The sequence below is a fragment of the Rouxiella badensis genome, from assembly GCF_002093665.1.
Classification (GTDB): domain Bacteria; phylum Pseudomonadota; class Gammaproteobacteria; order Enterobacterales; family Enterobacteriaceae; genus Rouxiella; species Rouxiella badensis.
The window spans coordinates 1-57,671 of sequence record NZ_MRWE01000013.1 but is presented as its reverse complement, the minus strand read 5'-3'; the positions used below and the strand labels follow the sequence as shown (position 1 = coordinate 57,671).

Sequence of the window (57,671 nt, the reverse complement as noted above, 5' to 3'; positions counted from 1 at the left end):
TAACCTTGAGACAGATAGAGTTTTACCGCTTCCGGCTGACGGAAACCGGTGGTCAGAAACACCCGCGTATAGCCCTGATTCAGCGCCAGACGCTCCAGCTCTTGCACCACCTTCTGCGCCAGCCCCTGACGGCGCAGCGCCGAGTCGGTCCAGATGCGCTTCAGCTCGGCGGTGTTCTCGTCATAACGTTTGTAGGCACCCATCGCAATCGGTCGCTCATCGCGCAGTAGCACAATAAAAACGCCGTCCGGCGCGGCATACAGGCTCGGTGGATCCACTTCCTGATTGTTGCTAAAAAAGTCACCGTAGCGTGCGCGGTATTCACCAAACAGACCCTCGATAATCGGCACGATCAGCGGGTTGTCGGCTTGAGTATGAATAAACTTGTCCTGGCTCATAGGTCATGTCCTCAATCAGTCGCCGAGGCCCGGCGGATTAATCTCTGAGTGATCGATTTTCTCAGAGGCTTCGGCCCAACGGTCCAGCACCTTGATGTAGGCGCCGCTGGCAATCGCGCTGTTCAGAGAAGCCTGCACCGCGTTGACCAGTCCGTTACCTTTTTTGATGGTGACCGCGATATTGGCCGTTTTCGGCCAACCGCCCGGCACGATGCCAACCAGCTTGGTGTTGCCCGTCAGCCTTGACTGGTAGGCGGCGGAGACGTTAGGTCCAAAGGTGGCGTCGGCACGGCCTGACTGAAGCGCCAGCGAAGACGCGGCGTTGTCGGTCACGTAAATCGGCGTAAACGGCTTGAGCCCTTTAGCCTGATTCTCTTTGTCCCAGGCCAGCAGCACCGCTTCCTGATTGGTGCCCGAGCCGACAATAATGCGTTTACCGGCGATATCAGGCGCAGATTTTATCGAGGTGATGCTGCTGGTGGATTTCACGTAGAAGCCCAGCGTGTCCTGACGATAAGTGGCGAAGTCGAACTTTTCCTTACGCTCTTTGGTGACGGTTATGTTGAAGATTGCGGCGTCGTATTTACCGGAGGTCACGCCCAACGGCCAGTCTTCCCATGCAGAAGGCACCAGCTTAAGCTTCAGGCCCAGGCCGTCGGCAACCAGGCGGGCGATATCCGCTTCGCTGCCGATAATCGTTTTGTTGTCTCTGGCGTAAGTACCAAACGGCGGGGAGCTGCCTAATACGGCGATCGCGACCGTTAACGTACCGGGCGTCACGAATTTAAAATTTGCCGGTATTTTGGCTGCCGCTTCGGCGCTTTTAGGCGTGTCTATTGGCTTCTCGTTGGCAACGAGATCAATACCGGTATTGGCAGCGTGGGCCAGCGATGAAATACCTAATAAGGCGGCGACGACGGTTAATTTGGCTCTGTGCATCATTGTTATTATTTATCCTGTGTTTTTAACTCGTTGAGCTGTTGATTTTCACTATTCCCGAGGCTTAACCCGAAGTAAAACAACAAAAATGACTATCCAAATTGATAAAGTGGAAATGCGGAGGGATTAAAGACAACCAGGGAAAATGGCCGATATTATCTATAGCTAAATAGTGGCAATTAATGGGACGTTTTTGTATTTAGCGGGATCCGGGTTTTATGGAAATATCAAATAAAACCTCTCTGTAATAAAGGATGCTTCCCATGAGCCAATCAAAGAAAAGTATTAAATTAGGCCTGATGTTGCACGGTGCCGGTGGGCATATGAATTCATGGCGTCATGAGAAGGCACCCGCCGACGCCAGCGTTAATTTCCCCTACTTTAGAGAGCTGGCGCTGCGCGCCGAGGCAGCGAATTTCGACTTCCTTTTTGTCGCCGACGGTTTGCATATCAATGAAAAATCGCTGCCGCACTTCCTCAACCGTTTCGAACCTATTGCGCTGCTGTCGGCGCTGGCGTCGGTGACCCAGAATATCGGTCTGGCGGGCACCATTTCTACCTCATACAGCGACCCCTTCACCGTGGCGCGCCAGCTGGCCTCTATCGACAACATCAGTCAGGGACGCGCGGGTTGGAACGTGGTCACCTCGCCGCTGGCAGGGTCTGCCAAGAACTTTGGCAAGGACCATCCCGAGCACTCGCTGCGTTACCAGATTGCCGAGGAATATATCAACGTGGTGCAGGGGCTGTGGGACTCGTGGGAAGACGATGCTTTCACTCGCGATCGCGAAAGCGGCGTGTTCTTCGATGCCTCCAAGCTGCACAAACTGAACCACGAAGGACGTTTCTTCTCGGTCGCTGGCCCGCTGAACATTCAGCGCTCTCCGCAGGGACAGCCGGTTATCTTCCAGGCGGGTGCTTCGGACACCGGGATTGCGCTGGCGGGTAAATCTGCCGATGCGGTGTTCACCAACGCGCGCACTTTGGAAGAGGCGCAGGAGTACAGCACTAAACTACAGCAGGAAGTGGCTAAAAATCATCGTCATCCGGTGGGCATTTTCCCAGGCATCAGCCCTATCGTTGGCCGTACCGAGGAAGAGGCCGAAGCCAAATACCAGTATCTGCTGTCACTGCTGTCGGTCGACGACGCGCTGGCCTATCTGGGACGTTTCTTTGACCACCACGACTTCTCGCAGTATCCGCTGGACGGTCCTTTCCCAGACGTCGGCGATTTAGGACAGAACACCTTCCGTTCGACAACCGATCAGATAAAGCGCCTGGCTAAAGAAGAGAACCTGACGCTGCGTGACATAGCGTTCCGCACCACGCTGCCGAAGGGCGAATTCTTCGGTACGCCGGAGCAGGTGGCTGACACCTTTATTCGCTGGGTCGAAGAGGGCGGCGCAACGGGCTTTATCATCAGCGGGCCGGTGCTGACCGAGGCGCTTGATGACGTCACGCGTCTGGTACTGCCGATTCTGGCTGAACGCGGCTACTGGCATCCGTCGACCGAGGCGAAGACGCTGCGTGAACGTTTGGATATCCCCTTCAAGACCAACCGTTATGCCAACAAAAGCAGGGCGTATCAGTCTGAAGACGTCGCGGCTAAATAATTAAAAAAGGATAGGGACGTGCAGGAACGCTTTGCTTTCAATACCGCTGTAACGGGGAACACTACCACCGGCGCGCGACTGCGCCGGCTTGTTTTTCCTCTGATGATCGCCACCGCGCTTTCTGCCTGTGACAAACCGCAGGCCGCGACCGCCGACCATAAAGCTGCCGCCGATACGCCTCACAGCGGCGGTACGCTGGTCGTGGCTATCGACACCGACCCCAACTGCCTCGATCCGCAGCAGGTCGGCAACAACAATTCGCTCAATATTGGCCGTCAGTTAACCGATTCACTGACCGATCAGGACCCCGCCACCGGCAAGATTGTGCCGTGGCTGGCAACCGACTGGAAGGTCAGCGACGACAACCGCCGCTTCAGTTTTACCCTGCGTGACGGGGTGACCTTCAGCGACGGTACCGCCTTTAACGCCCAGTCGGTCAAGGATAATCTTCAAGCGATCGTGGCCATGGGTGCCCGCGCCTCGCTGGCCTCGACCTATCTGAAGGGCCTCACCGAAATCGATACCCCGGACGCCAATCACGTCACTGTCGTGTTTGCGCAGCCGAACGCCCAATTCCTGCAGGCGACCTCGACCATGAGCCTCGGGTTCTTCGCTTCCCAGACGGTGAAAGCCACGGTGGACGCGCGCTGTCAGGGCGGTCTTATCGGCACTGGGCCGTTCGTGCTTTCGACCTTTGTGCACAATCAGAAGGTCGATATCACCCGTCGTAGCGGCTACAAATGGCCGTCGTCGCTGGCGAAGCATCAGGGTGACAGCTATCTCGACGGCATCGAGTATCGCGTTATCCCCGAATCCGGCGTGCGTTTTGGCAGCCTGGTTTCGGGACAGCTCGACCTCAATGCAGGCGTGACGCCGCAGGACGAACCGCTGATTCTGGCCAAGAAATTACCGATTATTGCCCGCACTAACCCGGGGCTGGTCTACAGCCTGTTCCCGAATCAGTCGAAACCCCTGATGGCGGACATTAACGTGCGTCAGGCGCTGAATCTGGCGATTGACCGCGCGGCGCTGCAACCGATTCTTTCGCGCTATCAGGCACCGGCCAGCTCTGTGCTGGCGAAAACGACGCCGCTGTATCAGAACCTCTCGAGCCAGCTCAAGTATGACCCGCAGGCGGCCAAGAGTCTGTTAGACAACGACGGCTGGAAAGTGGGGGCGGACGGTGTGCGCGTGAAGGACGGCAAGCGTCTGAGCTTTACGCTGACCTACTGGCAGTCTGCGCCGTTTATCGAGTTGGTTCAGCAGCAGCTAAAGCAGGTAGGAATCGATATGCAGCTTGACAAGGCGCCGATAGGGCAAGTGATCGCCCGTCAGTCCAGCGGCGCACAGGAGGCTGAGTTCTATAACCTGACCCGTTCTGACCCGGACGTTCTGCGTACGGTGTTCGATGCCGGTCCGGGGGGACGCAACGTGAACAAGCGCGGGGCGAACCAGATTGACACCGCGCTTCAGCAGTCGAGCCAGACCCTGGACACCGAAAAGCGTCAGCAACTGGTGACCGACGCGGCGAAGGGGCTGATTGCCGACGGCGACGCGATTCCACTGGTCGAGCTGGCGACGGTGATTGCTACCGGCAATAACGTGCACGGCTTCCGCTACGATGCGTCGTCGCGCTTCCAGCTTTATGACACCTGGCTTTCGCCAAAGTAATAACCGAGAGAAGAGGGGCGCATGACAGACAAAACCTGGGTTTCGGACAACCCAATTGACAAGATTAATCGCCCCTCTCTTCGCCTCCCTCGGCTGGTGAAGCGGGTGTTGATGAGTGTTGCCGTCCTGTGGGCGGCCTACACGCTCACCTTCCTGATCCTCTATATTCTGCCGTCGGACCCGGTGACCATCATGCTCAATCAGGGTGAACAGAGCACTGTGGACATCGCGCAGGTCAATGCGCTCAAGGCGCAATACCACCTCGACCAGCCGTTTTATGTGCAGTACGCCTGGGCGATTTGGGACCTGCTGCACCTCAATCTTGGGCATTCTATTGTCAGTGGCGATCCGGTGACGCGTCTGGTAATGCAGGCGCTACCGCCGACGTTGCTGCTGGCCGTCTGTGCGTTGGCGGTTGCCATCGTTATCGGCGGGGGGCTGGCCGCCGGGGTGAGCGTATTGCCTGCGGGGCGCATAAAGTCGGCGTTACTGACCTTACCCTCGCTCGGCGCGGCGCTGCCGACGTTCTGGCTTGGCCTGCTGTTGCTACAGGCGTTCTCGTTCACCCGACCGTGGTTTCCTGCGATGGGCAACCATGGCTGGCAGTCGTTGGTGCTGCCGACCTTGACGCTGGCGGTACCTACGGCGGCCACGCTGGCGCAGGTAATGAGCCGGTCGCTTGCCGAAGTGTGGCGTCGGCCGTTTATCGATGCGCTTCGTCTCAAGGGGGCCAGCACCGCACATCTGCTGTGGCGACACGTGCTGCCCAATGCGGCGGTCCCGCTGTTGACGCTGACCGGCATGATCTTTGGACACTTGCTGGCCGGGGCGGTGGTGACCGAAACCATTTTCTCGCGCGAGGGCCTCGGCAGGCTGGCGCAGGGCGCGGTCTCCACGCAGGATATTCCGGTGGTGCAGGGGGTGGTGTTAACCGCCGCGACGGTCTTCGTGCTGGTCAACTTCGTGGTGGACCTGCTGTATCCGTTGCTTGACCCGCGCATTGACAGCGGCTCGGCGGGAGGGGGCAAATGAGCTTAATTCTGCCCGGTGAGCGCCGTCTGGCCTCGCGTCCACGCTTTGCTTTTACGCTGTGGCTCAGCCTGGTGGTGCTGCTGCTGATTGCGCTGTGGGGCGTGGTTCCCGCTATTTTTGCGCATCAGGATCCGTTGGTCGGCAACCCGCTGGTAGCCTTGCAGCCGCCGTCGCTTGCGCACTGGTTCGGCACCGATCACCTCGGGCGTGATATCTACAGCCGCACGGTGTTTGGTACCGCGCTTACCCTCAAGGCGACGCTGTTTTCGGTGGCGATTGCGCTGGTTGTGGGGGCGAGCGTCGGGGTGATTGCCGGTTATATCGGGGGACAAACCGATCACCTGTTTATGCGTATCATCGACGTGCTGATGGCGATCCCCAACCTGCTGCTGGCGATGGCCATTGTGACGGTGTTGGGCTTTGGCACGCTGCATATCGCAATTGCCGTCGGGCTGTCGTCTATCGCCACCTTCGCCCGGCTGTCGCGCGGTGAAGTATTGCGCAGCAAGGTTAATCTGTTCGTTGAAGCGGCCCGCGCCGGGGGCGTGAGTCATCTGACGATTATTCGACGCCACATCCTGCCGCACGCGCTCGCTCCGGTGCTGTCGCTGGCGGCGCTCGAGTTTGGCTTTGCGCTGCTGTCGGTATCGGCGCTGAGCTTTCTCGGCTTTGGCGCTCCGCCGCCGCAGCCGGAGTGGGGGCTGCTGGTGTCTGAGGGGCGTAACTATATCGCCGCCGCCTGGTGGTACACCACGCTCCCGGGGCTGATGATTGTGTTCGCCGTACTGGCCACTAATCGCGTTGCCGGTTTCATTCAAGACAGGGCGGAGGAACAATGAGTCAGACTCCAGAAATTCAGGCTAAGCCGGTTTTACTGTCGGTCGAAAGACTGAGCATTGACTACCGGTTGAAAGATGGCCAGACGCTGCGCGCGGTAGACGAGTTGGATTTACAGCTCGCGCCCGGCGAGGTGCTGGCGATTGTCGGTGGTTCCGGCTCAGGTAAGTCAACCACCGCCTCCGCGCTGGTGGGGCTGCTGGGCAGACAGGCGCAGCGGCTCTCGGGGACCTTATCTCTTGACGGTGAGTCGCTGGAAAATGCGGGTCAGCGGCGCTGGCAGCAGCTGCGAGGGCTGGATATCGGCTTCGTACCGCAGGATCCCGGGCAGTCGCTCAACCCGATTCAGACCATAGGGAAGCAGATGCTCGAGGCATTGACGCTGCACGGCGTGAGCAAGAAGCAGGCGGCGGTAAGGGTCGAAGGTCTGCTGGCCGAAGTCGGGCTGCATGACCCACAGCGGGTGCTGCACAGTTATCCGCATCAGCTTTCAGGCGGCATGCGTCAACGCGTGCTGCTGGCGATGGCGATGAGTCATCATCCCAAACTGATTATTGCCGACGAGCCAACCAGCGCGCTGGACGTCAGCGTGCAGAAACAGGTGCTGGACGCCCTCGAGAGCATCGTGCGCAGCAAGGGCATCGCGCTGCTGCTGATAACCCATGACCTGCAGGTCGCGCTCGAACGCGCCGATCGGGTGCTGGTGATGCAGCAGGGCAAGGTGGTAGAAAGCGGCCCGGCCGCTGCGCTGTTTAATCAGCCCAAACACGCCTATACACGCCAGCTGTTGCATGCTTCACCGGCCTTTTTTGAGGTGCCGCGTCGGCTTGGCGTGCAGCACAGCGACGTGCTGCTGCGCGCCGAGGGATTAGTTAAGCGCTTCGCTTCCGGCGGCGGTGGAACCTTTACCGCCGTCGATCGGGTATCGTTTCCTGTGGTGCGCGGGGGCACGACCAGCCTGGTTGGCGAGTCCGGCTCGGGTAAATCGACCACCGTGCGCATGCTGCTTGGGCTAGAGGCGCAGGACGAAGGACGAATTGAGTTTGACGGCAAAGACTTTAGCGCACCGAACCGTGCCGACCGACAGGCATTTCGCCGCCGGGTGCAGGTGGTGTATCAGAACCCTTACGCCTCGCTAGACCCGAAAATGTCGCTGCTGGAGATCATTACCGAGCCGCTGGAAGCCTTTCGTATCGGTGACCGCAAAACTCGTCGCGAGCGGGCCGAGTGGCTGATGGACAGCGTAGAGTTGCCGCGTCGCCTGCTCGATGTGCGGCCTTCTGCGCTTTCCGGGGGGCAGCGTCAGCGGGTGGCGATTGCCCGTGCGCTGGCCATTTCACCCGAACTGGTGGTCCTCGACGAGCCGGTATCGGCGCTTGATGCCGCCGTACAGTCGCAGATTTTGACTTTGCTCGACAAGCTACAGCGCGAACTCGGGCTGAGCTATCTGTTTATCTCCCACGACCTCGCGGTGGTAAGGCAGATTTCCGACTATGTGGTGGTGATGCAGCATGGCAAGGTGGTTGAGCAGGCGACGGCGGAGCAGGTTTTTGACAGCCCGCGAAGCGACTATACCCGCCAATTGTTGAGCCACATCCCGGGTCGGGGAAGGGCGGTGGCGTAATTTCACGCCGCGAAGTGTAAACCGCTTATTTATTCTTAAGCGGTTTTTTTATGCAGCGGAGGTTATATCTTTTAGTTTTGTTAATTATCTATGGTAAAAATACTTTTTTGTATAGTTGAATAACTATTATTACGTTGAACGATTTTTTTTCAGGGAACCATCATGCCTCCTCCTTCCGTTCACTCGGACTCGCTGTTGCAACACCGTTCTTTTGTCGCTTTCTGGATAGCTCGCGCCTCCTCCAGCTTTGGTTTTCAGATGCTGACCATTGTGGTCAGCTGGCAGATTTATTCGATTACCGGCCGTGCCTTGGACCTTGGTCTGATTGGTCTGGTGCAGTTTCTGCCGTCGGTTTCACTGGCGCTGGTCGCCGGTCATCTTGCCGATCAGTTCGACCGCCGCCGTATCGTGGTGCTGGCGCAGCTGGTTGAGGCGCTGGCAATTGCGGCGTTGGCCGCGATGACGTTCACCCATCACATCAACGAGTTTATCGTGCTCGGTCTGCTGTTTGTCGCCTCGACGGCCAAGGCGATGGAGGGGCCGTCGCAGCTGTCGATGCTGCCTGCGCTGGTGCCACCGGCCGTGCTACCGCGCGCGATGGCGGCCAACAGCGTTGCGGGGCAGGCCTCGGCGATGGTCGGACCTGCGCTCGGGGGCCTGCTGTATATCGCCGGCGCCGACGTGGTCTATGGTGTCTGTACGGCGCTCTATCTGCTCTCCGCGCTGATGGTCAGCCGTTTGCGCTACGAGCAGGCACCGCCTCGCCGCGTCCCGGCCACTTTCAAGACGCTGTTTGCCGGGATCAGTTTTATCCGCAATCGCCCCGACGTGCTGGGCGTTATCTCGCTAGACCTGTTCGCCGTGCTCCTCGGCGGCGCGACCGCCTTGCTGCCTATCTTTGCCCATGACATTTTGCACACCGGTCCCTGGGGGCTTGGCCTGCTGCGCGGTGCGCCTGCGGTCGGGGCATTGCTGGTCGGTTTCTGGCTCAGCCGCCGTGCGCTGAGCCGCAACGTGGGGATGACTATGTTTGCCGCCGTTGCGGGTTTTGGCATCGCGACGATTGTTTTTGCGCTTTCAACGACACTCTGGCTGTCCATGCTGGCGCTGTTTGCCCTCGGCGGTTTTGATATGGTCAGCATGGTAATTCGCGGTTCGCTGGTGCAGCTCGAAACCCCGGACGATATGCGTGGCCGCGTTAGCGCGGTGAACTCTATATTTATCAATACCTCAAACCAGCTCGGTGAGTTTGAGTCCGGCATGTTGGCCGCGTGGCTGGGTGCGGTTCCGGCGGCGGCGCTGGGCGGCGTCGGTACGTTGGTGGTGGTCGCGCTGTGGATGAAATGGTTCCCCAACCTGAGACGTCGTCAGCGTCTTGAGAGCGACGCGCCACCGGTCAAGAATGCGGCCTAAGCCTTTTTAACAGGATGAATATGCAGATGTCTCAGATTCAACAAAGAGTGGGCGCGCTGTGTTTTAGCCTCGGCGGCGTGCAGTATCTGCTGGCGGAGTGGGTCAGTGCGGCAGGCTGGCATTCTCCGGCCTATTCCTACAGTCAGAATTACATCAGTGACCTCGGTATTCCGCTGCGTTCTCCGCTGCATAGCATAATGAACGGCGGCTTTGCCCTTGAGGGGGGGCTGTTTTTTATTGCCTGCTGCCTACTGCTTCCCCTGTTTAATGGCTCAGGACGATGGCTGTTTCTGCTCTGTGGATTGCTTCACGGCGCAGGCGGCGTGATGATTGCCCTGTTCCACAGCGGCTCGGCGGGCAAAGGCGTAACGCCGCATGAGATAGGGGCGGTGCTGGCGATAGCGGGCGGTAATCTGTGCCTGATTACCGTCGGCTGGATGATGCACGCCCGTCCAGGATTCACCGCTTACGCCTGGCTGAGTTTGTCTTTAGGCTGTCTGGGACTGGCCTGTATGGCGGCTATCACCGCCGCACTCTTCCCAATCGGCATTATCGAACGTGCCTCGGTTTACCCCATCACCCTGTGGCAAATCCTGACCGGAGTATTTTTGCTGACGCGTTCTAGCGCAGTGAAACGATAAATCCTAGCGCAAACAGCAGATAGAAAAAGACGCACAGCAGATCGAACCCTCGGCGGGTGCGCAGGAAAAAGGCCTCGGCGGAGCGCGCCGAAAAAGCCACGGCGTAGAGGCAAAAGATAGCCATGCCCATCAGCGCACAGCTGCCGACCAGCAGGAACACGCCGCCTTTAGGGGACGAGGCGCTCAGACCGACGCTGGTGACGGTAAACCAGGTTAGCACCGCCTTGGGGTTGGTGAGGTGAATGCCTAATCCTTGCAGGTAGAATCCCAATGAGTTGGCGGGTGCCTCGCCGACCTTCTTCGCAGACGGTGGCGTGTTAGAAAGGGCGCGCCGCAGCGCCTTATACCCCAGCCACAAGAGATAAACGGCACCGGCGATTTTGAGCCAGAAGATAAAGGCCGGATGAGAGGCCAGCAGGGCCGACACCCCGATACCGGTCATCACTCCCCAGCACAGTGAGCCAGAAATGACCCCTGAGGCCAGCACCAGACCGGCTTTTCTGCCGTAATTCATCGCCGCATTGGCGATAGACAGGTTGGCAGGACCGGGTGAGGCCGTACCGACCAGATAAACCAGTAAACCGGCAAAAAATGTGGAAAATTCAGTCATCTTTATCTCTTTGGTTATCGAATCCTGAATCTATCCTACGTGATGAAAAGGGCCAGAATTAAGACACAGATAGGCTTTAATTGGGCAGCACAGTGAGATTGTTACGCTTTGCCCGCGCGAAGGGAGTCACACGATAATGTGATAAGCATTACCATTTAAAGTATTTGCATGCCCTGTCATATGCTATTAATTTACTTTTTAAATTAATAAGTTGTCGCTATTCTTCATATTTAGACATCTCGCTCAAATTAAAAATAAGAGCGACGGTCTTCTATTTCCAAAAATTCTTTCTATTGCGGGACGCAAAGCATAATCTGGGGGAGTGATGAAGGTCTTCTTAAAAGCAATAACGTTAGCGTTATCCGCTGCGACGGTATTTAACGCGGCGGCGGCAGAAAATAATAATCCTCACAGTATTATTCGTTATGCCATCTGGAGTAATCCTAGCGGAACCTTTCATCCTACCCTGTATTTCAGCGATTATGACCGCGCCGTTATTTCTGCCGTCTTTAGCCGCCTGTTTATCCTGGATGAACATCAGAACCCTAAGCCGTCTCTGGCTGAGAAATATGATTATTCCAATCAGGGAAAAACGCTGACGCTTCACCTTCGTGCCGGCGTGAAATGGCATGACGGACAACCCTTCACCGCCGAGGATGTCTACTTCACCTACGCAACCGAGGCCGACGGCGGGTTCCCGCGCGATACGCCGGACTTCGTCAAACACCTGGTTGGCTACGACGCGTACCACGTCGGTAAAACGGCGACGCTCGAAGGTATCAAGGTTATTGATCCTCAAACCATTAGTTTTACCTTTACCGCGCCTTATGCCGCCGCTTTCTCGCACTTTGCCGACAAGCCGGTGCTTGCCAAACACATCTGGAGCCAGGTGCCGGTTAAAGACTGGAATAAAGCCACCGGTCTGCTGAGGCATCCCGTCGGAACGGGGCCTTACAAGTTTGTCGAGTTTCTGCCAGACCAGTACGTCAAGCTAGAGCGAAACGACGACTATTTCGGCGGCGAGCCAAAAACCCAAACCTTGCTGTTTAAAATCTCCAATGCCCAGACGGTACAGAACGAGCTTATCAACGGCGATGTCGATATTGCTGAACTGTCTTCATGGAATAACCGAGATTTGCAGACCTATAAAAATGCCGGAATAAGAATTATCGAGCAACCCGGCGTGGGAGCACAGTATTTGTCTCTGGATACGCGAAATCCCAATCTTGCCGATACCCGCGTCAGAGAGGCTCTGGTATACGGCATCGATAGGCAGGCGATTGTCGATAAATTGCTGTTCGGGCACGGCGTAGTCTTTAATACCAAAGACAGTCCGCAGAGCCCTTATTATCCAAAAGATCTCAATACTTATGCTTATAACCCCGAGAAAGCCAGGGCACTGCTAAAAGAAGCAGGATGGGTCGATTCCAATGGCGATGGGTTTGTCGAGAAAAACGGTCAGGAATTCACCCTGACTCTTAATTACCCGACCGGCAACCGAACGCGTGAGCTTACCGCGCCTATTATCCAGCAGAACCTGAAGAAAATAGGCATCAACGTGGTGCTGAGCGTCGCCGATTTTAACGCCACGCTGTCAATTCTACAGGATAAAAGCAAAGTCTATGACGGTGTGCTGATGGGGGGAACCTTCCGGCCGGGTCAGTACGATAATGATTTCTGGTGGGAGAGATTCACCTCACCGGAAGTAGATAATTATGCGGCGCAGTTTAACTCGACTATCGACCCTGACCGGCTCAGGGCAAACATTGGCGGTTGGTTGAAGGTGGTCAATCAGCAGGTTCCCCACGTCTGGCTCTATATTCCGAATCAGGGCTATGCGCTGAGTAAACGGGTAGTCAGCTACCACTCTTACCCTTATGAGCCCTTTGCCGATGTGGCTAACTGGACTGTGCAACAGTAACGGCCATTGGCCATTGACGTGAATCAGGATTGATAATGTTCAGCTATATTTTGCGCCGCGTTGTGATATCGATACCGGTACTGATTGGCATCTCGCTGGTGGTGTTTTTTCTAATAAAACTCCAGCCCGGTGATCCGCTGGTCGGTATGATTTCCCCAGAGACCACCCCGGAGCAAAAGCAGGAGATGCTGAGGCAGGCGGGTTATCTTGACCCGCTGTGGTTACAGTATCTGCGCTGGGCTTCACGCGCGGTGTTTGGTGATTTTGGCTATTCGTTGCAGAGCGGTGCTCCGGTGTTGACGTTAATCGATGAACGCATCGTTAATACGCTCTTGCTGGCGGGAAGTTCGCTGCTTATTACGCTGCTGATTGCGCTGCCTGCGGGAATTTTTCTCGGCCTTCGTCGCGGAAGTTTGCCGGATATTATGGCCTCGCTGTTCTCGTTCGTGGCGATATCTATCCCGGTGTTTTTTATTGCGATACTGCTGGTGAAAATATTCGCCATCAACCTGCGCTGGTTCCCGGTTTCCGGGGTTTCAACGCTGGGCACCCATGACCACGGCGCAGCGTATCTCTATGATGTCGCACGACACCTCTTTCTCCCGGCCGTCACGCTGGCTATCGGCAATATCGCGATTTTCAGCCGCTATTTGCGTTCCGATATCAGCCATCTGATTAATCAGAATTTTATTAAGGCGCTGTTTGCCAAGGGCCTGAAAAGGCGTGCGGTGATTTATCCGCACCTGTTAAAGAATGCCTCAAAACCGCTGATTACGGTGATTGGCATGGAGATCCCGGCGCTGCTCTCTGCCACGCTGTTGACCGAAATTATCTTCAACTGGCCAGGAATAGGGCGTTTGAGCTTTGACGCTATTCAGTCACGCGATTATCCGTTACTGATGGGCATCGTGTTGTTTCTTGCGGTGATTACGCTGATTATCAATATTGTGGCCGATATTCTTTATGCCGTGGTCGACCCGCGCGTGAGGCTGACACCATGATGCTGGAACTCAAACCTTTCGGCCGCGCGCGGCGCATTATTTTCAGTCCGCTGCTTGCCGACCGCTATTTTCTGGTCGGGCTTATCCTTCTGCTGGCGCTCACGGCGTTGGCGCTGTTGGCCCCTTGGCTGACGGCGCACAGTCCCGATGATATGGACCTTTACGCCATCGAGGCTCCGCCGGATGCCGACCATCTGTTAGGTACCGATGAAATTGGCCGCGACGTATTTTCCCGCCTGCTTTACGGCGGTCGAGTCTCAATTTTGGTCGCACTGGCGGCGGTGTTCTTTCAGGCGGTGATTGGCGTCTCACTCGGCTGTATTGCCGGGTACAAACGGGGCCTCGCCGACACACTCGTCATGCGCGTCACCGATATCATCATGTGTTTTCCGTTCTACGCGTTGGCAATCACCTTGGCCGCCATTCTTGGGGCGAGTTCCTGGAACGTTATCCTGATTATCGGCGTGCTGCACTGGACCGGCATCGCCCGTCTAGTGCGTGCCGAGCTGCTTTCACTGCGCGAAAGTGGTTATGTGCAGGCCGCCAGGGCGATGGGAGTCGGCGGAATCACTATCGTTTTCAGGCATCTGCTGAGAAACGCCTATGCGCCACTGATTGTGAATTTAACGCTCGCGGTCGCCAACGCGATTCTTTCCGAGGCGGCGCTGAGTTTTATCGGCCTCGGCGTGAAACAGCCGCAGCCGTCCTGGGGAAATATGCTCGCTGCCGCGCAGAGCATCCGAGTGATCGACTATGAGTGGTGGCTGTGGATCCCGCCCGGTCTCACGATTGTTCTGATGGTGCTGGCCATTAACTTTATCGGTGAGGGGCTATCGAGAGTATTAAATCCCCGACCGGCAATACCCGTGAAAGATATTTATACCCACTAGCTAACGCTATTTCTAAAGGAGTATCGCATGACGCAGCCTATTGAAGAAAATAGCTTTACCGGCAAGGTTTCCGCAGAAGAAGCGCAGTTTTTAGAAAAAATTGACCGCTGGTTTGACGAGCATCGAAACGAATTTATCCAGGACCTGCTTGAATGGGTTTCTTTCCCAAGCATTGCCGATGAAAAATTGGCGCAGGACGGCAAGCCTTTTGGCAATGAGGTTGACCGCGTTTTTGAACACGTCAAGGCGCGGGCAAAAGCCCTGGGTTTTAAGACTGAAAGCCATGAAGGTCATGCTATTTCGGTGCTGTCTGACGACCGCGAAAACGCACAGGAACTGGGGCTTGTCTCGCATCTGGACGTGGTGCCTGCGGGTGACCACTGGTCCTTCCCGCCGTTTGAGCCTTTCGAACGGGACGGATTCGTGATTGGCCGTGGCTCTTCTGACAACAAAGGTCCCGCTTTGCTCGACCTTTACCTGCTGCGCGCGTTCCGCGACCTGGACGTTTCACTGCATCACAAGCTGCGCATCATCTATGGCGGTGCCGAAGAAATCGGTATGAATGACCTTAAATATTTCGCTAAAAACGGGCCAGTACCGCGCTATTCCATCATCACAGACGGCGGTTTTCCGGTTAACTATGCGCAGAAAGGCGGCCTGAATCTGATTCTACACGTTCCTACCGGACCGCTGTTGAGCCAGCTGACGGCGGGGGTAGCGGAAAACGCCGTGCCATCAAGCGCGACGCTGCGCCTGAAGGGCCGAAAACTGGCCGAGGTCACTCAGGCCCTCGGTCAGATAAGCGCTTCACTGAGCGACAATATTACGGTTACTGAAGATGCCGGAGAGGTGCTGCTGGTGTCCCACGGCAAGTCGGGCCACGCCGCTTTCCCGGAGAACACGCAGAACGCCATCCCGATTTTGCTTGATGCGCTGGTGGCCAGCGAACTGTTGTCTGATGCGGATTTTCGCGCCGCACAGGCGATTAGCCAACTGCTGGCCGACCCGTGGGGCAAGAGCGCAGGCATCGCCTTCGAGGACGCGGAAACCGGTAAACTGACCTTGAACGGCGGACTGGCTATTCCAAGCGGACAGGGCGTTGACCTCTATCTGGACATTCGTTACCCGCTCTCGACCGACAAAACGGAGCTGTTTACGGCATTGCATCGCGCCATTGACCCGTTGAACGGTAAATTGACCGTCCTGCGTGATGATGCACCGACGCATATTGATAAAAACAGCCCGCTGGTCAAACGGCTACAGACCACCTTTGATGAAATTGCAGAAACGAAAACCCAGCCGTTTACCATGGGCGGAGCGACCCACGCCCGCGTGCTGCCGAACTCGATTACCTTTGGACCTGGTTTTGGGCGTAATCCTGCGCTGACCTTTAGGGGAGAAAGCGTGACGACGCGCCCTGACTTTATCCCTGACGGGCACGGTTCACCGCACGGTCCGGACGAGTTTGTTTCGTTGGAAAATCTCAAACGGGCCTTCAAGGTTTATGCGCTGACGGTGCCGCGTTTTGACCAGTGGCTCAAGCAGGGGCTCGTCGATAATGACCGATAGTCTTCCGCTGCTGAGCATCGAGAATTTGTCCGTAAAGTATCGCGGCCACGACGGTGACGTGGCGGCGGTCAAAGAGGTGACCTTTTGCCTATATCAGGGAGAAATTGCCGCGATTATCGGCGAATCAGGTGCGGGGAAATCGGCGATTGCGCAGGCCATTCCTGGCCTGCTGCCGGCCAACGCTGAGCTGTCGGGCAGGATAGTGTTTCAGAGTAAAGATCTGCTGAAGTTGCCTCGTTGGCAACTTTCGGCCCTCCGTGGGCGGGAAGTGGCGATGATCTTTCAGGACCCGACGTCCGCGCTGGATCCGGTATTTTCTATCGGCAGGCAGCTCGACGAGTCCATTGTGCTGGGTGAACCTTGCCTCAACGCGCGGCAGCGAAAAGCGCGCGCGATCGAGCTGCTTTCGCAGGTTGGGATCCCCGAGGCGGAGAAAGGGTTAAGCCGTTTTCCGCATCAGTTTTCCGGCGGACAGATACAGCGCATCATGATTGCGATGGCGCTGGCCGGTCGTCCAACGCTGTTGATCGCCGACGAACCGACCACCGCGCTGGATGTCACGACCCAGCAGGAGATACTGGATTTATTATTCAGGCTCAATCAGCAATATAGAATGGCGATTTTACTGATAACGCACGATATGGGCGTCGTCGCCGATATCGCGCAGCGAGTCATTGTGATGCGGCAGGGGAAAATTGTTGAACAGAGTCCGGCTCAGACGCTATTTTCCGCTCCTCGGAATAGCTATACCCGTCATCTGTTGGCGGCGATCCCCGCGCCGGTTGATCATGAAGTTATCGCCACCCGTTTTAACGAGAATACTTTTGCCCAAGGCCTGCAGGTTGAGGATTTAAGCATTAGCTATGCGGCCGGCTTCGGTAAAAAAAATCGCGTGGTCGAGGGCGTTTCCTTTGAGATAGCTAAAGGCGAGTTTCTCGGGTTACTCGGCGAGTCGGGTTGCGGAAAAACAACCCTTGGCAAAGCCCTTTTAGGGATTGTGCCAGCGGACGCGGGGCGAATTACGCTGGCAGGAAAGCCCATCGATGGCAAAGGGCGCACAGAGCGGCAGCGTATCAAAGCCAAAATTGGCGCTATCTTCCAAAACCCTTTTAGCTCTTTAAATCCGCGTATGACCCTGGGTCAGTCGATTGCCGAGCCTTTATTGACTCATTCGGCGCTCACTCGACGGGATATTGATGCGCGGGTAAATTCTCTCATCGATCAGGTCGGGCTGCCTGCGACGTGGTCTGCAAGATACCCTTATGAGCTCTCGGGCGGCCAGTGTCAGCGTATTGCCATCGCACGGGCGATTGCGCTTAATCCCGAGCTGCTGATTGCCGACGAGCCAACCTCCGCGCTGGATGTCTCGATTCAGAAAAGTATTCTTAACCTGCTGCGCGACCTTCAGCAGGAGTATCAGTTTGCGTGTCTGTTCATCAGTCACGACTTGGCCGTGGTGCGCAGCCTGTGTCACTCGGCGGTGGTCTTGAAGAAAGGTCGTATCGTGGAGCAGGGGCGAGTCGGGGATCTGTTTTTACGGCCCCAGAGCGAGTATACCCAGGCGCTTGTTGACAGCGTGCCGCTCGCGAATCCGCAGCATCAGGAGAACAAGCGACGTGCCCGTGCCCCCTGGCTTTTTCCAACCCCTGAGGCTGCCGCCAACGGGGCGTGACGCGATCAGTTTGCAGCGCTTAACTGCGCCTGCATCCAACCTTTTAATGCGCAGATGTCTTCTCGAGCGGCTTTCTCGCGTGTAGTGACGAAATAGTATTTTCCTCCCGCTAGCGCGTGGTCGAACGGCACGGTGAGAATATTTTTCTCAATGAAATCTTTCGCCAGCAGACTGCTGACGATTGCGACGCCCTGTCCGGCGATGGCGGCCTGAATGGCGTGGGTTTCATCGGTAAAGCTAAGTCCCGCATCAATATTCAGAGACGCTGGGCCATAGCGGTCGCGCCACTGCGGCCAGTCTGGCGACGGCAGCGGAATATGCCGGTTCTCGACGTGAAACAGCGTCACCTGGTTGAGCTGTTCCAGCCGCGTGATGCCCAGAGACGGGCTGGCGACCAACACAAAGGTGTCTTCATGCAGCAGCGTCGACTCCAGCTGGTCGTCGGCCTCCATGCTGTAGCGGATCGCCACATCGACGGTATTTTTGCTTAAATCGACCAGTTCGACGCTGGTGTGCAGCCGCAGGTCGAGCGCAGGAACGCTGGCGCGTAAATGGGCCAGGCGCGGCACCAGCCAATGCGTGAGAAAGTTTGAGGTGGTCGTCAGTGTCAGTGCCGGGGGCAGCTGGCTACGGTAGATGTCGTTGACTGCATCCTGCAGGCTGGCAAAAGCCCGCTGTGTGGCCTGCTGAAGTCGCGTGCCCGCAGACGTGAGCGTGACTTCGCGCGCGCTGCGTAACAGCACCGCCGTCTCCAGCGACTCTTCGAGCACCCGAATCTGATGGCTGATGGCGGTGGGCGTTACGCCTATCTCATCAGCGGCGCGCTTGAAGCTGCCGAGACGCGCTACGGCATCGAAGGCCTTGAGCGAGCCCAACGGCGGCAGGCGTTTATCTTTCATGATGAGTTATTTTCATCCATGGCTGAAATCTATGACTTTGATTGCCCAAAGCTAAGCGATGTAATCTGGTTTTACAATGACGCGAGGATGAATTTTGTTTATCCCGCTATCGGTAAATCAAATCAGGGGCAGGGCAGGATGATGCTACGTCTACAGAGAGAAATGACACCGCACCGCGAGCGGAAGGCGACGGAAACGTTAAGAGAAACGCTGTTGGGGGCGTTATCGCTGGTATTGGCGACGTTGGGGATTGCCGGCTTGCTGTTTGCCTGGGCAAGCTGGGCGCACAACGGGCTGGCGTCTCCGCTGACTTATGCCAGCAACGGTGTGGCGACCGTGCTGTTGATTGCGCTTTGGATTAACGAGAAAACCAGTTCACGTCCGTGGCTCAACAAAACATTACGGGCCCAGACCCGCCTCGCGGCCGCCTGCTGGCTTGAGGCGCTGGGGTCGGTGGGAGCGGGCGTGGCGCTCATTCTGCTGGCGCTGACCTATTACTGTTTCTGATGCGCAGAATTACGGCTGGCAGGGGGCATGAGAGGCAGGTACTATTTAGCGCATCCACGCCATGTTTAAACCTTTTCTCAGGATATTTATGCGCCACGCTAGCCCTCTCTTTCAGCGCGAATCTTTTATTACTCTGGCCTGCCAACAGTTGAGTGAACAGGTTGCGCTGGTGACGCTTAACCGTCCCGAGGCGCACAACGCCTATAATGCACAGATGGTCGATGAACTGGGGCAGATTGTCGCGCGGGTCGAAAAATCGCAAGAGATCCAAGTGGTGATCCTGACCGGGGCGGGCGAGAAAATTTTTTGTGCCGGGGCAGATCTGAAAGAGGCGTTTATCGATGACGGCAAGGGGCTGCTGAACGCCCACGGTGGCTACAGTCCATTGCAGTTTATGCCAAGACGAAAGGTGTGGATTGCCGCGCTCAACGGCCACGCCTTCGGGGGCGGTCTGGAGTTGGCGCTGCACTGCGATTTACTGGTTGCCGAGCAGCACGTCAGTCTGGCGCTGCCCGAGACACGGCACAGCCTGTTGCCGATTGGCGGAGGAATTAGCCAACTCGCCACCCTGCTACCGGCGGCAGTCGTTAAAGAGATGATTCTGGCCGGGAGCGCGCTGGACGCGTCGCGGGCATTGAGTCTTGGGTTGATTAATCGACTGGCAGAAAGAGAAAAGCTGATCGACACGGCGCTGGAGCTGGCTTTGCAGGTCACCCGCAACGCGCCGCTGGCGGTGCAGGCCTGTAATGCGCTGATAGAACACCGCCTTCACGGCGATCCCGCCACGCTCGAGGAACATATTCAGCGGGAGCTGGCGCAGATTCGGCAAAGCCAAGACTTTGCCGAAAGCACGCAGGCGTTTAAAGAAAAGCGCGAACCGCGCTGGAAGGGCGTTTAAAGCACTGTGGTCTTAAACAGTGCCGTCAGTCCGAGCCCACCGGCGATGCCCAGCATGGCCATCGCAAACTGTGGATGCGCGAGTGTTTCATCGTGGCTTTTCTGGCGGATGAGCTGGCTGAAGAGTCGCGTTACCATTACCCCGCCCGATGCGCCGTAGGGATGCCCGAGCGCAATCGCACCGCCCTGAAGATTGATGCGCTGTTCATCAATGCCGAGTGCATCGATTGACCCCAGTACCTGCGCCGCAAAGGCTTCGTTGAATTCAATGATGCTGACGTCGTCCAGCGTCAGTGCAGGCTGGCGCGCCAGCAGTTTCTGCGTTGAGGGCACCGGACCCAGCCCGAGATAGTTTGGCGAGACGCCTGCGCTACACGCATCGACAAACATCAGCCCGCGCGTAAAACCCCATTCTCTGGCCTTTTTACGGCTCATGACCAGCAGCAGCGACGCCCCGTCGTTCAGCGGACAGCAGTTGCCCGCCGTCACGCTGCCATTAGCCACAAACACCGGCGACAGCTTCTCCAACCCGGCCATCGAGGCGTTAGGGCGCGGGCATTCGTCTTCTCGCCGCGTTTCTCCGCCAACCTCAACCGCAACAATTTCATCGGCAAACAGACCGTTTTGCGCGGCGGATACCGCACGCTGGTGGCTACGCAGGGCAAAGCTGTCCTGCCGTTGACGACTGATGCCGCATTTCTGTGCCACATTTTCGGCGGCGATCCCCATGTCCGGGTCACCGATTTCGTCGGGCGAGAAGCGTGCCCGGGCATAGAAGCGCGGCATTTGTTTCAGAGTCTGCGGTTTCTCTACCCGCCATGGCGCCGTGCTGACGCTCTCAACGCCGCCCGCCAGATAACATTCCCCGGCCCCGGCCTGCACCAGGCGGCAGGCGTGGATCACCGCTTCTAAGCCCGAGCCACACTGCCTGTCAAGGGTGACGGCGGGAACTGAATCCGGCAGTCCGGCGTGCAGTGCCGCGAGGCGTGCAATGTTGCCGCCGCCGCCGGTCGCATTGCCGAGAATGACTTCGTCGACGTCGGCGGGCTGGATCTTCTGCTGGTCAAGAATCTTATGGAACAGCGGGGCCAGCAGCGTTTCCATGCTCAGCGTGGCGAAGATGCCGTAGGCTTTGCCAATCGGCGTGCGGCAGGCCTCGACGATAACCGGTTCGCAGTCGCTGGCGGGCTGGTAATTGAGTGAAATGTCAGTTGATTTCATGGTTAATGAACCTTTCCTCGAGTACGCTGCGTCGAATTTTACCGCTGGGCGTTAATGGCCAGTGGCTCACCTTGCAGAACTGGGCAGGAATTTTATATTTCGCCAACTGCGTGAGGCACAGCGTCGGCAGCGTGGCGATATCGATCTTTTCAGTTTCGATAAAGGCAACCATCTTTTTACCGAGATAGGCGTCGTCAACCGCCAGCACCACCGCCTCGACGATCCCCGGCAGAGACTTCAGCACCGACTCAACCTCTGAAAGGTAGATATTGTTGCCGCCGCTGACAATCATGTCGCCGCTGCGCCCAATGACGTGCAGTCGACCTTGATCGTTAATATAGCCCAGGTCGTGAACGGTCGAGCCAAAGGGCTGCTGCTTGAAAGCTTTGCCGTCATCGCCCCACAGATACCCCATGCACGCCTGTTCGCTGTCGAGGTAAATAATACCCGGTTGATTTTTGCCGAGCTGTTGGCCCTGCTCATCGCGAATTGACCAGCTGACCTCGGGGAAGGGCAGGCCAACGGTGGGCAGCGCCGAGTCAACGTTGTCATCGTTGAGTGACGAGACGGCGATAAACCCTAACTCTGACGCGCCGTAGTACTCCTGAATCCCGGCGTTTGGAAACTTGGCGCGCGCCTGCCGGTAATGATTGAACTCAAGCTTGGCACCTGCGCTCAGCAGATGCATGACGCACGGTAGCGCTGCCGCGTCGATACGCGAGAAGGCGGTCAGCATCGTCGGCACCAGCACCAGGCGTTGAATCTGATGCTCAACCAGCAGGGCGAGTGCCCTATGGGCGTCCCACTTCTCCATGCAATACAAGGTCGCTCCTGCGTCCAGCGCCTCGTTCAGACAGTAAAGCCCGATGCCATGAAACAGCGGGCCGGGAAACAGCGTGCAAGCCGCAGAGGAGAGATTAAAAATATCGTAGCCGTTACGGAAGCTCACTCGCCACGAACGACGAGAACGCATAAAGGCCTTCGGCGTGCTGGTGGTACCAGAGGTGAAATTAATCAGAAAGGGCGTTGCGGCATCGACGTGGCGGATAAACGCCTGCGCCTCGGCCTCGCTGGCTTCGGCGTCAGCGACTTGCTCTACCGGCAACACATTGATGTTCATGCGCTGAGCGGCCTCGATTAAGGCAGCGTGCGCGCCTTTAACCAGCAGCAGGTCTGGCGCGAGGCGGGCGAGGACGTCATCCAACTGGCTGAGAGGCAGCTGCGGGTCAATCACCGCGCAAATGTGCGTATTAGCGGTGGCGGCAAGCCACGCGGGGGCAAATTCGAGGTCATTACCCAGCGCAACGGCGATGACTTTTCCCGGCGCAAAGGCACTTCCGCGCGCTGGCGACTTCACCATGGCGGCGTAGAAGCTTAGCGCACGCAGCCAAAGCTGTTTCCAGCTGAGCGTCTTGCCTTCAATATTGACCGCCGTCTGCGCGCCCATACGCTCGGCGTGCTGTTTTACCTTGTCGTGAACCGGCATGACTTACTCCGGCTCGATAAAGGTGAATTGAGTCGCCAACAGCTTGCGGGTGTCGTCGGGAATCGGGCGCGGTTTATTATCGTCAATATTGACACATACCCAGATCAGTTTGCCCTCAGCACAAATAACATTCTTATCTTTAATTTCTAATTTGATATTAAAGATTAAACTGCTATTGCCTAACTTCTCGATATAGACCGCAGGGAGAATAACGTCGTCAACCGTAAGAGGATAAAGGAAAACCGCTTCGCACTTCTTGACATGATAAGAGACGCCCGAGGTGGCCGGTCGAAAATAATTAATCATCTCATTGGCGCGCAATTGATTAACCACGGCGTCTTCAAAATAGTCTAAATAGACTGAATTATGCACATGACCATTGAGATCTATATCTCGCATTGACACGCGAAACGCCTCTACCTCATTATGACTCTTCATTTACACGACCTATCGCAACAATTCATTACAACTACAACCCGTTAAACGGTTTTCTCTGAAGAAAATGTTACATGAAAGATAAAGTCCTCACCAGAGCAATAGTCAGAGAGTTCGGCCCAATCCGCGACGTGGTTCAGCTTGAAAACACGGCGCTGCCGACGCTTGCCGCAGGCGATGCTCGGGTCAGAATGGTCTACGCCACCATTAATCCTTCCGACATTATTACTATTTCTGGTGCCTACCGTTCACGCATTTCGGTCCCCTTTGTGCCGGGTTTTGAAGGGGTTGGCGTGATTGAGCAGGCACCGCAAGGAAGCCACCTGCCCGTGGGCCAGCGGGTGTTGCCAATAGGCAGCATGGGCAACTGGCAGACCTTCAAGGATACCAAGCCCGAGTGGTGCTTTACGCTGCCCGATTTCGTCAGCGATCGTCAGGCGGTGAACAGCTACGTTAATCCGATGACGGCACTGCTGATGCTGACCGAGGCGCTGGACTTCAAGCCGGGCCAGCGGGTGCTTATCAACGCCGCCAATTCGGCTATCGGTAAGATGCTTATCCGCTTGGCGAATCAGAGGGGTCTGACGCCGGTTGCGGTGGTGCGTAAGAAGGAAAATCTCGATATTTTTGCGGGATACCGCACGGAGTATGTGCTTAACTCCAGCGATCCTGCCTTCCCGCAGGCGCTGGAACGGCTCAAGCGCAGCGGCGGCGTCGAGGCGATTTTTGACTGCATCGGCGGTGATGAATCCCTGATGTTTGCCGATACGCTGGTCGCGGGCGGGCAGTTTATTCACTACGGCCTGCTCTCGGGTAAGCCGGTTCCGCCAACCTTCTGGCGTACACGCCCCGACATTCGCTTTATGAACTTCCACCTGCGTCAGTGGGTGCACAGCCAAGAGAAATCGGTGGTGCAGAGGAAAATTGATCAGGTGATGGCCCTGATTCGCGACGGCGTAGTCCACACTGAGATAGCCACGGCGTTTAGCCTGAGCAATATTAGCGATGCGATAGACGCCGCACTTTCGGGCACGCTTAAAGGCAAGATTTTGATTGAGATGTAATACGCTCGCCGGCTAGTGAAAATAAAAAAAGCTGCGTCAGCGTCTGCGCAGCTTTTTTATTATTTGCTCAGTTTCACTCGAGCGCAATATTAGCGAGATTCCAGCGTAGGATAAGCCTTCCTTACCGGCCTGACGATAAGCACGGTCAGAATAACCTTGATAATATCGCCGGGGATAAAGCCCATTGCGCCGATTGCCGCCTGACTAAGGGTTATTTTGGCGAAGGCCGAGATCCATGGAATCCCCGCTGAATAAATAATCACAATGCCGCCCAGCGTAATAAACACCGCCTCTTTAACCACCGACAGTGAACGGATATTTTTCTCGTACAGATAACCAATCAGCAGCGCGGCAATCGGCCAGGCCAAAATAAAACCGCCGCTCGGGCCGAGGAAGATTCCCACTCCGCCGCGTCCACCGGCCAGCAGTGGCAGACCGACCATCACCAGCAGGTCGAACAGCACCATGGCCAGCGCACCGCGTTTTGCACCGGCGATTGCGCCCGCCAGCATCGGCCCCATCGACTGGGCGGTAATCGGCACGGCAATAATAGGCAGCGTAAAAGCAGGAAATAATCCCATCGCAGCGGTAATTGCCGCAAACAGGGCAATATAAACAATATCTTTAGTCGACATCAGAGGTCTCTTTTTTGGATGATTTTTTGGCGCGATACGGTGACTGTGGGTCGTAGGCGCGGGCCTCGAGCGCCATGGCGATACTATCCGCCATTTTCAAGGTGCGGACAATCACCGGAATAGCCACCGCAATAACGCTGTTATTCAGGCCGCGCGCCTTTTGTGCCTCGCGGACTTCCTGAGTAATGGCAGCTAACACCGGAATAAAGCGCAGCGCGAGCGACAGCGCAAGGCTTATTTTGGCCGGATTAATACCGATGAAATAAAGCCACGCCAGCCGTTTTTCCAGCGCGTCTATCATGTCTGAGCTGCGGGTGGTTAAGGTGATTAACGAGGCGGTCAGCATCAAGGCACTCAGGCGAACAATGACCAGCACGCCCGATTGCCAGTTAACCATAAATAGCTGCACCAGAAATAACAGCACCAGAATGGCCAGGATCGGCTTAATTTGTGCCAGCATGACCTTCGGGGAAATACCGGCCAGTGGATAAAGCATCACGATAATAGCCAGCGAGGCGGCAGCAAAAATCATATTCGGGAAGACGAACAGCAGCGTGCCGAGCACGGCCAAAATTAAAATTTTCAGTCCGGGCGGCGTGCGGTGAATAAAAGAGTGCCCGTGAATATATTCGCTGACCGTCATGACATCATCCTGACGTAGGCCGGTAACGCCACGCTCGGAATATCGTCAATTACCACCTGACCGCCTTCAAACACCAATACCCGGTCGAAGTCCTGCAGGAATTCCAGGTCGTGAGAAACAACGACAGTTTTCTGGTCCATTTCATTAATCGCCTGCGCGATACGTTTCTTATTACGCAGGTCGAGGAGCGTGGTCGGCTCGTCAAACACGATATAGTCGGGCTGCATGACCAGTACGCCGGAGATGGCCATCAGCTGTTTCTGGCCACCGCTCAGCAAGTGCGACGGGTGCTGACGGAAAGACTCCATATCATAGCGTGCAAGCGTTGCGTCAATGCGTTCGCGGATGACGTCTTTCGGCAGACCGAGGTTCTTCATGCCGAACGCCAGATCTTCCTCAACGATAGGAAACACGATTTGATTGTCCGGGTTCTGGAACACGAACCCCACCTTGCGGCGCACCGCCTTACCGTTGTCGCGAGTGTTCAGTCCGTCGACGATGACATCGCCGTGCTGGGGGATCAGTAATCCGTTGAGCAGGCGTGCAAAGGTACTTTTGCCGCAGCCGTTGCTGCCTACCACGCCAATGCGCTTTTCGTCGAGCTGCAGGGTGATGTTTTCAAGCACCCGACGTTCGCCAAATGCGTGAGAAACTTGTTTTAATTCCAACATTTACCGATTACTCATGATTAGTCGCCCGTCGCCAAAGGGAGAGGGCCGCTGTGGCTTAAACCGATTGCAGGGTGCGGATAATATCGATATCGCCCGCGTTATAGCGGGTGACATGACCTTCGGAGTCTGCAAGGCAGATGTGGCCTTCTGGCGTCACGCCGGTACAGGTGCCTTCGGCCCACTCGGCGCGCTCGCGGTCGAGCGAGATACGCAAGCTTTCTCCGCGCCCATAAAGGTGGGCGTTATAGTCGTCGCACAGGGGAGCAAAGCCGGTTTCCAGCCATTGCGCCAGCGTTGCGCTCCAGTGCGCTGTTACCGCCTCGGCCAGTTCTTCGACCGTAATATTGACCACCTCGGCCAGCGAAAAGGTTTCGTAAGGCACGTTTTCAGGGCGGCTGACCAGATTCACGCCGACGCCGATGTAGAGCACTTTGCCGACCCGCTCAATTAGCGTACCGGAAACTTTATGGCCGTTGACCAGCATATCATTTGGCCATTTTATCTTGACCTGCGCACGGTCACCGAGCAGCGGTTGCAGCACGTTGTGCAGCGCCAGACCGGTCATCAGTGCCAGCGTGGGCAGGTCGGGACGTGAAGGCGGGGCGGGAATGGCAAAGGTGAGCGCCAGATTGCCGGTCGGCGTTTGCCACACGCGGTCGAAACGGCCACGGCCTGCGGTCTGGCGTTTTGCAACTACGGCGAATCCAGGGGCTTTGCCGCCGTCAACCAGGCGTTTCGCCTCGCTGTTGGTGCTGTCAACTTCTTGATAAAACGTGATTTCCATTATCTTCTCATGCGACCTATGGTCAGTTGTTCAACCATCGCGGCAGGTGATAAGGACATCACGAACTCGATAGCGCGGCAAATATCTTGTGTTTCAATCATTTGATGCGGTTCCAACCCCGAGCCTTGCGCCATCTCGGTATCGACGACGTCAGGACAGAGCACGGTCACCTTAATGCCCTGCGCGGCCAGCTCGCGGCTGAGAGACAGGCTGTAGCCGACCAGTGCGTGCTTGCTGGCGGCGTATCCGGCGATCCCGCCGAAGGCCTGAACGCCGCTCACCGAAGAGAGGCTAAATATGCGGCCCACTTCGGAAAGGGCCAGCGCCGGAATGCACAGTTGGCAAAGATGGTGGATGGCCGTGACGTTAACATCCAGCATGGCGGCGAAATCGCCGAGGGTGGCGCCGCTCGAGCCGGGACGGAAAATTCCGGCGGCGTTAACAAGCAGGTCAAGCTGCGCAAAATCGGCCAGTGCGTCCTGAACTTTGCTGGCAACCGACGGCGCATCGCAAAGATCGACGGCTATCGTTTTCACCCGTTGCTCTGGCTGGAGCGGCAGCGTCTGCTTAAGGCGGCCGAGCAGGCTCTGGTCACGGGCCAGCAGTATCAGGCTGTAGCCTTTTTGGGCAAAATGGTGAGCAATTTGTCGACCAATGCCTCGGCTCGCTCCTGTAATCAGCGCTACTTGTTGCGTCACGACAACCCTTTTTATTTAACTTATTGAAAAATAGGAATATACGGTTTTTTGGCCGCCGTACATTATTCCGCTTTTATTAGCTAAATACAATTTACCGTCACGATGTCGGATTGAATATCGCATTCAACGAAGCTTGCTCGATCGCCTGATACAGCGAGAACTCGTTAATGACTGCCGCGCCAAGCGCCTGTTCAAACGCCGCCTGGTTTGGATTTCCGCTGCTTACCGCGCCCTTATCGCTGCCGAGATTCGACTGGAAAATCCCTGCGGCGCTGACCGGCAGAAAGTCTTCATACACAATCGGCGTGACGCTGACCTTGCCCTGTTTAATCAGCTCGTCGAGTGTGTCGCTCGTGCGCTGTGCGGCGGCGAGAGTAGCCCCGTCTTTGAGCGCATATCTAAAATAACCCAACCCTTGTTTGCGTAAAGATTCGATGTCATCCGGGAAGGCGGAGAAAACGGCCTCGAAGTGGCGCTGGTGAGCGTCATTGTCTTTTGAGGTGTCGGAACCCGAGGCCTCGAGCAACAGTTTGTCGTACAGCGCACGACCCTGCGGCGTGAGCGCCAGTCCGCGTTGCTCGATTTCACCAAAACGGGCGGTGTGTTGCCCCTCTGCCGAATCGGTAAAGGTTATTTTCTCACTGAGCGCCTTGAAGCTGGTCTGGCGCAGCAAAATTGGCACCTTGCGGCGCGGTGGCCCTTCGATGACCTCTTTCGGCGAGATGCCGTATTCGGGCATTTTGCGCTGCACCTGGTCGATATCCAGCGTTCTTGGCGTCAGGTGATTGATATGCGGTCCCTTAAATGACACCACGTCGGCGATAAGGCGATGATGTTCGAGCAGCGCGTTGTAGGTATACAGACTGACCAACGCGTCGCTGTGCCAGCGGAAGGTTTTAAGCGCTTCGGCGACGAATTCGTCAGCCTGTGCGTCAGTGAGCCCGCCATGCTGCTGGTTCACCGCAATCAGTTCGCGCACGCGGGGGGAGAAGATGTCGCGTGCGGCAAGAATCTGCCGCGCTTTTTCTCTTAAATCAGGATTATCAATCAGCTCAAGGCGCAGCAGCGAGGTAAATACGCGGAAAGGGTTTATCCGCAGCGCGGCTTCGGAAATAGGGCGAAACGCGGTGGAATGCACCGGCACACCGGCCGCGGAGAGGTCATAGTAGCCGACCGGCGACATGCCCATCACCGCAAATAGCGCCCTCATGGTCGCGAGCTCTTCGGCCGTGCCGAGGCGTATCGCACCGTGCCGCTCTACGTCGAGGCGGTTAAGCTCCGAGTCCTTCACCTGATGAGAAAAGGTTTCCGGGTGCTGGCGCAAATAGTCTGCGTTGGTGTCCTTAACAATTTGCAGCAGCGTGCTGTACTGCGGCACTTCCTGCTGATACATACGTGACATGGCTTTCGAAAAACGGTCACGGATTTGGTCCTGTGAAATCGTATTTTTTTCCATCTCGTTCACCTTATCCCTTTATCAAAGTTGACTGTTAATCACTCCAAGATACACTGAAAACATTGTTAAACCAGAGACTAATAAGGAGGAAACCCCATGCTGTTGTGTGATTTGATTGAATACTCACACTTCTTTGGTAATCGCCCTTGCTCAAGCGTATCCGGCCTCGTGCTGCGATAACCCTGCTTGAGCGGAAACGACTAAAGAGTTAAATACGAGTTAACCTCGTACTTCCCTCGGCTTTCCGGGTTGTCGTCAGCGTTTTAATGACGACGGGCATGTTAATGCCTGTAATTCTGGAAAAAGCAATGAGCACACTATTATCTGCCCAATCACTCTCTTATGAGACTGCCTTCGGTCCTTTGCTGACTGAGGTTTCGTTTACGCTTAAAAAAGGCGATCGCGTTGGCTTAATCGGCCATAACGGCAGCGGTAAAAGTACCTTTCTCAATCTTCTTAATGGCCATCTCAGCCCGAGCTCAGGTTCGGTGACCCGCGCCGGTCAGTGCCTGATGGCGACCATCGAACAGCATCTGCCCGAGTCCCTGAAGGCGCTTAGCCTATTGGCGGTGGTGCTTGACCGGCTTCCCGAGAATCAGCGGCTTGCCGAGAGCTGGCGCGCCGAGCGGTTGCTGGCGACGCTGGACTTTACGCCTTCCTGCTGGGGCCAGACGGTTTCGACGCTCAGTGGAGGACAGCACACACGTTTGATGCTCGCCAGAGCGTTGATTCTCGAGCCGGATTTACTGCTGCTCGACGAACCTGGTAACCACCTCGACCTGCCGACGCTGCTGTGGCTGGGCGATTTTCTAAGCCAATGGAACGGCAGCTTTATTCTGGTCTCGCACGACGTGGCGCTGCTCGACAGCGTAACGACCTGTACCTGGATCCTGCGTGACAAGACGCTGCACTATTTCGGGCTACGTTGCAGTGAGGCACGCGAGGCGTTAGCACACCGCGACAGCACCGACGCGGAACGCCGCCAGGCCGAGCAGCGAGAAATTGACCGCGTTGAGATAAGCGCCAGCCGCCTGGCGCTGTGGGGCAAGGTTTATGACAACGAAAAGTTTGCCCGCAAGGCTAAGCAGATGGAGAAACAGGTCGACAGGTTGAAAGAGGACCAGACTCCGCTGGCGGCGGCCAATGCCTGGCGGCTAGAGTTGCAGGGCGAAAGTCTCGACGCCGATCGCGTGCTGGCGCTGGAAACGCTGGAGGTTGCGCCAGCGCCCGACGCCGCCGCGCTGTTTTCCCTCGATAATCTGCGGGTGAAAAGTGGCGATCGCGTTGCGGTGATGGGGCGTAACGGCTGCGGTAAGTCGTCGCTACTGCGCCTGCTGTGGCGATCGCTCACTCAACCTGAATCCGGTATCAGCTGGCATCCCCGTGCGGCGGTGGGGTATTACGACCAGAATCTGCATCAGCTTCGCGACAGCGACAGCCTATGCGATGCGCTCGGTAATTTTGCTCCTTTAACCGACGATAGGCGCAAGATGGCGCTCATTGGCGCTGGTTTTCCGTATCTTCGTCATCAGCAAAAGGTGGCTTCGCTGAGCGGCGGAGAGCGGTCGCGCCTGCTGTTCGTTGGGCTGACGCTGGCACGTTATTCGCTGCTGCTGCTCGATGAGCCCACTAACCACCTCGACATGGAGGGCAAGGAAGAGCTGGCCCAGACGCTGAGGGATTTTCCGGGCGCGGTATTGATGGTTAGCCACGATCGAACGTTGATCGAAAACGGCTGCAACCGCTTCTGGCTGGTGCACGACCATCGCCTCGAGGAGTGGCATCAGCTTGAGCCGGTGTATCAGCTGCTGGCAGGCAAAACGCTGAATCAACCCGAACCGCCAACGCCGTTGGAGCAGGGCGAAGAGGCCGTGCTCTCCGGTGAGGATCTGCTGCTGGCGCGGCTGTGTGAGCTAGAGCAGAGGCTTGAGGATGAGCTGGCGCGCAAGGCGAAACACCAAAAACCGGCGTTACAGCAGAAACTGCGGGCCGATATTGCGGCGGTTATGCAGAAATTAGCGCTGAGTTAGTTTTAGGGTAGGTATTCGACCTGCCGCAGCAACCTCCCTCCTCTGCTCTTTGAGGGGAGGGAGTGCCTGTTTTGATGCCAATACTGGCTTGATATGATAATGATTATCATTTGTGATGTCGTTTGAGTGCGAGTCACTGGTACCGCTCATCCTGTTGCAGATTTAACAGCGTCTCAAATTTACCCAACCATAGGTATTTGTAAATTGAGGAATAAAAATGTCGATCCAATATTCTATTAAGGGCTTATTAGTATGAGTCATGAGAGTTAGCGCATTTTTTTATAAGGGTTCGACACCTTGGGAAAACGATAACTCTCAAGCTTTCAATATCCGGCCAGAAATAAATTTAGTATTTTAACTATTATGTTCTTCCTGGTAATCAAAGAAAGACTTTATCAATCCTTTTTAGCCATTGGTGTTTAATAGTGAAGGACTCAACTTTATGGACATTTTCAACACCCACAACCTCTTTAAGAAAATTCTGAGCTGAACGTAAATGGTCGTAAGTGGGTTTATAGTGTCCTGAAGTATTGAGTAAATAAGCGACGCCTTTTTTTGTCATACCTATGTATCCAGCAGATTGTATCTCCAAATTACTATTATCAATAGTTATTTCTGTTAGCAAAGAAGGGTGGGAAATCGTTTTTACGTCAGTTTTCTTACCAATGCCGCCGATAATTAGTTGCTGATTGCCTTTGGCATTTTTTACAAATATAAATTTGGCTTGATAGTTTGGGTCTTTTAAGCTTTCAAGGTCCTTGAGGGTGGTTACAGTAGTGGTGAAAATGTCATTGTGATTTGTAGGCTTGGCATCGCGACTTACAAGTGCTTTGTTTAGTCGATCGAATTCAGCATCGATAAGTTGTACTCTGTCATTAACCAAAGGCGGAAGTTTTAAAAAATCAGGGCTTGGCTCTGTACAGGATAAAACTCCCCGTGTTTGTCTGGAGGCCGTTATAAGAGGGGAACAGGTTCTGATCAAATCTCGGTTCCTGTCCAGATTATCGAAATCCAATTTGATGGAATTATTTTCTAGTTTCTCGAGTTTATCAATACTTCGTTTAAATTCATTTAAATCAGCTTTAAACTTTTTCTCCATCGGGTTCATCTGAGAAGCAGACAGTTCTGGGATCAGTCCATCCTTTTTAGGGCTTATTCTTGCACGGTCAAAATCTATCAGAGTGAATTTGTCAGTCTCTGGATTGAACATGATATTTGCAAGATTGATATCATCATGCATAATACCATTTTTTTTCAAATCAGCAAGTGTACGATCTATTATAGACTGTATAGTATTTTCATCACTCAGTGATTTCCTGATATTTTTCATTTGTTGTAAATTGTCATTCTTTAGAATGGATTGTAAAGATTCACCCGGTATTTTAGGCATTTTCATCGAAACAATTTTAGAATCTCCAATATTATCAATGAAGACGACGGATGAACCCTCTCCGTAAAGACGGTTGAATGCGACGGCATTATTATTTGCCTCACGCAATGCCCCCGAATAACTGTTTGTTTTTGATTGTTTTAATAATAAATGATCTTTAGAGAAGTCACCTTCTTTCAAGGGGCGCTTAAATTCTTTAATCAGGTAATCGTCTACACTGTAAATTTTTGCCGCTGTTCCTTCAGCAATAGGTTTCGCTTTTCTATAATCTGCGGGTTTAGGTGCAATATTTATTTTTGAATCTGGCAGACTGAAATTATTGGGTGTATTCTTCAAACCACTTTTTAGCGCTGATGACATCTGCTGTCGAAAGAGTTTTATCGCCTGAGTTATCTCTAGAGCCGTATCAAATACACCACTCATTACTGCTTCAAACAACGCATCCATCTTTTCATCTGGTGTATCTGCTACAAAGTACTTCGCAACTTGCATCGCTGAAATACCCATACCCATGGCCGCTGAGCAAAATGCCCCCAGTGCGCTGGCCGGTGTGAGTATCACTCCCACTGACAGAAACCCTAGAGCACCGATACCTGCGGAAAGAATAGTATCAACTTCTTGTTCAAAGTGAGTTTTTATTAAAACATCCGGATCGGATCTCAATCTGTCAATATGACGCTGAGTCAAGTCTGACGTGTAATCACCCGTTTCACTATATTTTACCGGGTATTCATAATGCGTGATACCATATAAAGGATCGAGCATTTTTGGCGTGAAAGACGTTTTAACCATATTTCTTTGAGAGTCATAGAAAGACAAGTGGTGCAATAACCAATTTTGTAAACTCTGGTCATTTTCCAATCCCTGTCTGTTTGGTATGATCTTAGATTCTTGTGTCAACGTAGAGACAGCAAGATAGCGATCACCTATTCCTTTTAGTGCAATGATGTTAGACATTGGATATTCCAGCATTGCCATTAACTTAGGTTTCGTTGTTCCTGCGAGAATATCATTAATGGCAGGGCCGAACTCTCGTGAGTCTTCTACAGACGCCTTTTTCATGTAATCTATTAGCTGAGTCTTAAATGAAATCCCAATAAAATTCTTCACTACACTTTCAGCGTCAGGTCGAGATAAATTATTTCTAATGGTTTTTTCAAGTCTGACTTCAACGCGATCCGCAAGATTTATCAATGATTCTTTTAAGTTTACATCGTGTTTGTGATAGGGTTTATTTTCGTCGGCCTTACTAAAGATGGCTATATATCTAGAAGAAGGATAATTTCTAAAGATGTCACCTAGCGCGACTTCTTTTAAACTCAAATCCTTTTTTTTAGTAAGATCGTTTATCGATACTATATCATCAAGGTTCGCATTTTGTAGTGTGGGTATTTTTCTTATCTCATCCAGGACAATTTCATCTACCAAAGTATTGATATTAAAATTCTTTAAATAGTCTACGGTGTTGGCTTTTACATTATTAAAACTTTCAACAAGCTCAGCATATTTATTTAACGGAATAGGAGTTCCATTCCCAGTGTTATTCGCCGCAGATAAAATATATCTATTCAGTTCTGCATCTGTAATTGAACTCGATAAGTCTTGAACTTGGTTGGCTGCACCCTTCGCCGTATACCAATATTCATAGTCGTTCATACCAAACTTGTTAAAAACGTGTTGATTCGATACGCCCTCATGCATTTTAGAATATTCATTTTGACACACCTGCATTATCGAATATTTTATTTTTTCATTAATAGCTTTCATCGCAGCCAGTTTCACTTCTGCTCCGCCATCTGGGAAGAAATAGCTGTCGATTTTGTCTGTTAACCTGGTTGAGTACTCTGAATTCAAACCAAGTTCTACATCAAATGCCATTACTGGTGTTCTGGAGAGGATGGGCTCCATTAGTTTTTCCAGATTGCAGGCCTGAAGAGAAGGATGTTCAAACTCTCCCTTCGCTAGCATATTAGAAATTTCCACGATAAATTTCTTATCTTTTAACATATCGACCAATGCAACGTCATCAGTTAGGTTAGCACTTACTCTTGCCTGTTGAATCGCCTTAATAATTTTACTATCAACATAATTTTCGGCAATAAAGGCAATCCCCTTAATGATAATTTTTGCATAGTCCTCTTTTGCATATGAATAAAGCTCATGTAACTTGTCCTCATTTAATTCATGAGGATGTTCTGCCAAGGCAGTTCGTATCACATTGTCGGAAAGAGAGTCGAGTGCCTGATAAATTATTGGTTTATTAGCAACAAAGAGATTTTCCGGCTCAGGCTTTTTATTTGCTAATTCCGACAGAGAGGTCGGTTTGCTTTCGGCCGTCTTAAACTGCTGCGCCATGAAAGCTACTGCTCCGGCTGCCTTACCCGCCACCAGAGTGACTGCCAGGGTTGTCAACATGTTGCTGACAGAACTCGGACCTGTTGGGACTATTTTCACACCCTGCAAATTATCCTTCGGCGATACAAAACTGCGGCCTATTTCTTGCAACAGCATTTCCTCGTCAGGCTTCTTTGCCAAAGCCGCATTGGTTCTTTCTGCCGTGTTTTCTATTTTGCTTCCTGTCGGGGAGACCGCTGTTTCTCCGCCCGAAGATTTCTCGGGTCTAAGCTGAAACCTCGAAGGTGCGACAGTGGTAGCTACCGTGCCGGACATCTTATTTGGCACTTTGGCATTTGAAAGTTCAACGGGAGTGTCAGCGTTGGCCAGCCGTAAGCGTTGTTTCAACTTCCCCTCACCGTCCAGTACGCGTATTTTCTCCGCCATTCCCTCTTCCACGACACTCTTCACCATCTTGGTTGGCGGTGCCATAGCGGTAGTATTTGCACTGTTGGGCGAGCTTGAACACACCTCTGGGGCTGTATCTTGTTCCGGAAGCAGGAATTCATAACAGGTTTTTATTTTCATCAGCATCTTTTCAGCGACGTCCGTATTTTCCCAGTTAAGCACGCTGTTTGCTATCCAGCCTTCGGCATCTACATTCTTGGCGACCTTCTCGCCTCCACTGATTGTCGGCGCAGTCAGTAACGTAAGTTCGGGTCCCTTTCCTCCGGTATCAGCCATCGTTGCTCCAGGCTGGTGGGTGTTCATTCTGCCAGCCATACTCTCAGGGGTAATTCCGCTCAACCAGTCTCCAAGATGGGTAAAGAGTTCCAGGTCATCCGCGGCAGAGACAACCCCTCCTGCCATTTTCGCCCCCATCCACGTATCCAGCTGGGCCTTCATCTGGGAGTTGACCGTATTCATGAGGCCTTCCTGACTGAGCTGCTTTAAAATCTGGCAGCTGTACCAGGCGATTGACAGACCGGTGCCCACTGGCCCCAGGCTTCCGAGCGCCATGCCGACGCCGGCACTGCTAATATATGACATGCCGATTTTCTGTATATCCGCTTTGGACGGCGTTCCCTTCGCCACGGCCGCATAAACCTCTTTTGATAACCATTGATACAAGGCGGGTTTTGTTTGTTCCAGATTCATGCGTTCAATTTTCGCCATCGCTTTCTCATCCTTCGGATTCGCTCCTACAATGCGCGCGAACAGATGATCCATCCCGACGTCAAGATGCAGGCCATCGAACCAATGCCCACCGGAAACCTTAATCAGATTCTCCTCTGTTAACATCTTACGCAGTAAGGTTGCTGGGTCAGATAACGAGGTCTGCGCTTCTGTTTTGTGCTCCCTCAGAGCCATTTCGATTTTTAAACTCAGCGAATGTTCTGTTCCACCGGTAAGCGGGCTTTTGGCATCATTTTTGAGCTCTTTAAACAAATCATTCAGCTGTTTCATTGCTTTATCCTCGTCTACCGGTGGATTGGTAAATGAAGCTACTGCCTTCGAAAACACCGATGACAGCTTATCCATCCAAGATTCGGCATGCGCCAGCTGTCTGTTCTGTTCTATTTTGGAAGCTTGAGTGGTGTGGGTATCCTGCGTGGAGACATCCGCACGGCGGAGGTTAACTTCGTTCATGTATTTCTCTTTTTTTTATGAAAATGGGTGAAGGGACTGGCAGATTTACGGCCTGGAGTATTCGCCTACGCACTGTTGCAGACGGCAACTGCGTAAATAAAAGGCGTCGAGAAGTTCTCCGAACCGGGTATCAATGACGAAACACGATTCATCAACCAGCGCCCGCAGCTCCCGGCCACGAAGACCTAGCACTGGCTGGTCGGTCACTACCCACGGCAGCGGATACTGCAGTACCTCCAGAAGGGCACCTGCAGATTTAGCAAAATGCAACTCGTCCCTCCAGATAAGCGGCGTCTGGAGCCAGATGTGTCCTTCATTCAAGGAAAGGGTGATGGGAGGAACGTTGTGAAATTCAAATACTACTTTTGAGCCAGCCTCTACGGAAAGGTTGCCGAGGGTTTTTCCGGTTCCCTTGAGGATGTCTTTAAGAACCTGATTAATCCGGTGTATTAGCAAGGCAGTGTTGCCCGTGGTTGCCTGTTTTACCTGCGTGGGGATAAGCATCCGTGTCATAGTGGATAAGCCCCATCGATAGTAGGGCTGGAAGCCCTAGACGAAAAACCATCAATCGCAAGCTCATGCAATAATGTAGTTTTCAGCGGATTTGTGGATGAGGTTGCACACACTCCTGAAAGAGCCGTTGAGGCACGGGTTTTAGAGATTTCGTTCCTTGAATATTTCATGACATTTCCTAATGTAGTGTTGAAGACTAATTAGGTAGAACTTTATGTAATGCAGGAGGCGGGGTTTATCTGAAACAAACTAAAATTTATAGATTTTTACATCTAGTAATGTAATGGTTTGTCAGTGACTGTTTGGAAGCGCGTCTTAAAAGCCCGATCATTACTCAGACGGGATTGATTATATCGGCGAGTAATCTAAGAATCTCAGCACGTTGCTGACGAATATGAGCATTAACAAGCGAGATGAAATACCCTAAGCCCCGTTAATTAATACATCGCGATATTAGTCATGCCTTAATATGGGCTATGACCATAAACGGCTGTGATCCTGGGTTTTTAAACGAGTGGGTTAGAACCATTGCCAGAATGTTTATCAGTGTCTGTTGATAATAGCCCTCTATCCGATTCGCGCTGACGCGTTTATAAGAACCGTATATCAACCGTCATTTAAAGAATGAATCGTCAGCTGTTTGTTGCTCTGGATGTACCCAAGGGAGCCGGTAAAACCACGCGGTATTTCAGTTTTTGACACGGGAAAAAACCCAGAGTTTGACCTGTTACAGCCTGTGGCAGACCTCTGATGGCTTCGTATACCGCTCGAAATCTATATCGCCTTCTGGCTGAAAGCATTGACGCTATACCGTCAATACCCTCAACACGACATCGTTATGGATAAAATCTAAATCTGCCAGGGATTCAATAATCCCCAAAAAGCAAAAAGCCCGCGCAAGTTTCCTTGTGCGGGCTTTTCTAAATTTGGCTCCTCTGACTGGACTCGAACCAGTGACATACGGATTAACAGTCCGCCGTTCTACCGACTGAACTACAGAGGAATTGTGTGAACGGGGCGCATAGTATCCAGCGAGAGCGGGAGTGTCAACGCGAAAATGCGTTCCTGCGTCCGACTGCTCATCTCCTGAGCAGAATAGTGCGTTGGTGGCGTTTTATAGGGTTTTTCCCGTGAAATGCAGAGATATTAAAATGCAAAGATATTAACAGTCCGCCAGCCTGCCGCGCATCTGCCGCATCAGCGGGTCCTGCTTGTAGAAACGGGTAAAATGTCCGTAAACCAGCGGGAATCTTTCCGAAAGCAGTTCAGGGGCGCTGAAAAAATATTCCGATAGCACGGCAAAGCACTCGGCGGAGTCGGTGGCGGCGTAGGCGTCCATACTGGCAGCTTCTTCGCCTACCATGTCGATTTCTTCCTGCAAATTTTCCATTGCTGCGAACAGGTCATGCTCCCACGCGACCACCTCGCGCAGGGGAATAGGCGGAATGCCGGTCGCCTCGCCGCCGTTGCGGATGTCGAGCTTGTGTGCCGCCTCGTGGACAACCAGATTAAAGCCTGACTTGTCGAAAGAGTCCTGCACGTCGAGCCAGTTAAGCACGATAGGGCCCTGATCCCAGCTTTGGCCCGCATGCACTTGGGTACCGGAATGGACAATGCCGTTTTCGTCCTGCCAAGGGGTGTCGACAATAAAAGGGGTGGGGTAGAGGAGAATCTCATGGAAACCGTCGAGCCACTCTGCGCCGAGCTCCATCACCGGCAGTGCAAACAGCAGTGCGATTCTGGCCTGCATGGTTTCGTCAAGCGCAAGCCCCTGAAGCTGCATGAGCCGCTTGTGCTGCAATAGGTGCGTGGCAACGCGAATGAGCCGCTGCTGTTCATGGTTATTAAAATCAGAAAAAAGCGGGATATCCAGCGCCTGCTGCCAGACTTCGCTTTTATCAATCTTAAGTTCATTACTTTTCCACGGCCACTTGATCATCATCTTGCTCGCAAAGTGTGAACATTCAAAAGGTTATAAAGGGTAGTTGCCCAAAACCCGAAGGATGGTACCAGTAACGGCAGCATATGCTACTTGAGCGTTCATCTTATCAAACGTAGCTCACGTTATTGCTTTCGTCGTAGCAGTTTCTCACAATTTACGCGCTCTTTTCATGACAGGAATGCGGGCGGAAAGCGGCGGGAAAACGAAAAATGTTACGATTTCTGATTCAATCCTTAAGCTAAACTCCTTAATATCCGTGTTTTATGCCTCAGTTTGGCTATTTATCAGGGAATTTTAGATGCTCTTTTCGATGAAAAAACGGTTTTCCGCCTCTCTTTTAGCGCTGGCACTGACCTCAGGCGTCGCGATGGCGGCCGATACACCGTCTTACGGCCCCCAGTTGCAGGGGTTCGACTATCCTTATCCCCTCCAACACTTTTCCTTTAATTCTCAGGGCGTTCCCCTGCAAATGGGCTACATGGACGTCAAGCCGGTCGGCCGGCAGAACGGCCAGACCGTGGTGCTGATGCACGGCAAAAATTTCTGCGGTGCGACCTGGGGCGACACCATCAAGGCGTTGCTGGGCCAGGGGTATCGCGTCGTGGCGCCTGACCAAATTGGTTTCTGCTCATCGACCAAGCCTGAGCATTACCAATACACCTTTCAGCAGCTGGCGGCCAATACCCATGAGCTGCTGAAAAACCTAAAGATTAACAAGGCGGTAATCGTCGGCCACTCGACCGGTGGCATGCTGGCGACGCGCTATGCGCTGATGTATCCGCAGCAGGTCTCAAAGCTGGTGCTGGTTAACCCTATCGGTCTGGAAGACTGGAAGGCCAAGGGCGCGCCGTATCGCACCGTGGATCAGTGGTACGACCGCGAGTTGAAACTTTCTGCCAAGAGCATTCACGACTATGAGCTGAAGACTTATTACGTTGGCAAATGGAAGCCGGAATACGACCGCTGGGTGGACATGCTGGCGGGACTGAACAACGGGCCGGGGCACAAGCTGGTGGCGTGGAACTCGGCGCTTATCTACGACATGATCTTCACTCAGCCGGTATTCTACGAGTTTAAAAACCTGCGCGTGCCGACCACGCTGATGATTGGCACCTCAGACACTACGGCGATCGGCAGCGATATCGCCCCGCCTGCGGTGAAGGCGCGCCTGGGTCATTACAACGTGCTTGGCAAGCAGGCAGCGAAATTAATCCCGCATGCGAAACTGATTGAATTCAAAGGATTAGGGCATGCGCCGCAGATGGAAGAGCCTGAGAAGTTTAATCAGTCGCTGATTAACGTGCTGCGCTAGAAGGCAATAAAGAGAGGGACGGGTTCCCTCTCTTTTTGGCAGGATATTAACGTAGGTTTTTTGGGAAATCGGCCGGAAGCTCACTCGCCGGGCAGTTGATCACCGCTTCGTTATTCACACCGCTGTCGTGGACGTAGGTAATGGTTGCGAACTCGTCAATCACCTCGGTTGGATAGGCCGGACCTGCATCGCGATAGGCTTCCATCTGCGGGATGTGCTCATTCTGGAAACACACGGTTTTTTGCGGATCATTGATGACCCAACGTGGGAAGAAGATGGTCCCATGGAACACTTTATCGCCCAGGTTGACAATCAGGCTCACGTCGGTGCCGGTCGGTTCTGTCCACGAAATTTTATACACCTCTGACGCGACACGCACGATGTAGGCGCGCTGGTGTTTCACCCATCGATTGCCGACGATGCCGCTGTGAATGCGGTAGTCAACGGTGTTGGCATTTTTAACGTAAATCTCGTAGTTCCAGCCATTGTCGTAGGTATAAACCAGATGTTTGCCGACAAAACCGCTCAAATCTTCTTTATCAAAGCTGCTCATGTTTATCTCCTTAAAGGGCATAAATTCAGGTTTTTTTGGCTCTGGAAATAAACTACACCTTGTAAATTAGATTGAATAACGCTGATATACGATGATATTAATCTAATTTTTAGATGGGATTGTGCGATGGAACTCCCCCACACCACGTTGGAGCAATGGGTCGTCTTGCAGACGGTGGTTAACGAAGGCAGCTATGCTGAGGCGGCCAGGGTGTTGTTTCGCAGTCAGTCGTCGGTGAGCTATGCGCTGGCGAGCCTGCAGGAACGACTCGGACTGCGGCTGCTGCATATCGTGGGCCGTAAGGCCGAGCTGACCGAGCAGGGTCGCGCGCTGCTCTCGCAGGCTCAGCCGTTGATTTCTGCCTTCATTCAACTGGAGGCGCGGGCGGTGGGGTTGCAGCAGGGGGCTAGAACGCAGATAAGCCTGGTCGTTGACGCGGTGTTTCCCAAAGATAGCCTGTTCCTGTCACTGAAAGCCTTTCAGAAAGTTTTTCCCGATACCCAGCTTCAGCTTTCCGAAATCCTGCGTAACGAAACCGATCGCCAAATACAGGCGCGCGATGCAGACCTCTATATCACCACGCAGCCTGCTGAAAATACGCTGAACAGCCGCTGGTTGATGGACGTGGAGTTTGTGCCGATTGCGGCGTACGGGCATCCGCTGCTGTCTCTTAAGATACCGATAAACGCCTCGCAGCTGGGGCAATTTCCGTTAATCACCATCGTTGACCGCGATTCGCAGCGTGATGAAAAGCGCAAAACCTATGAGACGGCGAACTGGAGTTTTACCACTATTGAGGCGGCAATCGAGGCTATCGTGCATGGGGTAGGGTATGGCTGGGTGCCGCTGCATAAGGTGTCTGCGCGGCTGGAAAGCGGGGAGTTGGTGCGCCTTGCGCTGGACGGAAACTCGTTGCGGAAAACGGCGCTGTATCTGACCTATAACAGCGCACAGCACTGTTATGACCCGACGCTCAACGCCTTTGTTGCGGAGATTGAGCGTCGGATTGGCTAGGTAAAATTACTGCGCCGTTTTACAGCTTTTCAGAATGTCCAGCGACGGATCGATGACCGAGGTCTTAACGTCCATCGCATCAAGCACGGTGTGGAACAGGTTATCCTGCGAGTAATCATTTTCCGCGGCCTCTGACTGTAGGCAGCTCAGTGAGAGGCTCTGCGCGGCCACATACTGTGGCGACAGCCAGAACATCATCGGCACGTGGGTCTGCTGCGGTGGCGCTACGCTGTAGGGCGTGCCGTGCAGATACAGACCGTCTTCACCCAGCGACTCACCGTGGTCTGACAGATAAATCATCGCGACGTTGTATTTATCCTGGTACTTTTTGGCCTTGGCGATAACCTGCGTCAGCACGTAGTCGGTGTAGCGCACGGTGTTGTCGTAGGTGTTCACCAACTGTTCGTGGGTACAGTTTTGAATATCGCTGCGTTCGCAGTCCGGCATAAAGTAGCGGAAGTTGTCCGGGTAGCGGTGATAGTAAGCCGGGCCGTGGCTGCCAATCAGGTGCAGTGCGATGACTTTATTCTTGCCGTCGTCGACAATCTTGTCGTCTATTCCTTCCAATAGCGCTTCGTCGTAACAGGTTTCACCGTCACAGAATTTGCCGTCTTTGGTGGTCGGAATGGTGACGTTTGGAACGCGATCGCACACGCCCTTACAGCCTTCGTCGTTGTCTTTCCAATAAACGGAAACACCAGCGCGTTGCAGAATGTCCAGAAAGCTGTCGCTGGCGTGAGCGCGGTCGTTATTAAAGTCGACGCGCTTCATGTCGGAGAACATGCATGGCACGGAAACGGCGGTCGCGGTGCCGCAGGAACTGACGTGATTAAAGAACACCATGTCAGACGTTTTCTGCGTAAAGCCATTGGTTGGCTTGTCGTAGCCGTTGATTGACTGGTTCTGCGCGCGGCCGGTTTCACCAATTACCAGGAACATTAAGGTCGGTTTTTGCCCTGGTTTCTGCACCAGCTTGGCATCGGTACCGACTTTCTCGAACTTCAGCGGCTTGGTCAGATACTTGTGATAGAAATATTCGCTGCTGCTGTAAAGGAAGTTGGTCGGCAAGATCTCGACGTTAAGCGTGCGGTTGCTGCGGCCTACCGACGCGTAGTCTTGATAATACTGACTCGCGACAGCGCCAATGATAGCGAGAGACACCAGCATAGACAGAATACGTACGCCAAGGCGTTTAATCACGCTCTGGTTGTACTTGACCGGCACCAGGAACAGCAGCACGGCAGGCAGAATGGCGGTCAGCACAAACCAGACGATCACCGAGGTGTTCAGGTAGGAAGAGGCTTCGCTCTGCTGCGTTTCGACAATGTTTTCAATCATGCTGCGGTCAAACACCACGTGGTAGGTCAGCTCCGAATAAGACGCCAGACCGCTGAGCAGCAACAGGATGATAAAGAAAGGTTTAAACACCGGTTTAAAGGTAAACGGCGTAAACACAAAATTCAGGGCAGCAAACAGAACGAAAGGAATCGAGATGGCAAAGCCAATTTTATACGCCGGCAGCGCATGTAAAATTTGATAGAAATGAAGCAGAACGGGGAAGTTAACGACAAATGTGAAATACAGGCTAATCAGTAACGTCAGCCAAAAATAGCTGATTTTAGGGATGAAATTACGCAAAACGGTCTCCAAAAAACTCAGGTCCGGCAAATATGCCCAAGAAAATCAGCCGGAGTGCGAGTGGCACCAAGCAGAATCGGCACACCCTAAAGCCTCAAGCTTAAGAAAGCCTTAATAAAACGTTAACGTAACCTTAATGAATATTAAATGAAACTTTATGTCCATAAAGTTCAGAAAATAAATAAATTAAAGCATGCTGGGTTGCCTCGTCTTTATCTCTATCCTCCCCTCCTTGATTAGTCTTTTTCCACTAAGGTTCCGTTAAATGATCCACTCTTCCGCCATTGTGGCGAGAAACAGCATTATTGAAAAAGGCGCAAGGATCGGCGCAAACGTTCGCATTGGACCCTTTTGTCATATCCAGGCGAACGTCGAGATTGGCGAGGGAACGGTTGTGCTTTCCCATGCCGTCATTAACGGGCACACCCGCATCGGCTGCGACAACCTGATCGACAGGTACAGCTCTCTCGGTGAGATAAATCAGGACCTTAAGTATGCAGGAGAGCCAACGCGCCTCGAAATCGGCGATCGCAATCGTATTGGCCAAAGGGCCACTTTTCACCGCGGCACGGTTCAGGGAACCGGGGTGACGCAGATTGGTAACGATAACGTGTTTATGAATCAGGTGCATATCGGTCACGACTGCGTGGTGGGCAGCTTTGTGCATCTCGCCCTGGGTGCCGCGTTAGCCGGGCACGTTGAGCTCGATGACTTCGGGCAGGTTGACGAGCATTCTGCCGTGCACCAGTTTTGTATTTTGGGTTATGCGTCACAGGTGCTGGCCCATTCGTGTGTTGTGCAAGACGTCCCGCCCTTCACGCGGGTACAGGGCAACCGCTGTAAAGCGCTCAGCGTCAATGAAGACGCGCTGACGAGCCAGTTTGAGGACGAACATCTGCGGCAGGTGATCCGCGTCCTTTATTATCAGCTTTATCACGGCGGTGACGCGCTGAATGAAGTCAAGGCGGCGTTGCTGCTGATGCAGAAAGAGTATCCGCATCTGAGCTGCTTTGAACGGTTCTTTGCCCGCTCAACGCGCGGGATTGTGCGCTAAGGGAAAACGCCTCTGTACTCAAAGTCAGAGGCGTCTATTTAAAATATCAGGCTTCTAACGCCAGCAGGGCAAAGGTGGCCAGCCAGTGTTCCCCGGCGTAGTCGCTGTCGAGATGTTCTAGCGCACTGTTGAGGTGATCGTCAGCGGAGGCGTTCAGCAGGGCAATGCGCGGGTCTCCTTTGAGCAGCGCCGAGGCCAGCGAGCGTTGGCACCATGCGCGGCTGAGATTCAGCCCATCCAGGTGACCAATTTTGCCGTCAGTGCGGTCGGTCACCGTCGCAGGGGTAAACAGCGTCTCGGGCTGTCCCTGCACCAGATGAGGCAGGAAGCGGCCAAACCAGGTAATGAAAGCCTGGGGGGCCAGCACCCGACGCATCAATTCAGCCTCCATCAGCGAAGGCGAAAGAAACTCATCGCCGCCCGGCTCCCACGCCTGACAGTTCACGTCCTCCAGATGCCAACGCAGTGCCGTTTCTTCTATCAGCGCCGCCAGCTTTTTACGCCCTGCGCTGCGCGCATAGTCCAGCGTCAGCGAGAGTGCGAACGCGGTGTTGAAATGGCTGCCGACGCGCAGCGGATAGGTGGCTTTGGGCAGAAACTCACAGAAGCTTTTAACGAAAAACTCGGTCATCGGCGACAGCGTCTTGGCCCAGCCTCGGGCCTGCGGTAACGACAGCGCGTCAGTCTGCTGCGCCAGCGCCAGGAACCATGCCCAACCATAGGGACGCTCAAAACCGCTGTGATGTTTTTGCTGCAAATAGCGCAACTCACCGGCGACGTTCTCGGCAGTAAAATGCGTCTCAACCACGGCGATAATTTTGCTCGCCTCGGGCAGGTCAGGATAACGTCCCAGCAGGCGCAGCAGCAGCCAGTAGCCGTGAACGCAGGAATGCCAGTCGTAGCTGCCATAGAAGATCGGATGCAGCGCACGTGGCGTTTGGGCATCATCCGAGCCGACCAGCGCGTGAGTCAGCTTGTTAGGATATTCACGGGTTAAATGATTTAACGCCAGTGAAGCAAAGCGTGACGCCATTTCTGGCGTCAGTTGCAGGGGCTGTTGCGAGGTCATGTCATCCACTCCATGATGTTCCGTTTATCAGAAACGGAACACAAACAAATACAGAAACGCGGTGTTAACCAGCAACAGCAAAATACCGGTCAATGCCTGGGCCTTGATGACCCCGTGCTTGTCCTGTAACTCCAGCAGCGCCGCCGGGACGATATTGAAGTTGGCGGCCATCGGCGTCATCAGCGTGCCGCAGAACCCGGAAAGCATACCGATTGCGCCCATAATCGCCGGATTACCGCCCAATTGATGAACGATCAGCGGTAAACCAATCCCCGCCGTCATCACCGGGAAGGCGGCAAAGCCGTTACCCATGATCATAGTAAATAATGCCATGCCAAAGGTGTAGGCAATCACAATCGCAAGCGGCGATCCCATCGGAATCACATCTTTAACCAGATTAGCGACCACGCCGCCTACGCCCGCCAGCGCAAACAGCCCGCCGAGTGCCGCCAGCATCTGTGGCAGAATCGCCGCCCAGCCGACGGTATCCATGATTTGCCCGCCTGCCTTAATCGCTTTAAGCGGTGAGTCACGCAGCATCAACAGCGCCACCACGAAGGCGACAATCGTACCCAGCACCAGCGAAATCAACGTGACGTTCTTACCTTCGACCCACGGAGCATATTTCAACGTCAAGGTGCCAATCAGGGTCACTAACGGAATAATCAGGGCAGGGATGAACAGACGATTGCCGAAACGTTTGGCGCTGGCCTGGCGCTTCGCTGCAACCTCGGGTTGCTCAGCGTCGCTTTTGCCTTTGCCCAGCTGGCCGGTACCGGCGATAACCGCCAGCAGAATGGCCATACAGCCCGTAACGAAGTGCGGTATCTCTGTTCCGAACAGGAAGATGACGCCATAAATGCCCCAGAACAGCGCATTGACAAAACGCTTAGGGTTGCTGCGGTCGCGTAAATTAAAGCAAGCGAAGCCAATAAACAGTAAACCGGCAATAATATAAACGGTATTCAAGGTAATCATTTGCCGAGGCTCCCCTGCTGTACATCAAAACGTTTGGCGAGCGAGCGGTCGAGCAGCCAGAGGCGAATAAAGTGGATAATCAGCGCGGCGATGGCGGTCGGGATGGCCCAGACGGAAAGGTGCAAAGGCTCGACGAAGACGCCGTTCTGATCGAGGAAGCCTTTAATCAAGAGAATTGACTGCACGGCAATAAAGATGTCTTCACCAAAAAAGACCGCAATGTTATCAACCGCCGCTGCGTTGGCGCGAATTTTTTGGCGCACGTCGTTAGGCAGGTCGCCGTATTTGGTGGTCGCGGCCGCTTCGGCCATCGGCGCAATGAGTGGGCGAACCATCTGCGCATGACCGCCGAGTGAGGTCAGTCCCAATGCGGCGGTCATCTGACGAATGAAGAAATAGAGCATCAGCACGCGACCGGTGGTAGCGGCATGAATCTTCGAAATAAGGTGCTTGGCCTGTTCCCGCAGTCCGCTGCGCTCCAGAAGGGCGATCACCGGCAGTGTTAACCAAACGAGTCCCATGTAACGGTTATCGGTAAAGGCTTTCCCAAAAGCGCTAATGATGTCAACCGTATGCATACCGCCCGCGATACCGGTCGAAATACCGGCGACGGTAACCACCAGCAGCGGATTAAACCGCAGCGCAAAGCCAATCACCACGATTGGAATGCCAATAAGAACCCACATTTTCTATCCCCTGTTGTCCAAAAAAGATCTGTTTTTAGATGGTTTCGTGTTTTTATCAATATGATTTATAGATATATATTTTTTATTAGTACACTTAATGGAAAGTGCATAAAAATCTGTACGTCCGGAAAGTAACAAGCAGGGGCGCGTTAAGCAAGTTTCTAAAAAGTGGAAATCATAGGAATTAATGATATTGCGGGGCGGGTCATAAGAAGGAAGAATAATCTGGCGCGGCAGCCAGATTATTTTAGGAGAAAAAGTCGGCGTTTGAGGTCTTATTCCTCCTCGTCACCGTAGTATTTAACGCCGAGTTTAATCAGCGGGCGACCCTGTGATTTACGATGCAAGTTGGTGTCTCGCAGGGAATACACGCAGCCACAGTATTCCTGCTGATAGAAGTTTTCGCGTTTGCTTATCTCGACCATACGTGCGGCGCCGCCTTTTTTGCGCCAGTTGTAGTCCCAGTAAACCATGCCGGGATAAGGTTCGGCGGCGCGATAACCACAGCCGTTAATCTGTTGCATGTCCTTCCAGCGGGAGATGCCCAGCGAGCTGGAAATGGCGGTGTAACCGTGTTCGAAGGCGTAAAGGGCGGTGCGCTCAAAACGCATGTCAAAGCACATGGTGCAACGAATACCGCGCTCTGGCTCTTTTTCCATGCCCCGTGCGCGTTCGAACCAGTTATCGGTATCGTAATCTGCGTCAATAAAAGGAATGTTATGCTGTTCGGCAAAGCGAATATTCTCTTCTTTGCGCAGCAGATATTCTTTTTGTGGATGAATGTTGGGATTATAGAAAAATATCGCGTACTCGATACCTGAAGCCTGAATCGCTTCCATCACTTCGCCTGAACAGGGTGCGCAGCAGGAATGCAGGAGAAGTTTGTTATGCCCGGCGGGAAGCTCGAGTTTGTCACGGATTAAATCGGTCATTATTTGGCCTGTTGGTTCACGTTGCTGTCTTTATGATAGGGGATGAAAAAACCATGTCAAAAAAATGAGCGCGGGCGAGGGTATCTATGCCGTTGAAACTTAGGTGCTATGATGATTGTAAAGGCCGGGAACGCTTCCCGTTATCTATTTATGTAAGGATGCAGCAATGCAAATATTGAGACCGCATCACATCCGTTGGCTCAGCCTGCTCGTTATCATGGGCGGGCTGCTTCTGATTCTGCCGCTTCATCTGCTGGGGTGTTTCATCTCTGGGTTCATCGTCTATGAACTGGTGAATGCGCTGACGCCCTATTTCCAAAAAATCATTCGCGGCGAGCGGGCACGCTGGCTGGTGGTGGCGTTGATAAGCACCATTGTGGTCAGTGCCCTTATTCTTGCGGTGATGGGCATTGTGACCTTCCTGCTGCATGACGTGCGTAACCCTGCGGCCTTCAACAACAAGATAAGCCAGTTGCTTAACGATGCGCAGAGCCGTCTGTCACCGGTGATGCTGCACTATTTACCGGCGAATCTCGAGGAGCTTCAGCGCGAGTTTATCCAGTGGATGCGCGAGCACGTCGTGATGCTGCAAACGGCGGGTAAAAATGCCGCGCATACTTTCCTGACCATGCTGGTGGGGATGATCCTCGGGGCAATAATCTCGTTGCAAAGGCAAGGGTCGGACGATCAGCGTGCGCCGTTAAAAAGCGATTTGATGCAGAGAATGCGCCTGCTGAGTCAGTCATTTCGCAACGTGGTGTTTGCCCAATTTCAGATTTCATTGATCAACACCGTGCTCTCGGCGGTGTTTCTGTTTGGCATCATGCCGCTGTTTGGTATCCACCTGCCGTTGTCGAAAACGCTGGTGGTCTTCACCTTTGTCTGTGGGCTGTTGCCGGTCGTCGGTAACCTTATCTCCAACACCGTCATCTGCATCGTGGGATTGTCGATCTCGCTGTGGGTCGGTGCAATGGTGCTGGCTTATCTTATTATTATTCATAAGATTGAATACTTCCTCAACGCGCGCATCGTGGGCACCAGCATCAACGCCAAATCCTGGGAAGTGCTGCTGGCAATGCTGATTTTTGAGTCTGCATTTGGCCTTCCCGGCGTCGTTGCCGCACCCATATACTATGCTTACCTCAAGAGTGAGCTGAAAGCCGCCAGACTTATCTGACGTCCGTTCAGATACCGGTCACCCCCGCGCCTGATCGAGGCGTCACAAATTTTGGTTAAGCCTGCCGGTTGCGCAGCGCTTAACCAAAAATCTCGAAAAAAACAGCTTTAGGCAAGTAGTAGCGAGGATCGTTATAACGATATTCCTTTATTACCCTTCATACTTTAGCCCGGTTGCGGTCCCATGACCGTTGCCAGAATTCATTTCGTTAACCCTCAGGAGAAAACAGATGACTCTTAACGTCCGAGGTTTTGCCGCACAGTCCGCAGAGACCGAGCTGGCACCCCATAACTTTGTCCGTCGCGATCCACGTGATACCGATGTTGTTATCGACATCAAATACTGTGGCGTTTGTCACTCCGACATCCATCAGGCGCGTAACGAATGGCACCAGAGTATTTATCCGCTGGTTCCAGGGCATGAAATCATTGGCCACGTCACGCACGTAGGCTCAAAAGTCACCAAGTTCAAAGTCGGCGATTCTGTCGGCGTGGGCTGTATGGTTGACTCCTGTCAGCACTGCGAGAACTGCGAAGCCAATCTGGAGCAGTACTGCCTCGAAGGCGCGACCATGACTTACAACAGTCTGGACCGCCACGACCAGATGATGACCTACGGCGGCTACTCTGAGCAGATCGTGGTTTCCGAGAAATTTGTTCTGCGCGTTCCAGAAGCGCTGGATTTCAAAGCGGCGGCACCTCTGCTGTGTGCGGGTATAACCACTTACTCTCCACTGAAACACTGGGGCGTAAAAGCGGGCCATAAAGTGGCTATCGTCGGTCTGGGCGGTTTGGGCCATATGGGCCTGAAATTCGCACACGCGATGGGTGCTGACGTGACGCTGTTCACCCGTTCTGCAGGCAAAGAGCAGGAAGCACGTCGTCTGGGCGCTAACCATGTTGTGCTGTCTACCGATGAAAAACAAATGGCAGAAGTGCAGAACCACTTTGATTTCATTCTCGACACCGTGCCGCATCAGCACGACCTGAACCCGTATCTGGACACCCTCAAGCGCGACGGTGTGCACATTCTGGTGGGTCTGATTGAGCCGGTAGAGCCTGCTGTTCACGCCGGTAAACTGATCATGGGTCGTAAGAGCCTGGTGGGTTCACTGATTGGCGGTATCGCCGAGACTCAGGATATGCTCGACTTCTGCGCCGAAAACAACATCGGCTGCGACGTAGAGATGATCAACATGGACGAGATCAACGAAGCTTATACACGTATGCTGAACAGCGACGTAAAATACCGTTTCGTTATCGATATGGCCTCACTGAAAAACGCCTAAGCCTACGCTGAGGCTCGTTTTTTGAGGTTTAAAGCGCCTGCCCAAGTAAAAGGGCGGGCGCTTCTTCGCTAAATTTCACCTTTCCCCTCTTTGCTGACTTCTCGGCTTGTTGCCGCAGTGGTATTCTTCTGCTTTCGCCGAGCGAAGGAAAATCAGTGGCTAAGAATTTTGATGAATTAATCAGAGATATAGATCTGATTATTGAACATGTAGATAACCTGAAGAACCTGTCAGCGCGTGATAAGCAGCAGAGCAGCAATAGCGCGCCGCCCGCTGAAAAGCCGGCCTACGATTCGTTCTCTGAGATTTATGCGCTCAAAGCAGTGATGCGAGCATTTATTTCTTCTGTTGATACCATTGTTAAAGTACAAATCGCTCACAAGGTTGAGCAGGATATTGGCCATCTCGAGAATCGGGTACGTTCTATTGGTGGCGATAGCGCCAAAGCCGAAGACTTGGCGCAAATCACCGCCTATGTGCGTCATGCCGTTTCGGAAATGATGGAGTAAGCGCTTCAAAACGCAGTGCAAAACCCTGACGCTGAATGTTTTTATCGCCTGCCTGTGCGTTTAAAACCGTTCAGCGTTTTTTTATTTTCAATTTCTGGCCACGATTTTCCCTGCAACTGGAGTTAAAACAGAGGCATAGCTGCCGATATATTCACCGTTATGGGTGTTAAATCGACAAAATAGGGTAATTACTTCCAGTTACTGTTAAAAAGAGTTGCTATTGAACGGCAGTCATGAGTAAATAGCTCTCGGCCTGTGGTACAGACCTATTTATGCACGACATCCTGAGTAAAGTTGTTCCAATTTAATGCGTTATCCTCGATAACACTGATCTGACGAATTTCCTTCTTAGTGCCTCCATAAGTAACGACTGAAATCCGGCTATAACATGCCCATGGTGGCGAAATTTATATTTAAAAGGTAATTCTATGTCTTCTATGATGAAAGGTCAGGTTAAGTGGTTTAACGAGTCTAAAGGCTTTGGCTTCATCACTCCTGCTGACGGTAGCAAAGATGTATTCGTACACTTCTCCGCTATCCAGGATCAAGGTTTCAAGACCCTGGCTGAAGGCCAGAACGTACAGTTCTCTATCGAGAACGGTGCTAAAGGTCCGTCTGCGGCTAACGTTACCGCTATCTAATCTCACTTATTCGCTGTTTTGCAGCGCATAAAGTAGATTACAAAAACCCGCTAAGGCGGGTTTTTTATTGCCTGCAATTTATCTCCTTGTCATTCCTCGCTTTATCCTTGCGCTCAATCATTTCATTGCACTTATAGTCTAGAATAAAATAGAGCGAAAACAGGCTCTGCAAACTCTCTACTATGGGGCAAATAATGAAGGTTAACGATCTGGTTACAGTTAAAACCGACGGCGGCGTGCGTCGTGAAGGGACGGTTTTGGAAGTTGAAACCTTTTACGAGGGCGTGATGTACCTGGTTGCTCTTGAGGATTATCCGGCGGGAATTTGGTTCTTCAATGAGTCGCAGAGCAAAGACGGTACTTTTGTCGAGCCGCGAGACGCCTGACTTTCAAATTATTCCGCCTCGTTAGCTCCCATCAATGCGCCTTAACGCCCTGGATGGGAGCCACTGTCGAAATTAACTCACATAAATCCCTTCGGTCAGCGAGTCGCTCAGACGCACCACGTGGTAAATGATGTGCTTGTTCTGGCTTTTAATCTTGCGCTTGATGCTTCCCTTGTAGGACGACACTGTTTTTACCTTGATTCTCAGTTTGTCCGATATTTGCGTCGTTCCTTCTCCCGACATCCACATTTTAAGCATGTTGGATTCACTTCTGCTCAGCACCACCGGCGAAATATTTAACCGATTGTCTCCGATTCCGGTCAGATTAAACTGCCGTACGTGGTGACTCAGTAGCTGATTGAGCGTGGCCGTTTTAATCGACTTGGAAGTAATAATCACATTCTCGCGGACAAAGACGTATTGCTCGAAGTGATTGTTGGTGCTTGACATAAAAATGATGAACAGGCTTTGAGGATGTTCAACGATCAGATTGCGAATAACAGTGCTGCTTTGCGACTGTATGGGCAGGCAGGACTCATTGATTAAAATGATCCTCGGTATCGGATGTTCGCAGCTGCGCTGAAGATCCTCCAGGGAGTTTGCATAGGAAGTTTCCCGACTACCAATCCCATTAACGGCAAGTGAATGTATCAATCCAAGGCGAGTAAAACGACATGATTCAAAAATAATCGTTTGCATAGTCTGAGTCCTCGGCAGACATCCGTGTATTGCATAATGATTGTTAGGGTAGAGGGCTATAAGTAAGAAAAGCTAAATATTAGGCGTCCTTACTATTCCTTTGTGCAATAAAACGGCGCCGATTACAAAGATATTTTTTCGAGGTAAACCCGTTTACCTCTGCCATATCAATTTAGCTTAAGTTCGACTAACCGTTGTTAGATTGAGAGTTTAAGAGATGCTTACTGTTAAGCTCAGCAAATGCAGGGATATAGCAGAAATGAATAACCTCGAAAGGTTTTACTTAACACGGCAAACGATTAGTTGTTAGGCTATCTGTAAGCAGGGTGATTAAAAATTATTCACCTATCTTAAACGCTTCCTAAATGGCTAATTCATTAATTTACGCCTGCCGTGCCCTAAAAAGTGTCACACGGATTTTAGGCACTGCACCATTGACTGCAAAGCCCGTTTGATGTCCTGTTCTTCCGTCATCCAGTTCACCAACGCGGCACGAATACCGGGTTTCCCCGCCAGCGTCGTCGGGGTGCAACGGACCACGCCTGCCGCATCGAGCAATTTAAGAAAACGATCGCGTTTCGCCGTTTCCTCCGCTGAGGCACTCGCAGAATCGAGTGCGAAGCAGACCACGTTGAGCAAAACGGGGGCAAGCAGGGTAAGGCCCGGTATCGCCTCAAGGCCCTGTGCCAGTATCGCCGCCAGTTGAACGTTGCGTTCGACAATTTCGGCAATTCCGGCGCGACCATAAGCCTTAAGCGCCATCCACACCGGCAGGGCGCGAAAACGCCGTGAGTTCTCAGGAGTCAGGTGTAGATAGTTGTCGGGTCTGACGCTTGGCAGCGCCAGATAGGCTGAATGGTTCTGAAAGACCTGTACCTGAAGCGCCAGATGCTGCTGTGCCGTGAACTGCACCGCGCTGTCATAAGGGACGTTCAGCCATTTGTGGGCGTCAATAGTGACCGAGTCGGCCTGCTGCCAGCCCTCGAGAAGCGCAGCATACCGCGGCGATGCGGCGGCTACTCCTCCAAAAGCGGCGTCAACGTGCAACCAGAACCCAAAGCGTTCACGCAGAGCCAGCAGGGCAGGCAGGTCATCGAAGGCCACCGTGTTCACCGTACCGGCGCTCGCCAATACCAGCGTCGGCAGCCCAGGGTCCTGAATCAAGAGCTGTTCAAGGGCGGCGGGATCGATAGCTTCGCTTTCCGGCAAGGTGGCGACATTAACCAGTGCATCACGTCCGATGCCCAGCATGCTGAGTGCTTTTACGCTGCTGGAGTGCGCGGCGGCCGAAATAACGCGAAGGGGGCCGAGAGCATGCAGCCCCTGTTGCGCCACGTCGACGCCGCGCTGCAGGCCCAGCCACTGGCGGGCGATTGCCATGCTGACGAAGTTGGCCATGGTGGCGCCGCTGACGAAGGACCCGCAGAGGCTTTCCGGTAACCCGAGCAACTGTTTTAACTGGCTGAGGGTAGCAACCTCGAGTGCAGAAGCTACGGAGTCGAAGCTGAGCTGGGTATTCTGGTCTATCGCGCTGACCAGCCAGTCGGCCGCCAGTGCAGCAGGTGTGCCACCGCCGGTGACAAAGGCAAAATAACGTGGTCCGGCGCTGGCAGAGAGTCCTTCGGCATGATCATGCCAGAATTGTGCCAACGCCCGCTGTGCACCCACGCCTTGTTCAGAAAGTTTGTCGTCGCCCGGTGCAATGCGTTGGCTTTCTGCCGGTGCGCTAACGGGGCGTTCTGGAAGTGAGCGCAAATAGGTCAGGGCGGTATCGCAGGCCTGTTCCAATATTTCATCGAGGTGCTCAAGGTCGTGCTGCAAAAGCGGGTGCATAAACAACATCCTGATTAAGAGAGAGAAAGGGAGAAAAACGTCGTCTGAAATCCACGCTAACCTATTTGGGCTGAGGGGAAAAACGACTTATTTTCATATTGAGACCCATAAGGCTTTTCATCGGCCAGGCTTTTTTATTTCTGTCGTTGGTCGAAATAGGTAAGAATATCAGCACGGCCCGTAACAGAATGCTCTTAAAAGTCGTGAAATGAAGGGCGAAAATTGAGCCTGGTCCTCGGACGATTTGATGAAGATGATTTAACGCTCAGCCCGCGTACAACCTTGCTGTAGCACGCCTGAACGCCGTAATCTTGCAAGCGATTTTTTAGCTGAATGCATTCAATTTGTGGTACTCGTTATGTGAATTTTAAGATAGCCTTGTGGTCGTAATTTTTAACCTCGGCGGCGTCGACCTTTGGGATGTTTGAGTCACTCACATCGAAGGCGAACGCGGTCGGAAAACACACTTGCTAAGCCAAAGGAAACCTTTCCGGCATGGAACGAAGAGCATTTATTAAAGCTTCAATGGCGTTTGCTGCTTATTGTGGAGTGCCTGGTATGGCATCCCTGTTCACCGGTTCGGCCGAGGCGGCGCAGGGGAACGTGGCAGACGGTGGCGCAACCGCTTTCGATTTCTCTGTCCTGCAGAAAATGGCCGCTTCTCTCGCGAAGCAGCCCTATGGTGGCGCGCCTGAACCGCTGCCAGAAACGCTGGCAAATCTTACACCACAGGCCTACAACAGCATTCAATACGATGCCGCACACTCGCTGTGGCACGATATTCCAAATCGCCAGCTGGACGTCGAACTGTTTCACGTCGGCATGGGCTTCAAACGTCGGGTGAAGATGTTTGCCCTTGATGGCGATAAGAATCTGGCGCGTGAAATTCACTTCCGCCCGGAACTTTTTAACTATCATGACGCTGGGGTAGATACTAAGCAGCTGGTGGGTAAATCCAACCTTGGCTTTGCCGGTTTCAAAGTTAACAAAGCGCCAGAATTGACTCAGCGTGACGTGGTATCGTTCCTGGGGGCGAGCTATTTCCGTGCGGTTGATGACACCTATCAGTACGGCCTCTCTGCGCGCGGTGTCGCGGTGGATACCTTCACCAACCAGCCGGAGGAGTTCCCTGATTTCGTTTCATTCTGGTTTGAAACGCCGAAGGCCGATTCCACTACCTTCGTGGTCTATGCGCTGCTCGACGGCCCAAGCGTAACCGGCGCCTATCGTTTCACCATCCACTGCGAGCCAACGCGCGTGGTGATGGAAATCGACAAACACCTGCACGCACGTAAAGACGTCAAACAGCTCGGCATCTCGCCGATGACCAGCATGTTCAGCTGCGGTACCAACGAGCGTATGCGCTGCGACACCATCCATCCGCAGATTCACGACTCGGACCGACTGGCAATGTGGCGCGGCAACGGTGAATGGGTTTGCCGTCCGCTGAATAATCCGCAAAAGCTTCAGTTCAACGCGTTTGCTGACGAAAATCCGAAAGGCTTTGGCCTGTTGCAGCTGGATCACGAATTCAATGACTATCAGGACGTGATTGGTTGGTACAACAAGCGCCCAAGTCTATGGGTCGAGCCGAAAGGCAACTGGGGTAAAGGGTCTGTCAATCTGATGGAGATCCCAACCACAGGCGAAACGCTGGATAACGTGGTCTGCTTCTGGCAGCCTGAGAAACCGATCAAGGCCGGTGACTCGCTGGACTTCAGCTACCGTCTGTACTGGAGCAGCGAGCCGCCTGTGCGTAGCCCGATGGCGAAAGTGCTGGCAACGCGTACCGGTATGGGCGGATTCCCGGAAGGTTGGGCGCCGGGCGAGCATTATCCTACCGTATGGGCGCGACGTTTTGCGGTCGATTTCGTTGGCGGCGAGCTGAAGGCCTACGCCGACAAGGGGATCGAGCCGGTGATTAATGTCTCTTCCGGCAAGATCAACAACATCGAGATCCTCTACGTTCAGCCGTTTGACGGTTACCGTATTCTCTTTGACTGGTATCCGACCAGCGAGTCTGTGGATCCAGTAGAGTTGCGGATGTTCCTGCGCTCGCACGACCACGCGCTCAGTGAAACCTGGCTGTATCAGTATTTTCCACCTGCACCGGACAAGCGTAAGTACGTCGACGATCGACAAATGTCATAAAAATTGGGGGGATAAATTCCCCCCTTTTTTGTGCTGGCACACGGCTTGGGGGGCAATGGGGTTGATCGGGCGGCTGCCCTAGCCAGCTTTTAAGGTCAACGTCAATAAGCTCCGAGGCGCTTTTCCGGTTTCAAAGCTTCAAGGGGCCTTTGACTTAAAAGACCTGGAAGATTTTGACCCCAAACCTAATAATTTAATTTTCCATCAAAACTAATTTGAAATTAAAAACTGATTTTCAATCAGAAAATTATTTAAAATCAAAAACTAGTTTGATATTAAAAAGCCCAAACGACTAGACCTTTTTTCACGTCGTGACCGTGCTTCAGCAGGTTCTCAAAAGTTTGCTCGGTTTTCTTAAGCTGTTCCAAAAACTCTTCCGGCGTGAAGTCGTGTGACTTGCTGCTCATATAGGCAAGAGCCAATTCTTTTGAGTGATAGCGTTGAAAGTTATACATAAAATTCCTTATTAATCTCATTAATATTAATAACGGATAGCTGACAACGTGCGGCTTTATGCAACTGACTATCCTGCGGCGATGTCGCTATTTTTGCCGATTGGCCTTATAAGGTAAAACCGTTTTTATAGATAGATTTGATAGCTGAAATTAAACAACGTTAGCGGCTTGGCTTAATTAAATCCTGGCAGGGTCATCCCGGAGGGATAA

50 protein-coding genes and 1 tRNA gene (1 of these 51 running past the window's edge) are annotated in these 57,671 nt (G+C 53.3%); 25 read left to right on the top strand and 26 right to left on the bottom strand.

The window, feature by feature from the left end:
* Positions 1 to 398, bottom strand: partial view of a GNAT family N-acetyltransferase gene (locus BS640_RS09665; RefSeq protein ID WP_017491846.1) — the 5' portion only. The gene continues 151 nt to the left of window position 1, outside the view; 398 of the gene's 549 nt are visible here — the first part of the coding sequence; its start codon is at positions 396 to 398; its stop codon lies beyond the left edge, outside the window.
* Positions 399 to 413: 15 nt separating this feature from the next.
* Positions 414 to 1,340: an ABC transporter substrate-binding protein gene (locus tag BS640_RS09660; protein ID WP_017491847.1), complete on the bottom strand. Its 927-nt coding sequence runs from the start codon at positions 1,338 to 1,340 to the stop codon at positions 414 to 416.
* Positions 1,341 to 1,600: 260 nt separating this feature from the next.
* Here BS640_RS09660 and BS640_RS09655 point away from each other — a divergent pair, with 260 nt between their 5' ends.
* The 7 genes from BS640_RS09655 (at position 1,601) to BS640_RS09625 (ending at position 10,168) form a co-directional block, all read left to right on the top strand.
* Positions 1,601 to 2,950, top strand: a complete 1,350-nt coding sequence (locus tag BS640_RS09655) for an LLM class flavin-dependent oxidoreductase (protein WP_017491848.1) — start codon at positions 1,601 to 1,603, stop codon at positions 2,948 to 2,950.
* A gap of 18 nt (positions 2,951 to 2,968) precedes the next feature.
* Positions 2,969 to 4,621: an ABC transporter substrate-binding protein gene (locus tag BS640_RS09650; RefSeq protein ID WP_084912467.1), complete on the top strand. Its 1,653-nt coding sequence runs from the start codon at positions 2,969 to 2,971 to the stop codon at positions 4,619 to 4,621.
* Between the two features lie 21 nt (positions 4,622 to 4,642).
* The gene (locus BS640_RS09645; protein ID WP_017491850.1) at positions 4,643 to 5,653 is read left to right on the top strand and encodes an ABC transporter permease; all 1,011 of its coding nucleotides are present in this window, start codon (positions 4,643 to 4,645) and stop codon (positions 5,651 to 5,653) included.
* Positions 5,650 to 6,492 (top strand): ABC transporter permease, encoded by an 843-nt coding sequence (locus tag BS640_RS09640; RefSeq protein ID WP_017491851.1) that lies wholly within the window; start codon positions 5,650 to 5,652, stop codon positions 6,490 to 6,492. The genes BS640_RS09645 and BS640_RS09640 overlap by 4 nt, the downstream gene beginning before the upstream one ends.
* Positions 6,489 to 8,114 carry a dipeptide ABC transporter ATP-binding protein gene (locus BS640_RS09635; RefSeq protein ID WP_084912466.1) on the top strand — a complete coding sequence of 542 codons (1,626 nt, stop codon included), beginning with the start codon at positions 6,489 to 6,491 and terminating at the stop codon, positions 8,112 to 8,114. The genes BS640_RS09640 and BS640_RS09635 overlap by 4 nt, the downstream gene beginning before the upstream one ends.
* 162 nt (positions 8,115 to 8,276) lie before the next feature.
* Positions 8,277 to 9,527: an MFS transporter gene (locus BS640_RS09630; protein ID WP_017491853.1), complete on the top strand. Its 1,251-nt coding sequence runs from the start codon at positions 8,277 to 8,279 to the stop codon at positions 9,525 to 9,527.
* A 26-nt stretch (positions 9,528 to 9,553) separates the two neighbouring features.
* Entirely contained in the window at positions 9,554 to 10,168 is a 615-nt protein-coding gene (locus BS640_RS09625; protein ID WP_227952952.1) for a DUF998 domain-containing protein, read from the top strand.
* On the opposite strand, the gene BS640_RS09620 is transcribed toward BS640_RS09625, so the two are convergent.
* Complete coding sequence (locus BS640_RS09620; protein WP_017491855.1) at positions 10,149 to 10,778, bottom strand: LysE family translocator; 630 nt, start codon at positions 10,776 to 10,778, stop codon at positions 10,149 to 10,151. The genes BS640_RS09625 and BS640_RS09620 overlap by 20 nt on opposite strands.
* Before the next feature lie 325 nt (positions 10,779 to 11,103).
* Here BS640_RS09620 and BS640_RS09615 point away from each other — a divergent pair, with 325 nt between their 5' ends.
* The 5 genes from BS640_RS09615 to BS640_RS09595 are packed head-to-tail and all read left to right on the top strand — an operon-like array spanning position 11,104 to position 17,831.
* A complete protein-coding gene (locus BS640_RS09615; protein WP_084912465.1) occupies positions 11,104 to 12,699 on the top strand; it encodes an ABC transporter substrate-binding protein in 1,596 nt (531 codons plus the stop codon).
* Positions 12,700 to 12,734: 35 nt separating this feature from the next.
* Positions 12,735 to 13,700 carry an ABC transporter permease gene (locus BS640_RS09610; RefSeq protein WP_084912464.1) on the top strand — a complete coding sequence of 322 codons (966 nt, stop codon included), beginning with the start codon at positions 12,735 to 12,737 and terminating at the stop codon, positions 13,698 to 13,700.
* Positions 13,697 to 14,590 carry an ABC transporter permease gene (locus BS640_RS09605; protein WP_084912463.1) on the top strand — a complete coding sequence of 298 codons (894 nt, stop codon included), beginning with the start codon at positions 13,697 to 13,699 and terminating at the stop codon, positions 14,588 to 14,590. The genes BS640_RS09610 and BS640_RS09605 overlap by 4 nt, the downstream gene beginning before the upstream one ends.
* A 27-nt stretch (positions 14,591 to 14,617) precedes the next feature.
* Positions 14,618 to 16,159, top strand: coding sequence for a Sapep family Mn(2+)-dependent dipeptidase (locus tag BS640_RS09600; protein ID WP_084912462.1), 1,542 nt, complete (start codon positions 14,618 to 14,620; stop codon positions 16,157 to 16,159).
* Entirely contained in the window at positions 16,149 to 17,831 is a 1,683-nt protein-coding gene (locus BS640_RS09595) for a dipeptide ABC transporter ATP-binding protein (protein WP_084912461.1), read from the top strand. The genes BS640_RS09600 and BS640_RS09595 overlap by 11 nt, the downstream gene beginning before the upstream one ends.
* Before the next feature lie 5 nt (positions 17,832 to 17,836).
* Here BS640_RS09595 and BS640_RS09590 read toward each other — a convergent pair whose 3' ends face one another.
* On the bottom strand, positions 17,837 to 18,730 hold the full coding sequence (locus tag BS640_RS09590; RefSeq protein WP_084912460.1) for a LysR substrate-binding domain-containing protein: 894 nt from the start codon (positions 18,728 to 18,730) through the stop codon (positions 17,837 to 17,839).
* Between the two features lie 87 nt (positions 18,731 to 18,817).
* Here BS640_RS09590 and BS640_RS09585 point away from each other — a divergent pair, with 87 nt between their 5' ends.
* The gene (locus BS640_RS09585) at positions 18,818 to 19,237 is read left to right on the top strand and encodes a hypothetical protein (RefSeq protein WP_017491863.1); all 420 of its coding nucleotides are present in this window, start codon (positions 18,818 to 18,820) and stop codon (positions 19,235 to 19,237) included.
* 88 nt (positions 19,238 to 19,325) lie between these two features.
* Positions 19,326 to 20,135, top strand: coding sequence for an enoyl-CoA hydratase/isomerase family protein (locus tag BS640_RS09580; protein WP_017491864.1), 810 nt, complete (start codon positions 19,326 to 19,328; stop codon positions 20,133 to 20,135).
* On the opposite strand, the gene BS640_RS09575 is transcribed toward BS640_RS09580, so the two are convergent.
* Genes BS640_RS09575 through BS640_RS09565 form a run of 3 tightly spaced genes read right to left on the bottom strand, consistent with a single transcriptional unit; the run spans position 20,132 to position 23,279 of the window.
* Entirely contained in the window at positions 20,132 to 21,355 is a 1,224-nt protein-coding gene (locus tag BS640_RS09575; RefSeq protein ID WP_017491865.1) for a thiolase family protein, read from the bottom strand. The two genes, BS640_RS09580 and BS640_RS09575, sit on opposite strands and share 4 nt — an antisense overlap.
* The gene (locus tag BS640_RS09570) at positions 21,342 to 22,841 is read right to left on the bottom strand and encodes a class I adenylate-forming enzyme family protein (protein ID WP_084912459.1); all 1,500 of its coding nucleotides are present in this window, start codon (positions 22,839 to 22,841) and stop codon (positions 21,342 to 21,344) included. Before BS640_RS09570 ends, BS640_RS09575 begins: the two co-directional genes overlap by 14 nt.
* 3 nt (positions 22,842 to 22,844) lie before the next feature.
* Positions 22,845 to 23,279: an acyl-CoA thioesterase gene (locus BS640_RS09565; RefSeq protein ID WP_084912458.1), complete on the bottom strand. Its 435-nt coding sequence runs from the start codon at positions 23,277 to 23,279 to the stop codon at positions 22,845 to 22,847.
* 71 nt (positions 23,280 to 23,350) lie between these two features.
* Between BS640_RS09565 and BS640_RS09560 the strand changes: the two genes are divergently transcribed.
* Positions 23,351 to 24,340: a zinc-dependent alcohol dehydrogenase family protein gene (locus BS640_RS09560; RefSeq protein WP_017491868.1), complete on the top strand. Its 990-nt coding sequence runs from the start codon at positions 23,351 to 23,353 to the stop codon at positions 24,338 to 24,340.
* Positions 24,341 to 24,429: 89 nt separating this feature from the next.
* Here the strand turns inward: BS640_RS09560 and BS640_RS09555 are convergent, their stop codons facing one another.
* From BS640_RS09555 to hglS, 6 genes are all read right to left on the bottom strand, one after another.
* Positions 24,430 to 24,975, bottom strand: coding sequence for a biotin transporter BioY (locus BS640_RS09555; protein ID WP_017491869.1), 546 nt, complete (start codon positions 24,973 to 24,975; stop codon positions 24,430 to 24,432).
* Positions 24,965 to 25,618, bottom strand: a complete 654-nt coding sequence (locus BS640_RS09550; protein ID WP_084912457.1) for an energy-coupling factor transporter transmembrane component T family protein — start codon at positions 25,616 to 25,618, stop codon at positions 24,965 to 24,967. The genes BS640_RS09555 and BS640_RS09550 overlap by 11 nt, the downstream gene beginning before the upstream one ends.
* On the bottom strand, positions 25,615 to 26,289 hold the full coding sequence (locus BS640_RS09545; protein ID WP_084912456.1) for an energy-coupling factor ABC transporter ATP-binding protein: 675 nt from the start codon (positions 26,287 to 26,289) through the stop codon (positions 25,615 to 25,617). The genes BS640_RS09550 and BS640_RS09545 overlap by 4 nt, the downstream gene beginning before the upstream one ends.
* 55 nt (positions 26,290 to 26,344) lie before the next feature.
* Positions 26,345 to 27,073, bottom strand: a complete 729-nt coding sequence (locus BS640_RS09540; RefSeq protein WP_084912455.1) for a biotin--[acetyl-CoA-carboxylase] ligase — start codon at positions 27,071 to 27,073, stop codon at positions 26,345 to 26,347.
* Complete coding sequence (locus BS640_RS09535) at positions 27,073 to 27,771, bottom strand: SDR family NAD(P)-dependent oxidoreductase (RefSeq protein WP_084912454.1); 699 nt, start codon at positions 27,769 to 27,771, stop codon at positions 27,073 to 27,075. The genes BS640_RS09540 and BS640_RS09535 overlap by 1 nt, the downstream gene beginning before the upstream one ends.
* 97 nt (positions 27,772 to 27,868) lie before the next feature.
* Positions 27,869 to 29,227 carry a 2-oxoadipate dioxygenase/decarboxylase HglS gene (hglS, locus tag BS640_RS09530; protein WP_084912453.1) on the bottom strand — a complete coding sequence of 453 codons (1,359 nt, stop codon included), beginning with the start codon at positions 29,225 to 29,227 and terminating at the stop codon, positions 27,869 to 27,871.
* Between the two features lie 308 nt (positions 29,228 to 29,535).
* Here hglS and BS640_RS09525 point away from each other — a divergent pair, with 308 nt between their 5' ends.
* The gene (locus BS640_RS09525) at positions 29,536 to 31,257 is read left to right on the top strand and encodes an ABC-F family ATP-binding cassette domain-containing protein (protein WP_084912452.1); all 1,722 of its coding nucleotides are present in this window, start codon (positions 29,536 to 29,538) and stop codon (positions 31,255 to 31,257) included.
* Positions 31,258 to 31,636: 379 nt separating this feature from the next.
* Here BS640_RS09525 and BS640_RS09520 read toward each other — a convergent pair whose 3' ends face one another.
* From BS640_RS09520 to mtfA, 4 genes are all read right to left on the bottom strand, one after another.
* Positions 31,637 to 36,631: a phosphotransferase gene (locus BS640_RS09520; protein ID WP_084912451.1), complete on the bottom strand. Its 4,995-nt coding sequence runs from the start codon at positions 36,629 to 36,631 to the stop codon at positions 31,637 to 31,639.
* A gap of 45 nt (positions 36,632 to 36,676) precedes the next feature.
* Positions 36,677 to 37,144: a type III secretion system chaperone family protein gene (locus BS640_RS09515; protein ID WP_084912450.1), complete on the bottom strand. Its 468-nt coding sequence runs from the start codon at positions 37,142 to 37,144 to the stop codon at positions 36,677 to 36,679.
* Positions 37,145 to 38,071: 927 nt separating this feature from the next.
* Positions 38,072 to 38,147: transfer RNA gene (locus tag BS640_RS09510), tRNA-Asn, on the bottom strand.
* A gap of 159 nt (positions 38,148 to 38,306) precedes the next feature.
* Positions 38,307 to 39,083, bottom strand: a complete 777-nt coding sequence (gene mtfA / locus BS640_RS09505) for a DgsA anti-repressor MtfA (RefSeq protein ID WP_017492668.1) — start codon at positions 39,081 to 39,083, stop codon at positions 38,307 to 38,309.
* Between the two features lie 313 nt (positions 39,084 to 39,396).
* Between mtfA and BS640_RS09500 the strand changes: the two genes are divergently transcribed.
* Positions 39,397 to 40,398, top strand: coding sequence for an alpha/beta fold hydrolase (locus BS640_RS09500; RefSeq protein WP_026110642.1), 1,002 nt, complete (start codon positions 39,397 to 39,399; stop codon positions 40,396 to 40,398).
* 46 nt (positions 40,399 to 40,444) lie between these two features.
* On the opposite strand, the gene BS640_RS09495 is transcribed toward BS640_RS09500, so the two are convergent.
* A complete protein-coding gene (locus BS640_RS09495; protein ID WP_084912449.1) occupies positions 40,445 to 40,951 on the bottom strand; it encodes a phenolic acid decarboxylase in 507 nt (168 codons plus the stop codon).
* Between the two features lie 126 nt (positions 40,952 to 41,077).
* On the opposite strand from BS640_RS09495, the gene BS640_RS09490 reads away from it, so the two are divergent.
* Complete coding sequence (locus BS640_RS09490) at positions 41,078 to 41,965, top strand: LysR family transcriptional regulator (protein ID WP_084912448.1); 888 nt, start codon at positions 41,078 to 41,080, stop codon at positions 41,963 to 41,965.
* A gap of 6 nt (positions 41,966 to 41,971) precedes the next feature.
* On the opposite strand, the gene BS640_RS09485 is transcribed toward BS640_RS09490, so the two are convergent.
* Complete coding sequence (locus tag BS640_RS09485; protein WP_084912447.1) at positions 41,972 to 43,603, bottom strand: phosphoethanolamine transferase; 1,632 nt, start codon at positions 43,601 to 43,603, stop codon at positions 41,972 to 41,974.
* 265 nt (positions 43,604 to 43,868) lie between these two features.
* Here BS640_RS09485 and lpxA point away from each other — a divergent pair, with 265 nt between their 5' ends.
* Positions 43,869 to 44,657 carry an acyl-ACP--UDP-N-acetylglucosamine O-acyltransferase gene (gene lpxA, locus BS640_RS09480; protein ID WP_017492673.1) on the top strand — a complete coding sequence of 263 codons (789 nt, stop codon included), beginning with the start codon at positions 43,869 to 43,871 and terminating at the stop codon, positions 44,655 to 44,657.
* Between the two features lie 46 nt (positions 44,658 to 44,703).
* On the opposite strand, the gene BS640_RS09475 is transcribed toward lpxA, so the two are convergent.
* The 4 genes from BS640_RS09475 to BS640_RS09460 all read right to left on the bottom strand — a co-directional run bounded on the left by BS640_RS09475 (position 44,704) and on the right by BS640_RS09460 (position 48,322).
* Complete coding sequence (locus tag BS640_RS09475) at positions 44,704 to 45,726, bottom strand: DUF2891 domain-containing protein (protein ID WP_084912446.1); 1,023 nt, start codon at positions 45,724 to 45,726, stop codon at positions 44,704 to 44,706.
* 27 nt (positions 45,727 to 45,753) lie between these two features.
* The gene (locus tag BS640_RS09470) at positions 45,754 to 46,704 is read right to left on the bottom strand and encodes a DUF979 domain-containing protein (protein ID WP_084912445.1); all 951 of its coding nucleotides are present in this window, start codon (positions 46,702 to 46,704) and stop codon (positions 45,754 to 45,756) included.
* Entirely contained in the window at positions 46,701 to 47,390 is a 690-nt protein-coding gene (locus BS640_RS09465) for a DUF969 domain-containing protein (protein WP_017492676.1), read from the bottom strand. The genes BS640_RS09470 and BS640_RS09465 overlap by 4 nt, the downstream gene beginning before the upstream one ends.
* A 275-nt stretch (positions 47,391 to 47,665) precedes the next feature.
* The gene (locus tag BS640_RS09460; RefSeq protein WP_017492677.1) at positions 47,666 to 48,322 is read right to left on the bottom strand and encodes an epoxyqueuosine reductase QueH; all 657 of its coding nucleotides are present in this window, start codon (positions 48,320 to 48,322) and stop codon (positions 47,666 to 47,668) included.
* A gap of 166 nt (positions 48,323 to 48,488) precedes the next feature.
* Between BS640_RS09460 and BS640_RS09455 the strand changes: the two genes are divergently transcribed.
* From BS640_RS09455 to dsrB, 5 genes are all read left to right on the top strand, one after another.
* Positions 48,489 to 49,499 carry an AI-2E family transporter gene (locus tag BS640_RS09455; protein ID WP_017492678.1) on the top strand — a complete coding sequence of 337 codons (1,011 nt, stop codon included), beginning with the start codon at positions 48,489 to 48,491 and terminating at the stop codon, positions 49,497 to 49,499.
* Positions 49,500 to 49,728: 229 nt separating this feature from the next.
* Positions 49,729 to 50,787, top strand: a complete 1,059-nt coding sequence (locus tag BS640_RS09450) for an NAD(P)-dependent alcohol dehydrogenase (RefSeq protein WP_017492679.1) — start codon at positions 49,729 to 49,731, stop codon at positions 50,785 to 50,787.
* Between the two features lie 155 nt (positions 50,788 to 50,942).
* Positions 50,943 to 51,296, top strand: a complete 354-nt coding sequence (locus tag BS640_RS09445; protein WP_017492680.1) for a hypothetical protein — start codon at positions 50,943 to 50,945, stop codon at positions 51,294 to 51,296.
* A gap of 428 nt (positions 51,297 to 51,724) precedes the next feature.
* The gene (gene cspE, locus BS640_RS09440; protein WP_017492681.1) at positions 51,725 to 51,937 is read left to right on the top strand and encodes a transcription antiterminator/RNA stability regulator CspE; all 213 of its coding nucleotides are present in this window, start codon (positions 51,725 to 51,727) and stop codon (positions 51,935 to 51,937) included.
* A gap of 194 nt (positions 51,938 to 52,131) precedes the next feature.
* Entirely contained in the window at positions 52,132 to 52,323 is a 192-nt protein-coding gene (gene dsrB / locus BS640_RS09435; RefSeq protein WP_017492682.1) for a protein DsrB, read from the top strand.
* 72 nt (positions 52,324 to 52,395) lie between these two features.
* On the opposite strand, the gene rcsA is transcribed toward dsrB, so the two are convergent.
* Together rcsA and BS640_RS09425 are read right to left on the bottom strand one after the other, a co-directional pair.
* Positions 52,396 to 53,022: a transcriptional regulator RcsA gene (gene rcsA, locus BS640_RS09430; RefSeq protein WP_017492683.1), complete on the bottom strand. Its 627-nt coding sequence runs from the start codon at positions 53,020 to 53,022 to the stop codon at positions 52,396 to 52,398.
* Between the two features lie 408 nt (positions 53,023 to 53,430).
* The gene (locus BS640_RS09425) at positions 53,431 to 54,855 is read right to left on the bottom strand and encodes a pyridoxal phosphate-dependent decarboxylase family protein (protein ID WP_084912444.1); all 1,425 of its coding nucleotides are present in this window, start codon (positions 54,853 to 54,855) and stop codon (positions 53,431 to 53,433) included.
* A 495-nt stretch (positions 54,856 to 55,350) separates the two neighbouring features.
* On the opposite strand from BS640_RS09425, the gene BS640_RS09420 reads away from it, so the two are divergent.
* Positions 55,351 to 57,006 carry a glucan biosynthesis protein D gene (locus tag BS640_RS09420; RefSeq protein WP_084912443.1) on the top strand — a complete coding sequence of 552 codons (1,656 nt, stop codon included), beginning with the start codon at positions 55,351 to 55,353 and terminating at the stop codon, positions 57,004 to 57,006.
* Between the two features lie 275 nt (positions 57,007 to 57,281).
* Here the strand turns inward: BS640_RS09420 and BS640_RS09415 are convergent, their stop codons facing one another.
* Positions 57,282 to 57,461, bottom strand: coding sequence for a hypothetical protein (locus BS640_RS09415; RefSeq protein ID WP_084912442.1), 180 nt, complete (start codon positions 57,459 to 57,461; stop codon positions 57,282 to 57,284).
* Positions 57,462 to 57,671: the final 210 nt, after the last annotated feature.

Coding starts and splice junctions, on each gene's coding strand:
- BS640_RS09660 (WP_017491847.1), bottom strand. CDS start 1,340: ATGATGCACAGAGCCAAATTAACCGTCGTCGCCGCCTTATTAGGTATT.
- BS640_RS09655 (WP_017491848.1), top strand. CDS start 1,601: ATGAGCCAATCAAAGAAAAGTATTAAATTAGGCCTGATGTTGCACGGT.
- BS640_RS09645 (WP_017491850.1), top strand. CDS start 4,643: ATGACAGACAAAACCTGGGTTTCGGACAACCCAATTGACAAGATTAAT.
- BS640_RS09640 (WP_017491851.1), top strand. CDS start 5,650: ATGAGCTTAATTCTGCCCGGTGAGCGCCGTCTGGCCTCGCGTCCACGC.
- BS640_RS09635 (WP_084912466.1), top strand. CDS start 6,489: ATGAGTCAGACTCCAGAAATTCAGGCTAAGCCGGTTTTACTGTCGGTC.
- BS640_RS09630 (WP_017491853.1), top strand. CDS start 8,277: ATGCCTCCTCCTTCCGTTCACTCGGACTCGCTGTTGCAACACCGTTCT.
- BS640_RS09625 (WP_227952952.1), top strand. CDS start 9,554: ATGTCTCAGATTCAACAAAGAGTGGGCGCGCTGTGTTTTAGCCTCGGC.
- BS640_RS09620 (WP_017491855.1), bottom strand. CDS start 10,778: ATGACTGAATTTTCCACATTTTTTGCCGGTTTACTGGTTTATCTGGTC.
- BS640_RS09615 (WP_084912465.1), top strand. CDS start 11,104: ATGAAGGTCTTCTTAAAAGCAATAACGTTAGCGTTATCCGCTGCGACG.
- BS640_RS09610 (WP_084912464.1), top strand. CDS start 12,735: ATGTTCAGCTATATTTTGCGCCGCGTTGTGATATCGATACCGGTACTG.
- BS640_RS09605 (WP_084912463.1), top strand. CDS start 13,697: ATGATGCTGGAACTCAAACCTTTCGGCCGCGCGCGGCGCATTATTTTC.
- BS640_RS09600 (WP_084912462.1), top strand. CDS start 14,618: ATGACGCAGCCTATTGAAGAAAATAGCTTTACCGGCAAGGTTTCCGCA.
- BS640_RS09595 (WP_084912461.1), top strand. CDS start 16,149: ATGACCGATAGTCTTCCGCTGCTGAGCATCGAGAATTTGTCCGTAAAG.
- BS640_RS09590 (WP_084912460.1), bottom strand. CDS start 18,730: ATGAAAGATAAACGCCTGCCGCCGTTGGGCTCGCTCAAGGCCTTCGAT.
- BS640_RS09585 (WP_017491863.1), top strand. CDS start 18,818: ATGAATTTTGTTTATCCCGCTATCGGTAAATCAAATCAGGGGCAGGGC.
- BS640_RS09580 (WP_017491864.1), top strand. CDS start 19,326: ATGCGCCACGCTAGCCCTCTCTTTCAGCGCGAATCTTTTATTACTCTG.
- BS640_RS09575 (WP_017491865.1), bottom strand. CDS start 21,355: ATGAAATCAACTGACATTTCACTCAATTACCAGCCCGCCAGCGACTGC.
- BS640_RS09570 (WP_084912459.1), bottom strand. CDS start 22,841: ATGCCGGTTCACGACAAGGTAAAACAGCACGCCGAGCGTATGGGCGCG.
- BS640_RS09565 (WP_084912458.1), bottom strand. CDS start 23,279: ATGAAGAGTCATAATGAGGTAGAGGCGTTTCGCGTGTCAATGCGAGAT.
- BS640_RS09560 (WP_017491868.1), top strand. CDS start 23,351: ATGAAAGATAAAGTCCTCACCAGAGCAATAGTCAGAGAGTTCGGCCCA.
- BS640_RS09555 (WP_017491869.1), bottom strand. CDS start 24,975: ATGTCGACTAAAGATATTGTTTATATTGCCCTGTTTGCGGCAATTACC.
- BS640_RS09550 (WP_084912457.1), bottom strand. CDS start 25,618: ATGACGGTCAGCGAATATATTCACGGGCACTCTTTTATTCACCGCACG.
- BS640_RS09545 (WP_084912456.1), bottom strand. CDS start 26,289: ATGTTGGAATTAAAACAAGTTTCTCACGCATTTGGCGAACGTCGGGTG.
- BS640_RS09540 (WP_084912455.1), bottom strand. CDS start 27,073: ATGGAAATCACGTTTTATCAAGAAGTTGACAGCACCAACAGCGAGGCG.
- hglS (WP_084912453.1), bottom strand. CDS start 29,227: ATGGAAAAAAATACGATTTCACAGGACCAAATCCGTGACCGTTTTTCG.
- BS640_RS09525 (WP_084912452.1), top strand. CDS start 29,536: ATGAGCACACTATTATCTGCCCAATCACTCTCTTATGAGACTGCCTTC.
- BS640_RS09520 (WP_084912451.1), bottom strand. CDS start 36,631: ATGAACGAAGTTAACCTCCGCCGTGCGGATGTCTCCACGCAGGATACC.
- BS640_RS09515 (WP_084912450.1), bottom strand. CDS start 37,144: ATGACACGGATGCTTATCCCCACGCAGGTAAAACAGGCAACCACGGGC.
- mtfA (WP_017492668.1), bottom strand. CDS start 39,083: ATGATCAAGTGGCCGTGGAAAAGTAATGAACTTAAGATTGATAAAAGC.
- BS640_RS09500 (WP_026110642.1), top strand. CDS start 39,397: ATGAAAAAACGGTTTTCCGCCTCTCTTTTAGCGCTGGCACTGACCTCA.
- BS640_RS09495 (WP_084912449.1), bottom strand. CDS start 40,951: ATGAGCAGCTTTGATAAAGAAGATTTGAGCGGTTTTGTCGGCAAACAT.
- BS640_RS09490 (WP_084912448.1), top strand. CDS start 41,078: ATGGAACTCCCCCACACCACGTTGGAGCAATGGGTCGTCTTGCAGACG.
- lpxA (WP_017492673.1), top strand. CDS start 43,869: ATGATCCACTCTTCCGCCATTGTGGCGAGAAACAGCATTATTGAAAAA.
- BS640_RS09475 (WP_084912446.1), bottom strand. CDS start 45,726: ATGACCTCGCAACAGCCCCTGCAACTGACGCCAGAAATGGCGTCACGC.
- BS640_RS09470 (WP_084912445.1), bottom strand. CDS start 46,704: ATGATTACCTTGAATACCGTTTATATTATTGCCGGTTTACTGTTTATT.
- BS640_RS09465 (WP_017492676.1), bottom strand. CDS start 47,390: ATGTGGGTTCTTATTGGCATTCCAATCGTGGTGATTGGCTTTGCGCTG.
- BS640_RS09460 (WP_017492677.1), bottom strand. CDS start 48,322: ATGACCGATTTAATCCGTGACAAACTCGAGCTTCCCGCCGGGCATAAC.
- BS640_RS09455 (WP_017492678.1), top strand. CDS start 48,489: ATGCAAATATTGAGACCGCATCACATCCGTTGGCTCAGCCTGCTCGTT.
- BS640_RS09450 (WP_017492679.1), top strand. CDS start 49,729: ATGACTCTTAACGTCCGAGGTTTTGCCGCACAGTCCGCAGAGACCGAG.
- cspE (WP_017492681.1), top strand. CDS start 51,725: ATGTCTTCTATGATGAAAGGTCAGGTTAAGTGGTTTAACGAGTCTAAA.
- dsrB (WP_017492682.1), top strand. CDS start 52,132: ATGAAGGTTAACGATCTGGTTACAGTTAAAACCGACGGCGGCGTGCGT.
- rcsA (WP_017492683.1), bottom strand. CDS start 53,022: ATGCAAACGATTATTTTTGAATCATGTCGTTTTACTCGCCTTGGATTG.
- BS640_RS09425 (WP_084912444.1), bottom strand. CDS start 54,855: ATGCACCCGCTTTTGCAGCACGACCTTGAGCACCTCGATGAAATATTG.
- BS640_RS09420 (WP_084912443.1), top strand. CDS start 55,351: ATGGAACGAAGAGCATTTATTAAAGCTTCAATGGCGTTTGCTGCTTAT.
- BS640_RS09415 (WP_084912442.1), bottom strand. CDS start 57,461: ATGTATAACTTTCAACGCTATCACTCAAAAGAATTGGCTCTTGCCTAT.